55 protein-coding genes and 6 tRNA genes (2 of these 61 cut by a window edge) are annotated in these 57,671 nt (G+C 59.2%); 46 read left to right on the top strand and 15 right to left on the bottom strand.

Annotated features, from left to right (window positions below; all coding sequences use genetic code 11):
- The 14 genes from DW151_RS01255 to DW151_RS01190 all read left to right on the top strand — a co-directional run.
- Positions 1–97, top strand: partial view of an ROK family protein gene (locus DW151_RS01255; RefSeq protein WP_117584276.1) — the 3' end only. Its footprint begins 869 nt before the window's first position; only the last 97 of its 966 coding nucleotides appear in the window; its start codon lies off the left edge, out of view; its stop codon occupies positions 95–97.
- 140 nt (positions 98–237) lie between these two features.
- Entirely contained in the window at positions 238–924 is a 687-nt protein-coding gene (locus DW151_RS01250; protein WP_022094877.1) for an N-acetylmannosamine-6-phosphate 2-epimerase, read from the top strand.
- Between the two features lie 101 nt (positions 925–1,025).
- Entirely contained in the window at positions 1,026–1,946 is a 921-nt protein-coding gene (rapZ, locus tag DW151_RS01245; protein ID WP_022094878.1) for an RNase adapter RapZ, read from the top strand.
- A 6-nt stretch (positions 1,947–1,952) separates the two neighbouring features.
- Entirely contained in the window at positions 1,953–2,882 is a 930-nt protein-coding gene (whiA, locus tag DW151_RS01240) for a DNA-binding protein WhiA (protein WP_099431435.1), read from the top strand.
- A gap of 193 nt (positions 2,883–3,075) precedes the next feature.
- Complete coding sequence (gap, locus tag DW151_RS01235; protein ID WP_022094880.1) at positions 3,076–4,101, top strand: type I glyceraldehyde-3-phosphate dehydrogenase; 1,026 nt, start codon at positions 3,076–3,078, stop codon at positions 4,099–4,101.
- 140 nt (positions 4,102–4,241) lie between these two features.
- A complete protein-coding gene (pgk, locus tag DW151_RS01230; protein WP_099431437.1) occupies positions 4,242–5,432 on the top strand; it encodes a phosphoglycerate kinase in 1,191 nt (396 codons plus the stop codon).
- Positions 5,425–6,192, top strand: coding sequence for a triose-phosphate isomerase (gene tpiA, locus DW151_RS01225; RefSeq protein ID WP_089572945.1), 768 nt, complete (start codon positions 5,425–5,427; stop codon positions 6,190–6,192). The genes pgk and tpiA overlap by 8 nt, the downstream gene beginning before the upstream one ends.
- A 5-nt stretch (positions 6,193–6,197) precedes the next feature.
- The gene (gpmI, locus tag DW151_RS01220; RefSeq protein ID WP_117584277.1) at positions 6,198–7,751 is read left to right on the top strand and encodes a 2,3-bisphosphoglycerate-independent phosphoglycerate mutase; all 1,554 of its coding nucleotides are present in this window, start codon (positions 6,198–6,200) and stop codon (positions 7,749–7,751) included.
- Positions 7,752–7,915: 164 nt separating this feature from the next.
- A complete protein-coding gene (secG, locus tag DW151_RS01215; protein ID WP_006236144.1) occupies positions 7,916–8,170 on the top strand; it encodes a preprotein translocase subunit SecG in 255 nt (84 codons plus the stop codon).
- Between the two features lie 290 nt (positions 8,171–8,460).
- Positions 8,461–10,137, top strand: a complete 1,677-nt coding sequence (locus tag DW151_RS01210) for an ABC transporter substrate-binding protein (protein ID WP_117584278.1) — start codon at positions 8,461–8,463, stop codon at positions 10,135–10,137.
- A gap of 157 nt (positions 10,138–10,294) precedes the next feature.
- The gene (locus DW151_RS01205; protein WP_089572952.1) at positions 10,295–11,332 is read left to right on the top strand and encodes an ABC transporter permease; all 1,038 of its coding nucleotides are present in this window, start codon (positions 10,295–10,297) and stop codon (positions 11,330–11,332) included.
- A 14-nt stretch (positions 11,333–11,346) separates the two neighbouring features.
- Positions 11,347–12,282 (top strand): ABC transporter permease, encoded by a 936-nt coding sequence (locus DW151_RS01200; protein ID WP_117584279.1) that lies wholly within the window; start codon positions 11,347–11,349, stop codon positions 12,280–12,282.
- Between the two features lie 2 nt (positions 12,283–12,284).
- On the top strand, positions 12,285–13,376 hold the full coding sequence (locus DW151_RS01195) for an ABC transporter ATP-binding protein (RefSeq protein ID WP_117564867.1): 1,092 nt from the start codon (positions 12,285–12,287) through the stop codon (positions 13,374–13,376).
- Positions 13,376–14,404 (top strand): ABC transporter ATP-binding protein, encoded by a 1,029-nt coding sequence (locus DW151_RS01190; RefSeq protein ID WP_022094888.1) that lies wholly within the window; start codon positions 13,376–13,378, stop codon positions 14,402–14,404. The genes DW151_RS01195 and DW151_RS01190 overlap by 1 nt, the downstream gene beginning before the upstream one ends.
- 277 nt (positions 14,405–14,681) lie before the next feature.
- Here DW151_RS01190 and DW151_RS01185 read toward each other — a convergent pair whose 3' ends face one another.
- A complete protein-coding gene (locus tag DW151_RS01185; protein WP_233543278.1) occupies positions 14,682–15,839 on the bottom strand; it encodes an IS110 family transposase in 1,158 nt (385 codons plus the stop codon).
- 699 nt (positions 15,840–16,538) lie between these two features.
- On the opposite strand from DW151_RS01185, the gene DW151_RS01180 reads away from it, so the two are divergent.
- From DW151_RS01180 to folB, 14 genes are all read left to right on the top strand, one after another.
- Positions 16,539–16,628: transfer RNA gene (locus DW151_RS01180), tRNA-Leu, on the top strand.
- Between the two features lie 59 nt (positions 16,629–16,687).
- Positions 16,688–19,033 carry a GAF domain-containing SpoIIE family protein phosphatase gene (locus tag DW151_RS01175; protein ID WP_117806836.1) on the top strand — a complete coding sequence of 782 codons (2,346 nt, stop codon included), beginning with the start codon at positions 16,688–16,690 and terminating at the stop codon, positions 19,031–19,033.
- Positions 19,034–19,111: 78 nt separating this feature from the next.
- Positions 19,112–19,858: an anti-sigma factor antagonist gene (locus DW151_RS01170; RefSeq protein WP_055286928.1), complete on the top strand. Its 747-nt coding sequence runs from the start codon at positions 19,112–19,114 to the stop codon at positions 19,856–19,858.
- Between the two features lie 105 nt (positions 19,859–19,963).
- A tRNA-Gly gene (locus DW151_RS01165) sits at positions 19,964–20,039 on the top strand.
- A gap of 34 nt (positions 20,040–20,073) precedes the next feature.
- A tRNA-Cys gene (locus DW151_RS01160) sits at positions 20,074–20,147 on the top strand.
- A gap of 43 nt (positions 20,148–20,190) precedes the next feature.
- Positions 20,191–20,266: transfer RNA gene (locus tag DW151_RS01155), tRNA-Gly, on the top strand.
- 522 nt (positions 20,267–20,788) lie between these two features.
- Entirely contained in the window at positions 20,789–22,522 is a 1,734-nt protein-coding gene (locus DW151_RS01150) for a glycoside hydrolase family 13 protein (protein WP_233543277.1), read from the top strand.
- A 141-nt stretch (positions 22,523–22,663) separates the two neighbouring features.
- A tRNA-Gly gene (locus tag DW151_RS01145) sits at positions 22,664–22,739 on the top strand.
- Positions 22,740–22,742: 3 nt separating this feature from the next.
- Positions 22,743–22,817: transfer RNA gene (locus DW151_RS01140), tRNA-Val, on the top strand.
- Between the two features lie 679 nt (positions 22,818–23,496).
- Complete coding sequence (gene nrdD / locus DW151_RS01135) at positions 23,497–25,719, top strand: anaerobic ribonucleoside-triphosphate reductase (RefSeq protein ID WP_117806470.1); 2,223 nt, start codon at positions 23,497–23,499, stop codon at positions 25,717–25,719.
- A 426-nt stretch (positions 25,720–26,145) separates the two neighbouring features.
- On the top strand, positions 26,146–26,727 hold the full coding sequence (gene nrdG, locus DW151_RS01130; protein WP_117735798.1) for an anaerobic ribonucleoside-triphosphate reductase activating protein: 582 nt from the start codon (positions 26,146–26,148) through the stop codon (positions 26,725–26,727).
- 66 nt (positions 26,728–26,793) lie between these two features.
- Complete coding sequence (gene folE / locus DW151_RS01125) at positions 26,794–27,351, top strand: GTP cyclohydrolase I FolE (RefSeq protein WP_117800884.1); 558 nt, start codon at positions 26,794–26,796, stop codon at positions 27,349–27,351.
- A gap of 2 nt (positions 27,352–27,353) precedes the next feature.
- A complete protein-coding gene (locus DW151_RS01120) occupies positions 27,354–27,935 on the top strand; it encodes an HD domain-containing protein (RefSeq protein ID WP_172622418.1) in 582 nt (193 codons plus the stop codon).
- Between the two features lie 43 nt (positions 27,936–27,978).
- Positions 27,979–28,464, top strand: coding sequence for a dihydroneopterin aldolase (gene folB / locus DW151_RS01115; RefSeq protein WP_117800881.1), 486 nt, complete (start codon positions 27,979–27,981; stop codon positions 28,462–28,464).
- Positions 28,465–28,470: 6 nt separating this feature from the next.
- Here the strand turns inward: folB and DW151_RS01110 are convergent, their stop codons facing one another.
- The gene (locus DW151_RS01110; RefSeq protein WP_158566610.1) at positions 28,471–29,247 is read right to left on the bottom strand and encodes a M48 family metallopeptidase; all 777 of its coding nucleotides are present in this window, start codon (positions 29,245–29,247) and stop codon (positions 28,471–28,473) included.
- A gap of 74 nt (positions 29,248–29,321) precedes the next feature.
- A complete protein-coding gene (locus DW151_RS01105) occupies positions 29,322–30,335 on the bottom strand; it encodes a dipeptidase (protein WP_117800876.1) in 1,014 nt (337 codons plus the stop codon).
- Positions 30,336–30,454: 119 nt separating this feature from the next.
- On the opposite strand from DW151_RS01105, the gene DW151_RS01100 reads away from it, so the two are divergent.
- The 3 genes from DW151_RS01100 (at position 30,455) to DW151_RS01090 (ending at position 32,345) form a co-directional block, all read left to right on the top strand.
- On the top strand, positions 30,455–30,883 hold the full coding sequence (locus DW151_RS01100; RefSeq protein WP_035138874.1) for a peptidylprolyl isomerase: 429 nt from the start codon (positions 30,455–30,457) through the stop codon (positions 30,881–30,883).
- Between the two features lie 3 nt (positions 30,884–30,886).
- On the top strand, positions 30,887–31,465 hold the full coding sequence (locus DW151_RS01095) for an urease accessory protein UreE (RefSeq protein ID WP_118334071.1): 579 nt from the start codon (positions 30,887–30,889) through the stop codon (positions 31,463–31,465).
- Between the two features lie 82 nt (positions 31,466–31,547).
- Entirely contained in the window at positions 31,548–32,345 is a 798-nt protein-coding gene (locus DW151_RS01090; RefSeq protein WP_089572976.1) for an HAD-IIB family hydrolase, read from the top strand.
- Between the two features lie 15 nt (positions 32,346–32,360).
- Here DW151_RS01090 and DW151_RS01085 read toward each other — a convergent pair whose 3' ends face one another.
- From DW151_RS01085 to DW151_RS01065, 5 genes are all read right to left on the bottom strand, one after another.
- Positions 32,361–32,741 carry a Fur family transcriptional regulator gene (locus tag DW151_RS01085; protein WP_172677978.1) on the bottom strand — a complete coding sequence of 127 codons (381 nt, stop codon included), beginning with the start codon at positions 32,739–32,741 and terminating at the stop codon, positions 32,361–32,363.
- A 61-nt stretch (positions 32,742–32,802) separates the two neighbouring features.
- On the bottom strand, positions 32,803–33,213 hold the full coding sequence (locus DW151_RS01080) for an acylphosphatase (RefSeq protein WP_118334069.1): 411 nt from the start codon (positions 33,211–33,213) through the stop codon (positions 32,803–32,805).
- A gap of 2 nt (positions 33,214–33,215) precedes the next feature.
- Entirely contained in the window at positions 33,216–34,322 is a 1,107-nt protein-coding gene (locus DW151_RS01075; RefSeq protein WP_118334068.1) for a Gfo/Idh/MocA family protein, read from the bottom strand.
- Positions 34,323–34,395: 73 nt separating this feature from the next.
- Positions 34,396–34,881: a ribonuclease HI gene (gene rnhA / locus DW151_RS01070; protein WP_089572983.1), complete on the bottom strand. Its 486-nt coding sequence runs from the start codon at positions 34,879–34,881 to the stop codon at positions 34,396–34,398.
- 99 nt (positions 34,882–34,980) lie between these two features.
- A complete protein-coding gene (locus tag DW151_RS01065) occupies positions 34,981–35,883 on the bottom strand; it encodes a LysR family transcriptional regulator (protein WP_118334066.1) in 903 nt (300 codons plus the stop codon).
- A 273-nt stretch (positions 35,884–36,156) separates the two neighbouring features.
- Between DW151_RS01065 and DW151_RS01060 the strand changes: the two genes are divergently transcribed.
- From DW151_RS01060 to DW151_RS01050, 3 genes are all read left to right on the top strand, one after another.
- Positions 36,157–37,467 (top strand): O-acetylhomoserine aminocarboxypropyltransferase/cysteine synthase family protein, encoded by a 1,311-nt coding sequence (locus DW151_RS01060; protein ID WP_089572985.1) that lies wholly within the window; start codon positions 36,157–36,159, stop codon positions 37,465–37,467.
- A 312-nt stretch (positions 37,468–37,779) separates the two neighbouring features.
- Positions 37,780–38,556, top strand: a complete 777-nt coding sequence (locus tag DW151_RS01055) for a hypothetical protein (RefSeq protein WP_118334065.1) — start codon at positions 37,780–37,782, stop codon at positions 38,554–38,556.
- A gap of 191 nt (positions 38,557–38,747) precedes the next feature.
- The gene (locus DW151_RS01050; protein WP_089572989.1) at positions 38,748–38,954 is read left to right on the top strand and encodes a hypothetical protein; all 207 of its coding nucleotides are present in this window, start codon (positions 38,748–38,750) and stop codon (positions 38,952–38,954) included.
- A 108-nt stretch (positions 38,955–39,062) separates the two neighbouring features.
- Here DW151_RS01050 and DW151_RS01045 read toward each other — a convergent pair whose 3' ends face one another.
- Positions 39,063–39,977, bottom strand: a complete 915-nt coding sequence (locus tag DW151_RS01045) for a ketopantoate reductase family protein (RefSeq protein WP_233503015.1) — start codon at positions 39,975–39,977, stop codon at positions 39,063–39,065.
- A gap of 117 nt (positions 39,978–40,094) precedes the next feature.
- Positions 40,095–40,865: a cyclase family protein gene (locus DW151_RS01040; protein WP_118334063.1), complete on the bottom strand. Its 771-nt coding sequence runs from the start codon at positions 40,863–40,865 to the stop codon at positions 40,095–40,097.
- 163 nt (positions 40,866–41,028) lie between these two features.
- Here DW151_RS01040 and DW151_RS01035 point away from each other — a divergent pair, with 163 nt between their 5' ends.
- The 6 genes from DW151_RS01035 to DW151_RS01010 all read left to right on the top strand — a co-directional run bounded on the left by DW151_RS01035 (position 41,029) and on the right by DW151_RS01010 (position 47,591).
- Positions 41,029–42,219: an aldo/keto reductase gene (locus DW151_RS01035; protein ID WP_118334062.1), complete on the top strand. Its 1,191-nt coding sequence runs from the start codon at positions 41,029–41,031 to the stop codon at positions 42,217–42,219.
- 90 nt (positions 42,220–42,309) lie between these two features.
- Positions 42,310–43,329, top strand: coding sequence for a Gfo/Idh/MocA family protein (locus DW151_RS01030; RefSeq protein WP_233502618.1), 1,020 nt, complete (start codon positions 42,310–42,312; stop codon positions 43,327–43,329).
- Between the two features lie 144 nt (positions 43,330–43,473).
- Positions 43,474–44,340, top strand: a complete 867-nt coding sequence (locus DW151_RS01025) for a deoxyribonuclease IV (protein ID WP_117637465.1) — start codon at positions 43,474–43,476, stop codon at positions 44,338–44,340.
- 147 nt (positions 44,341–44,487) lie between these two features.
- Complete coding sequence (locus DW151_RS01020) at positions 44,488–45,348, top strand: ABC transporter substrate-binding protein (RefSeq protein ID WP_118334060.1); 861 nt, start codon at positions 44,488–44,490, stop codon at positions 45,346–45,348.
- 116 nt (positions 45,349–45,464) lie between these two features.
- On the top strand, positions 45,465–46,826 hold the full coding sequence (locus DW151_RS01015) for an amino acid ABC transporter permease (RefSeq protein WP_233543275.1): 1,362 nt from the start codon (positions 45,465–45,467) through the stop codon (positions 46,824–46,826).
- A 12-nt stretch (positions 46,827–46,838) separates the two neighbouring features.
- The gene (locus DW151_RS01010; RefSeq protein ID WP_055251428.1) at positions 46,839–47,591 is read left to right on the top strand and encodes an amino acid ABC transporter ATP-binding protein; all 753 of its coding nucleotides are present in this window, start codon (positions 46,839–46,841) and stop codon (positions 47,589–47,591) included.
- A 116-nt stretch (positions 47,592–47,707) separates the two neighbouring features.
- Here DW151_RS01010 and DW151_RS01005 read toward each other — a convergent pair whose 3' ends face one another.
- Positions 47,708–48,127: a flavodoxin gene (locus DW151_RS01005; protein ID WP_118334059.1), complete on the bottom strand. Its 420-nt coding sequence runs from the start codon at positions 48,125–48,127 to the stop codon at positions 47,708–47,710.
- Between the two features lie 45 nt (positions 48,128–48,172).
- Positions 48,173–48,877 carry a DUF3793 family protein gene (locus tag DW151_RS01000; RefSeq protein WP_118334057.1) on the bottom strand — a complete coding sequence of 235 codons (705 nt, stop codon included), beginning with the start codon at positions 48,875–48,877 and terminating at the stop codon, positions 48,173–48,175.
- Between the two features lie 174 nt (positions 48,878–49,051).
- On the opposite strand from DW151_RS01000, the gene DW151_RS00995 reads away from it, so the two are divergent.
- A complete protein-coding gene (locus tag DW151_RS00995) occupies positions 49,052–49,435 on the top strand; it encodes a heavy-metal-associated domain-containing protein (protein ID WP_117583897.1) in 384 nt (127 codons plus the stop codon).
- 26 nt (positions 49,436–49,461) lie between these two features.
- Here the strand turns inward: DW151_RS00995 and DW151_RS00990 are convergent, their stop codons facing one another.
- On the bottom strand, positions 49,462–49,887 hold the full coding sequence (locus DW151_RS00990) for a hypothetical protein (RefSeq protein WP_233503836.1): 426 nt from the start codon (positions 49,885–49,887) through the stop codon (positions 49,462–49,464).
- The gene (locus DW151_RS00985) at positions 49,880–51,406 is read right to left on the bottom strand and encodes a DNA repair protein (RefSeq protein ID WP_370448014.1); all 1,527 of its coding nucleotides are present in this window, start codon (positions 51,404–51,406) and stop codon (positions 49,880–49,882) included. Before DW151_RS00985 ends, DW151_RS00990 begins: the two co-directional genes overlap by 8 nt.
- A 201-nt stretch (positions 51,407–51,607) precedes the next feature.
- On the opposite strand from DW151_RS00985, the gene DW151_RS00980 reads away from it, so the two are divergent.
- From DW151_RS00980 to DW151_RS00960, 5 genes are all read left to right on the top strand, one after another.
- Positions 51,608–52,132, top strand: a complete 525-nt coding sequence (locus DW151_RS00980; protein ID WP_158551583.1) for an iron-containing alcohol dehydrogenase — start codon at positions 51,608–51,610, stop codon at positions 52,130–52,132.
- A 199-nt stretch (positions 52,133–52,331) separates the two neighbouring features.
- Complete coding sequence (gene pgi / locus DW151_RS00975) at positions 52,332–54,026, top strand: glucose-6-phosphate isomerase (RefSeq protein WP_117564424.1); 1,695 nt, start codon at positions 52,332–52,334, stop codon at positions 54,024–54,026.
- 236 nt (positions 54,027–54,262) lie between these two features.
- On the top strand, positions 54,263–55,105 hold the full coding sequence (locus DW151_RS00970; RefSeq protein WP_199579868.1) for a Cof-type HAD-IIB family hydrolase: 843 nt from the start codon (positions 54,263–54,265) through the stop codon (positions 55,103–55,105).
- Between the two features lie 63 nt (positions 55,106–55,168).
- Positions 55,169–55,828: an HAD family hydrolase gene (locus DW151_RS00965; RefSeq protein WP_370448013.1), complete on the top strand. Its 660-nt coding sequence runs from the start codon at positions 55,169–55,171 to the stop codon at positions 55,826–55,828.
- A gap of 59 nt (positions 55,829–55,887) precedes the next feature.
- A complete protein-coding gene (locus DW151_RS00960) occupies positions 55,888–56,751 on the top strand; it encodes a PfkB family carbohydrate kinase (RefSeq protein WP_118334051.1) in 864 nt (287 codons plus the stop codon).
- A 279-nt stretch (positions 56,752–57,030) separates the two neighbouring features.
- Here the strand turns inward: DW151_RS00960 and DW151_RS00955 are convergent, their stop codons facing one another.
- Positions 57,031–57,671: the 3' portion of a TatD family hydrolase gene (locus tag DW151_RS00955; protein WP_118334050.1), read on the bottom strand. It continues 142 nt past the right edge of the window; only the last 641 of its 783 coding nucleotides appear in the window; the start codon falls outside the window, past its right edge — the gene reads right to left on this strand; it ends in the stop codon at positions 57,031–57,033.

Genomic DNA, 57,671 nt, shown 5'->3' with positions numbered 1-57,671 from the left:
CGACCCGCTTCAGGACACGCCGATCCTCATCGGTTCTCTGGAGGGCGACGCGCCGCTTATCGGTGCCGCCGAACACCTTCTTGCGTCGTTGAAGTAAACATAACTACCAAGTGCGCCTTCTGAGGTGCCGCAGATTGACGTGAAAGAGGAGCGAAGCGTACTTCGGTACGCGAGCGACGGTTTGAACGTCAAGGTGCGGTGTCTCAGAAGGCTGTTTTGAGAAAGGTTGAGTCGCACATGACCGTTGATCCTTTGATTCAATCCCTGAAGGGAAAGCTCGTCGTGAGCGTTCAGGCGTATATGGGCGAGCCGCTTCGTACGCCCGAGACCATGGCTCAAATGTCTCGCGCTTGCGAACTCGGCGGCGCCGCCGCCATTCGCTGCCAGGGCCTTGCCGACATTGCCGCCATTAAGGGTCGCTGTGAGGTTCCTGTTATTGGCCTATGGAAGGATGGACACGAGGGCGTTTACATCACGCCGACGCTGCGTCACGCCCGCGCCTGCGTTGCTGCTGGTGCCGATATCGTGGCGATCGATGCCACCGATCGTCCGCGCCCCGATGGCAAGACGGTCGAGGATACCTTCCGTCCGCTGCACGAGGAGGGTGTGCTCCTGATGGCGGATTGTGCCACCATCGAGGACATTCGCCGTGCGGTTGATATGGGCTTCGACCTGGTATCTACCACGCTCTCTCACGGTGTCGCCGCCATCGACTGCACCATGGCCGATGGCCCCGACCTGCCGCTCCTGCGTCAGGCGACCGAGGAATTCCCCGGCCTTCCCATCATTTGCGAGGGTCGCGTGCATACGCCCGAGGAGGCTCGCGCCGCGATCGATGCTGGCGCCTGGGCCGTTGTCGTCGGCACCGCCATCACGCACCCCACGAGTATTACAAGTTGGTTCAAGGCTGCGCTTGAGGCGTAAGACAGGCCTCGTATCCGCTCGGGGCGGTATACTCAATAAAGGCAATTGACCGCGCGGGATCCGGGTTGCTGGGTCCCGTGCTTGTTTTCGGGAGGCAGCACATGCAAAAGGGAGATGCCATGGATGCGGCGGAGCGCTCGGAGCGCATCCCCGATATCGTCATCATCACCGGAATGTCCGGATCGGGCCGCACGCAGGCCATGCACGTGTTCGAGGACATGGGCTATTTTTGCATCGATAACCTGCCTCCGCGTCTGATCGCCCAGCTTGCCGAGCTCGTCGGCATTAATACGGGCGTGGGCAGGCATCTCGCCGTCACCTGCGATTTGCGTAGCCAGGGCTTGTTCGATGAGCTGCTCGATGCGGTCGCCGCGCTCGAAGAGCGCGAGATGAGCTGCGACATCGTGTTCCTGGAGGCTTCTGACGAGGTACTGATTCGTCGCTACAGCGAAAATCGCCGCCGTCATCCCATTGCCAAGCCGGGGGAGACTACGGCCGATGCGATTCAGCGCGAGCGCCTGCAGCTGCAGGGTGTGCGCGATCGAGCCGATATGATTATCGACACGAGCCGCCTACGCACCTCTGCGCTGCGCAACAAATTGCGCATGGCGTTCTCCGAGTTGTCCGACCAGCAGCTCATGGACGTTCACGTGTTCTCGTTTGGCTTTAAGCACGGTATGCCCGTCGAGGCGGACATTATGATCGACGTTCGCTTCCTGCCCAATCCGTTCTACGATCCCGAGATGCGCACCATGACCGGTCTCGATAAAAAGGTCTCCGACTTTGTTCTGGACCATCCCAAGACCCAGGAGTTCTGGAAGGCCTGGACGCAGCTGCTCGATACGGTGATGCCGGGCTATATCGCGGAGGGTAAGCCGCAGCTTTCTATCGCCATCGGCTGCACGGGCGGACAGCACCGTAGCGTCGCCATCGCCGAGGCCACGGCCCGTTACCTGGAAGGCGCCCAGTATCACGTGAGCATCTCCCACCGCGACCTGTCGCGCGCCAACACGAAGGCATAGGCCTGCATGTCGTTTACCGCCGAGGTGCGTGACGAGCTTGCGCGCTGCGAACCCGAATGTGAATACTGCGATTTGTCGACGCTTGCCGCCCTGACGCGTGTGAGCGGTACGCTTTCGTTGGCCGGCTCCGGGCGGTATCGTTTGACGGTCGCGACCGAGACGGGAGCCGTCGCGCGCACGATGATCACGCTGACGCATCGCATTCTTAAGCTCAAAACGGAATTCACCGTTCGTAAATCGGTCTTGCATAAGGTCCGTAACTATCTCATTACCCTGCCCGATCAACCCGACCTGGACAAGGCTCTGGTGCTGCTGGGCATTCTAGACCGCAGGGGAGGGCTCGTCGCTGGTGTTCCCCGACACATCGTTGCCCGTCCCTGCTGCAGGCTTGCCTACATCCGCGGCGCGCTCATCGCGGGCGGCTTCGTGGCCGATCCACGCGGCGATTTTCATTTGGAGATCGCGGTGCAGGGCGAGCAATATGCTAAGGGGCTTTGCGACCTGTTGGGGCAGATTGGGGTCCATGCTCGTGTTAATGCACGGCGGGGGTCATATGCCGTGTACATTAAGAGCGCCGAGGAAATCGAGCATCTATTAAAGCTGATTGGTGCCAAGCGCAGCGTTGCCGAGATTGAGGAGGCGCGCGCGGTCAAGTTGGTTAAGAACGATGTGAACCGTCGCGTGAACGCCGAGCTCGCCAACCAGACCAGAAGCGCCGGTGCTGCCCAACATCAGCTTGCGCTTATCGATGAGCTCGAGCAGCGCGGCCTTCGCGATGCGCTTCCGGATGCCTTGGCGGTCTTTTGCGACCTGCGCGAGCGCTATCCCGATCTGTCGCTGCGTGATTTAGGTGAGATGGCTGACCCTCCCTTGTCGAAGTCGGCCCTCTACCATCGAGTTTTGAGGCTTGAAAAGCTCATTGAAGCAAACCGGTAGTTTAAAGTATCGACTTATATACGGATTTAGCTGCTATTTTATTCTTTAAAACGTTTTAACGTAAATTTGATTTTCAATTTCGACTATTCTCGTGAAATTCAAGTCAAAAAAAAGGTATATTAGGCGAGTGGTTAGTTTGTGGGCCTCAACGGCGGGCGCTGTAGCTTGCGGGGGCCTTACGAAAGGAGACACAATGGCAGTAAAGGTTGCTATTAACGGCTTCGGTCGCATCGGTCGTCTGGCTTTCCGTCAGATGTTCGGTCATGAGGGCTCCGAGATCGTCGCTATCAACGACCTCACCTCTCCCGATATGCTCGCTTACCTGCTGAAGTACGACTCCACGCAGGGCAACTACGCTCGCGATCACGAGGTCGTTGCTGGCGAGGATTCCATCACCGTTGACGGCAAGGAGATCAAGATCTACAAGGAGGCCGACGCCAACAACCTGCCTTGGGGCGACCTCGACGTCGACGTCGTTCTCGAGTGCACCGGCTTCTACACCAGCAAGGCTAAGGCTCAGGCCCACATCAACGCTGGCGCCAAGAAGGTCGTCATCTCCGCTCCGGCCGGCAGCGATCTGCCCACCATCGTGTACAACGTCAACCACGAGACGCTGACCGCTGAGGACAACATCATCTCTGCTGCTTCCTGCACCACCAACTGCCTCGCCCCGATGGCCAAGGGTCTGAACGACTTCGCTCCCATCGTGTCCGGCATCATGACCACCATTCACGCCTGGACTGGCGACCAGATGCCGCTCGACGGCCCGCAGCGCAAGGGCAACAAGCGTCGTAGCCGCGCCTGCGCCGTCAACATCGTCCCCAACACCACCGGTGCTGCCAAGGCTATCGGCCTGGTTCTCCCCGAGCTCAACGGTAAGCTCATCGGTGCCGCCCAGCGCGTCCCGACGCCGACCGGCTCCATCACCAACCTCTACGCTGTCGTTGACAAGAAGGTCACCGTCGACGAGGTCAACGCCGCTATGAAGGCCTACGCTGCCACCATCTCCGAGACCTTCGGTTACAACGAGGACGACATCGTCTCCACCGACATCATCGGCGAGACCCACGGCTCCATCTTCGACGCCACTCAGACCATGTGCTCTGATCTCGGCAACGGCCAGACCCTCGTTCAGGTCACCTCTTGGTACGACAACGAGAACTCTTACACCTCTCAGATGGTCCGCACCATCAAGTACTTCGAGAAGTTCGTTGCTTAATTTAGCTTTTAGCGAATAGCTCGTTGAGCGTCTAAAGAAGGGCGCGGCCTTATAGGGCTTACACCCTAGGGTCGCGCCCTTTTTATAGGAAATCGTCTGCCGTAATGGGAGGCAGACACGTACGAAAGGTAGAAGCAAACATGGCCTTTACCAAGAAGACCGTCCGCGACATCGATGTCGACGGCAAGCGCGTTCTCGTCCGCGTTGACTTCAACGTGCCTATCAAGGATGGCGTCGTTGGCGACACCACCCGCATCAAGGCTGCCCTGCCCACCATCAACTACCTCGTTGAGCACAACGCTCGCGTCATTCTCATGAGCCACCTCGGCCGTCCCGAGGGCACCGGCTTCCAGCCTGAGCTCTCCCTTGAGCCTGTCGCCAAGAAGCTCGCTGAGCTCTCTGGTCTCGATGTTGCCTTTGTCGCCGACACCTACGGCGAGAAGGCTGCTGAGGCTGTCGCCGCCGTCGAGCCGGGCAAGGTCCTCGTTCTCGAGAACGTCCGTTTCGACAAGCGTGAGAAGAAGAACGATCCCGAGATCGCCAAGAAGCTCGCTTCCTATGGTGACGTCTTCGTTCTCGATGCCTTCGGCACCGCTCACCGCGCCCAGGGTTCCGTCGTGGGCCCCGCCGCTTACCTGCCTGCCGTCGCCGGCTTCCTGCTCGAGAAGGAGGTCGACACGCTGACCGGCATCTTCGCCGAGCCCGAGCGCCCCTTCGTCGCTATCGTCGGCGGTTCCAAGGTTTCCTCCAAGATCGGCGTTCTCGATCACCTCATCGACTCCGCTGACACCCTGATCATCGGTGGCGGCATGGCCTACACCTTCTTCCTGGCTCAGGGCCTGACCGTCGGTCAGTCCCTCAAGGAAGAGGACTGGGTCGAGCGCGCCGGCGAGATGCTCAAGAAGGCCGAGGAGAAGGGCGTCAAGATCCTGCTCCCCATCGACAACCGCGTTGCCGATCACTTTGGCGAGGACGCTGTCCCCGAGGTTGTCGCTTCCGACGCTATCCCCGACGATCGTGAGGGCATGGACATCGGCCCCAAGACCGAGGAGCTCTACGCCGAGGCCGTCAAGGGCGCCAAGACCGTGTTCTGGAACGGCCCCATGGGCGTCTTCGAGTTCGACAACTTCGCTCACGGCACCCAGGCTATCGCCGAGGCCGTCGCCGAGGCCGACTGCACCTCGATCATCGGCGGTGGTGACTCTGTCGCGGCTGTCAACAAGTTCAACCTGGCCGACAAGATGAGCTGGATCTCCACCGGTGGTGGCGCTTCCATGGAGCTCGTCGAGGGTAAGGCCCTGCCCGGAGTGGAGGCGCTTCTCGATGCCTAATCGCACCCTTCTTATCGCTGGTAACTGGAAGATGAACAACGACGTCGCCGAGGCCGCCAAGCTCGCCGACGAGCTGGCTCAGGCTCTGCCCGAGGTTCCGGCTGGCGTCGAGGTGCTCGTCTGCCCTCCGACCATTGACATCACCACGGTTCATGACCGCATTCAGGCTGCCCCCATCGCCCTCGGTGCACAGAACGTGTACTGGGAGGCCAAGGGTGCCTTCACCGGTGAGTCCTCTTGCGACATGCTCAAGTCCGCTGGCTGCACCTACTGCATCATCGGTCACTCCGAGCGTCGCGACTACTTCCACGAGACCGACGAGGACCAGAACAAGAAGGCCAAGGCCCTCGTTGCCGCCGGTCTTGTTCCCGTCTTCTGCTGCGGCGAGTCCCTCGAGGTCCGCGAGGCTGGCACCTATGTCGAGCACGTCGTGAACCAGGTCAAAGCTGGCCTTGCTGGTCTTGAGATCACCTGCCCCAAGCAGGTCGTCGTCGCCTACGAGCCCATCTGGGCCATCGGCACCGGCAAGACCGCTACCGCCGAGGACGCTCAGGAGGTCTGCGGCGCTATCCGTGAGACCCTCAAGGAGATGTTTGGCGAGGAGCTCGCCGACGGTATCCGCGTCCTGTACGGTGGTTCCGCTAAGCCCGGCAACATTGCCGAGCTCGTCGCCAAGCCCGACGTTGACGGCGCCCTCGTGGGCGGCGCTTCGCTCAAGGCTGCCGACTTCGCCTCTATGGTCGTCAAGGCAGGCGAGTAGGACATATGGCACAGCGTCATCTTCCTGCACTCCTGATCATCATGGATGGCTGCGGCCTTGCTCCGGCTGATGGCGAGAACGCCGTCGCCGCTGCCAAGACGCCCTTCCTTGATAGCCTGTACGAGAAGTATCCTCACACCACGCTCGGTGCTTCGGGCGAGGACGTGGGCCTTCCCGACGGCCAGATGGGCAACTCCGAGGTGGGTCACCTCAACATCGGTGCCGGCCGCATCGTGTTCCAGGAGCTTTCGCGCATCAACAACGCCATCAAGGACGGCTCCATCGCCAAGAACGAGGTCTTCGTCAAGGCTATGGACGACGTCAAGGCTGACGGCAAGACTCTCCACCTTATGGGCCTTATGAGCCCTGGCGGTGTTCATTCTCACATGAACCACGTCGAGGCTCTGGTCAAGATGGCTGCCCAGCATGGCGTCAAGACCGTTCGCGTCCACGCCTTCATGGATGGCCGCGACGTCGACCCGCAGTCCGGTGCCGGCTACATGAGCGAGTTCTGCGCTTTTCTGGCTAAGATCTCCGAGGAGACCGGTTGCGACGCTCGCGTTGCCACCGTTTCGGGCCGCTATTGGGCCATGGACCGCGACAACCGCTGGGAGCGCATCCAGCGTGCCTACGACGTCATGGTCAACGCGTCCGATGCCGATACCGACCCCGTTGCCGGTATCAAGGCCTACTACGAGAAGGATCCGCGCGGCGACGAGTTCGTCGAGCCCTTTGCTGCCCACAACGAGGGCATTCACGAGGGCGACGCGGCCATCTTCTTCAACTTCCGTCCCGACCGCGCTCGTCAGATGACTCGCGTGTTCACGGACAAGGAGTTCGACGGCTTTGAGCGCGAGCAGATTAAGCTTTCGCACTTTGTGACGATGACCGAGTACGATCCGACGTTTGACGTCGAGGTCGCCTTCCCCAAGACGTTCCCCGAGAACGTTCTGGCCGACGTTATCGCCGCCAATGGCCTGAAGCAGCTGCACACCGCCGAGACCGAGAAGTACGCCCATGTGACGTTCTTCCTCAACGGCGGCATCGAGGAGCCCAAGGAGGGCGAGGAGCGCGTGCTCGTCGCTTCCCCCAAGGTTGCTACCTACGATCTGCAGCCCGAGATGAGCGCTCCCGAGGTTACCGAGAAGCTCGTCGCCGCTATTAACGAGGATCGCGCTGATTTCTACATCGTGAACTTCGCGAACTGCGACATGGTTGGCCACACCGGTGTCTTCGACGCCGCCGTTAAGGCCGTCGAGGCTGTTGACGATGCTCTGTCCAAGGTTGTCCCGGCGATTCTCGCCAAGGGCGGCTTTGCGCTGATTACCGCCGACCATGGCAACGCCGATCACATGTTTGACGTTGCTTCCGACGGTTCCAAGCATCCGTTTACGGCTCACACCACCAACCGCGTGCCGTTCATCATCGTTGATGATAAGGCCAAGCTCACCGGTATCGAGGACGGCCGTCTTTCCGATATCGCTCCGACCATGCTCACCATGGCTGGTATTGAGCCTTCCGCCGAGATGACGGGTCGCGTGCTCGCCACCGAGGCCTAATAGAAAACAAATACCGTTTTCTAGTAAGGGGGTTGTCCACAACCGGACGACCCCCTTTTTGGTATTTCTGCCATTTCTACCCCGTCCCTAAATGGCAGGTGGGGGAGTGTTGAAGGTTGTGGTACAGTACTGGAGTTTGAATTGTTCTATTAAGGAGCTTATCTATGGGTCCGTTCCAGATTCTTCTGTTTGTCGTTTGGGCTGTTTCTGCCGTGGCGCTGACGATTCTCGTTCTGATGCATTCCGGTAAGGGCACCGGCGTTTCGGATATGATCGCTAGCTCGCTGTATAACTCCAGCTCTGCCACGGGCGTCATGGAGCAGAACCTCGATCGCCTGACGGTAATTATGGCCGTCGTTTTTGCTGTGTGTGTCGTTCTGTGCATGTTCTTCTTCCCGCAGGGCATCGTCGGCTACTAAGCATCGGCGTATATACGTTTGTAAAGGGTCCCGCATGTGCGGGGCCCTTTTTGTTTACAGACTTGTAATAGAGTCAAAATATCCCCACATACTTCGCCTAACTAAAGAAATTCTCGACCGTTAACCGGAATTAGCGCCATATTGTGCATAAAATGCGCTACTGTATTGCGAAACGTTGGTCCGCACTGCATAACCAGCCATAACGGCGGACCGCGTTTGAATGGTTCGATCGGGCTGTCTTGACGTTGCCCGGCCGAATTCACTTTGTCCTATCTCATAAGGAGGATGGCATGGCTGATTCTATGTTCCACCAGCCCGTTATGGGTCGTCGCGCCTTTGTTGGCGGCACCCTCGCTGCGAGCTCCATGGCTTTTCTTGCCGCATGCGGCAAGAAGGGCGGCGACGCTTCCGGTTCTGAGTCCGGTTCGACGCTGAACTTCTACATCAACAACCCGGTCTGCATCGACCCCTACAACGTCCAGGAGGATCAGGGCACTCAGGTCGAGTACCAGCTCTTCGACGCTCTGACGGAGTACGATAACGAGAAGGGCGAGATCGTTCCGCTGGCTTGCGAGTCCTTTGAGGCTAACGACGACGCCACCGAGTTCACCTTCAAGATCAAGAAGGCCAAGTTCCACAACGGTGACGACGTTACCTCCAAGTCCTTCAAGCTCGGCTGGGAGCGCCTGGTCAACACTAAGTCGGCCATCGCTACCGAGTATGGTCCTTCCGAGGTCTCCTACCACCTTTCCATGGTCGAGGGCTATGACGATCTGCTTGCCGGTAATGCTACCGAGCTGTCCGGCGTTACCTGCCCGGATGACGAGACCCTCGTCGTCAAGCTGACTTCCGCCTACGCCGACTTCCCCTTCGTCGCCTCTCACCCGGCTCTGTCCCCGGTTCCCGAGTGCGCCGAGACCGATGTCAAGAGCTTCTATCTTGCCCCGGTCGGCAACGGCCCGTTCATGATGGACGGTAAGTGGGAGGATGGTCAGGAGATCAACCTCAAGAAGTTCGACGATTATTATGGCGACAAGGCCAAGATCGACGCCATCCACTTCCAGGTCATCAAGGACGTGGAGACCGCTTACAAGGAGTTCCAGGCCGGTAACCTTGATGTCTGCGACGTTCCCGTTGCTCAGATCGACGCCGCCAAGAAGGACCGCGGCGAGTCCAAGGATGGCTACACCATGAGTGATGGTGCGCGCATGCTGCTCGGTTCCGAGCCTTCCACGTACTATCTGACGTGCAACACCACGGCCGAGCCGTTCAACAACGCTGACCTGCGTAGGGGCATCTCCCTGGCTATCAACCGTGAGGCCATCTGCAAGACCATCTTCAAGGGCACCCGTACCCCCGCTGACGGCATCGTTCCTCCGGGAATCGCCGGCTACAAGGAGGGCGCATGGGAGTTCTGCGCCTACGACGTCGACAAGGCTAACGAGTACCTCGACAAGGTCGCTCCCGCTGGCGCTAACGGCGATCGTGGCATCAATGTGACCCTGTCCTACAACCAGGACGGCGGCCACAAGGAGATCATGGAGTCCATCATCGGCGACCTCGCCAAGGTGGGCGTCACCGCCGTCTCCGATACCCCTGAGTGGTCTGCCCTGCTCGAGCAGTATCAGAACTTCAACTATCAGTTCGGCCGTCTGGGCTGGATCGCCGATTACCCGATCATGGACAACTTCCTGTATCCGCTGTTCCACTCCGACTCCCTGGGTGGCGACAACCGCTCCGGTTACAGCAACCCCGACTTTGACGCCAAGGTTGACGAGGCCCGTGCCACGGTTGACGACGACGAGCGTATCGCCAAGATGCAGGAGGCCGACGCCATGGTCGCCGCCGACTGCCCGGTCATCCCGGTGATGTTCTACACGCACACCATCGCTGGCTCCGACCGCGTCAAGTACCTCTACGTTGATCCGCAGAAGCACGCCGATCTGGGTACCGCTGAGCTCGCCTAAGAGTTTTGCAGCTTCCGTGAGGGTCAAGTATTTACGTAGACCTCATGGGAAACATACAGTTCCCCCTAACCTGGGGTAAACTGGCTGATGGTAATTTTGGGATGCCGGTCTGGCGATCGGCATCCCATTTAGGTTAATCCCTAGATAGGGGAGTGGTATGGGTAAGTACATCGTTAAACGTGTGCTTCAGTTCATCCCGGTGTTTTTGGGCGTCACGCTGATTCTGTTCGCCCTCCAGAATATCGTGCCGGGAGATCCGATCAAGTTGATCGGTGGAGACAAGGCTCTGTCCCCCGAGGTAGAGCTTCAGCTTCGCGTACGCTATCACCTGGTCCAGACGGACGAGGACGGTAACGCGATCCTTGACGAGAACGGCGATCCCGTTCAGACGTCGCTTGTAGACCGTTATCTGTATTACATGAACGGTCTGCTTCATGGCGATCTGGGTAATTCGTACCAGCGCAAGCTGCCGGTTACGGAAATCTTTGCCCAGAAGTATCCGTATACGGTCAAACTCGCCGCGTGCGCCATCGTGCTCGAGGCGATCATGGGTATCGGTGCGGGTATCATTTCGGCGGTAAAGCGTTATTCCTTCTGGGATATTTTGGTAACGCTCACCACGTCGATCCTCGTTGCCGTTCCCGCCTTCTGGCTCGGCATGCTGCTGCAGCTGTTCTTCGGCGTCATCCTTAAGGATCTCACCGGCGGCGCATTCTCCATGCCGATTTCGGGTGCCGGCGGTTCCAGCTCTCAGTATCAGGATTGGATGCACTATGTGCTTCCGACCATTACGCTGGCTTCGGTTTCGACCGCTTATGCTGCCCGCATTATGCGTTCACAGCTGCTTGACGTCATGAACCAAGATTACATCCGTACGGCAAAGGCCAAGGGTCTCTCCAATCGCGCGATCATCATCAAGCATGCGCTTAAGAATGCACTCATCCCCGTCGTTACCTATATTGGTGTCGACTTTGGCGGCATGCTTTCGGGTGCCATCCTGACCGAAACGGTCTTTAACTGGCCCGGTATCGGCTATGAGGTCTATCGCGCCATTAGCATGCGTGACTGGCCCATCGTTATGGGCGGCGTTACGCTCATCGTCGTCGTCGTCATGGTGATCAACCTGCTCGTCGACATTAGCTATGCATTCCTCGACCCGCGCATCCGCCTTGGCGGTCCGTCGGATAAGGCCTAAGGGAGGTACGTCTCATGCAGGAAACTGATTCTCAGTCTCAGGAGCAGGCTACCGCCACCAAGGCCGCATCTGCTCCCGCCAAGTCCCGCACGCTGTGGGGCGACGCTTTTAAGCGTCTTCGCAAGAACAAGCTCGCCGTTATCGGTGTCTGCTGGATCATCGTCGTCGTTTTGGTTGCCCTGACCGCAGATCTGTGGGCTAAGCCCTGGCTCGGTTCGCCGACGGCTTCCGACTCGACCACCATGGCCGAGACGTCGCTGCTGGCTCCGTGTGCCGAGCACCCGTTTGGCACCGACGCCCTTGGCCGCGACATTCTCGTTCGTGTTATCTACGGTGCACGTGTTTCGCTTTCCGTCGGTATTATGGCCACCGCCATCTCCACGGTGATCGGTCTGGTCATGGGCGCCCTTGCCGGTTTCTATGGCGGCATCTGGGATACGATTATCATGCGCTGCGCGGACATCTTCCTGGCGTTCCCGTACGTGCTGTTCGTCGTCGCCATGATCGCCGTTATCGGCCGTGGCCTTCAGAACGTCTTTATCGCCATCGGTATTCTCGGCTGGCCTTCGATTGCGCGCGTCTTTAGATCCGCGATCCTCACGGTCAAAGAGAACGACTATGTTGACGCCGCCCGCGCCATGGGTGCATCCGATGCCCGTATCGTTATGCGCCATATCTTCCCGAACTCCGTTGCTTCCATCGTGGTCTACGCGACCATGAACATCGGCGGCGCTATTCTGACCGAGTCCGCTCTGTCCTTCCTCGGCATGGGCGTTATTCCGCCTACGCCTTCGTGGGGCTCCATGATTCAGGACGGTCAGCAGTATCTTCTGACTGCTCCCTGGATGATGATCATGCCCGGTCTGGCAATTCTCTCGACGGTGCTCGCCTTCACCCTGCTGGGTGACGGTTTGCGCGACGCCCTCGACGTCAAGATGAAGGACGCATAAGGATGAAGAAGAACAAGAACTATGTGGACCTGAAGGACCAGCCGGTTCCCGAGGGCCAGCATCTGCTCGAGGTCGATGACCTTAAGATGTATTTCCACACCGAAGATGGCGTTGTTCGCGCTGTCGACGGTGTCTCCTACACGCTCGATCGCGGCGAGACCCTCGGTGTCGTCGGTGAGTCCGGCTCCGGTAAGTCTGTGACCGCCATGACCATCATGGGTCTTATCTCGATGCCTCCGGGAAAGATTGAGGGCGGCGACGTTCGCTATCGCGGCCGTTCTATCCTCGAGATGACCGAGGAAGAGATGCAGCACATTCGCGGTAACGACATCGCGATGATCTTCCAGGATCCTATGACCTCCTTGAACCCGGTCTATAAGATCGGCAAGCAGGTGGGCGAGGGCCTTCGTCTGCACCGCGGCTACTCCAAGCAGGAGGCGCTCAAGCGCGCTACCGAGCTTTTGGACCTCGTGGGTATCCCCGAGCCCGAGAAGCGCGTCAATGAGTATCCGCACCAGTTCTCCGGCGGTATGCGTCAGCGTGTCATGATCGCTATGGCTCTTGCCTGCGATCCCGATATCCTGATTGCCGACGAGCCCACGACGGCTCTGGATGTTACCATTCAGGCTCAGATTATCGAGCTCATGCAGGAGATGCAGGAGAAGAACGGCAACGCCATTATTATGATTACCCATGACCTGGGCGTCGTCGCCGATATGGCCGATAAGATTATGGTTATGTACGCCGGCCGTCCCGTCGAGTTCGGTACTGCTGAGGAAATCTTCTACGAGAGCCGCCATCCCTACACCTGGGGTCTTATTCGCTCCATCCCGGAGCAGGCCATCGATGAGAAGAAGCCGCTGACGCCGATTCACGGCAACCCGCCTTCGCTCATGAACTTGCCTGAGGGCTGCGTCTTCTCTCCTCGTTGCCCCTATGCGACGGACAAGTGCCGCAAGCAGCGCCCCGAGCGCGTTGTCACCGAGTCTGGTCATTACTCTGCGTGCCACTACTCCGGTGACCCCGAGTTCCTCAAGAACGCTCCTGAGACGTCCCGTACGCGCAAGGATTCCAAGAAGGGAGGCGAGGCGTAATGGCAGATACCAACGAGCGTACTCCGCTGCTGAAGGTCGAGCACCTCTCTAAGGAGTTTCCCGCTGAGTCCGGCATGTTCGCCAAGCGCTTCTCCAAGCGTGTCGTCTCTGCTGTGAACGACATTTCGTTCGAAATCTATCCTGGCGAGACCTTTGGTCTGGTCGGCGAGTCTGGTTGCGGTAAGTCCACCACGGGCCGTACCATCATGCGCCTCACCAAGCCGACGGCCGGTAAGGTGTTCTTCCAGGGCAAAGATGTTGCCGAGATGAGCAAGCATGAGATCAAGGACATGCGTCGTGAGATGCAGTTTATCTTCCAGGATCCTTATGCTTCGCTCAATCCTCGTATGACAATCGGTGAGATCGTCTCCGAGCCCATGACCATTCACGGCGTGGGCACCAAGGAGGAGCGCATTGAGCGTGTCCGCGAGCTTCTCGACGTTGTCGGACTGAACCCCGAGCACATTAACCGCTATCCTCATGAGTTTTCCGGCGGCCAGCGTCAGCGTGTCGGCATTGCCCGTGCATTTGCGCTTAAGCCCAAGCTGATTATCTGCGACGAGCCGGTTTCCGCTCTGGATGTGTCCATTCAGGCCCAGGTTCTGAACCTGCTGAAGGAGCTCCAGGACAAGTTCGGTACGGCTTATCTCTTCATTGCTCATGACCTCTCTGTCGTACAGCATATTTCCGACCGTGTTGCCGTTATGTACCTGGGCAAGATGGTTGAGGTTTCGGACTGGAAGACGCTCTACAGTGAGCCGCACCACCCGTACACGCAGTCGCTGCTGTCTGCTGTGCCGGTGCCCGATCCGGATATCCAGAAGACTCGTAAGCGCATCATCCTTGCCGGCGACCCGCCGTCACCGCTGGATCCGCCGACCGGTTGCCGTTTCCACACGCGCTGCCCGATTGCGCAGGGTATCTGCTCTGAGAAGCTTCCCGAGTTTAAGGAAGTCGCACCGGGTCACTGCTGCGCCTGCCACTTCGCCGAGCCGTTCCCGATCAAGGAATCTCACATCGACCTGTAGTCGGCTGTTTGTCCGGGCCCGTGCTGGACTTAGTTTTCAGAACGTCCTCGACCATGGAGACCCCCTTATCCTGCTCCTTCGGAGCTGTGGATAAGGGGGTCTCCTGGTCTGCGGAATGTTCTGAAAACTAAGTCCAGCACGGGCTCTGTGTTACCGATGCAGGGGGGGTGTTCCTATAGTTTTGTCAACTGGGAAATGCTCTCCGTGCGACCGAATCGCGGCATGCTGACGCCAAGCCATTAGGCCGGTGGGCTTCAGTCTGCTCGGTGCGTTTCGGCTAGGCTGCGTAAGGCACCCTGTCTCGCATGACCGCGTAGATGACCTTCAGTCTCTTTCGCGCCAGCGCCTTGAGCGCCTTGCCGTGCGACATGCCCCGCTCCCGGCACCTGGTGTAGTAGTCGCCCCATCTCCCCTCTGTCCGGGTAAGGCAGTTACATGAGAATATGAGCAGGTTCTTCAGCCTCTTGTTGCCTTGGCGCGATGCCGTCACCGAGGAGATCGAGGTTCCCGACTGGCGGTTGCGCGGCGCCAGGCCGCAGTACGACGCGAGCCTGTCGTGACTGGGGAAGTCTTCGATGTCGATGGAGACCGCAAGCTCGGAAGCGGTTTTGGGCCCGATGCCCGGCACCGTCAGGAGGCATCGGTAGGTATCGTCGCCCTCGAGCAGGGCGGAGATCTCCGCCGTGATCGCCTCGATCTCCGCCGAGTTCTCGGATATCCTGCGCGCGAGCAGTTTCACCGCCCGGTCCTCGGCGGCGACGACCGACGCATCCGGCCTTGTCGAGGAGGTTGTCGAGCGGACGAGGGCCTCGATCTTACCGCGCGCCGCCCCACGCGTGAGCGCCGCCGCCCTGCGGGGCCCGGCGTCGGCTACCGACCAGGCCCCGCCGAGGGATGCCATGAGCCTCAGCTGGGGCCCGTCGGACAGGTCGACCAGTGCCTCGAAGGCGGGGCACGATTCCAGCAGGATGCTGCGCAGCCGGTTCTTATTCCTAGTGTTCTCGCAGGTCAGGAAGTTCCTCTGGGCGGCCAGCGCCCTCGCCGCCGCAATCGTCGGACCCGGGTCTCCGACCGGCAGGAGCGCGTCGGGGATGCCAAGCGCCGTCTTCGCGATGACCATCGCGTCTCGCTCGTCGGTCTTGGCGTCGCCGGCGAAGAGCCTGGCGGCCCCGTGCGCCGCGAGTCCCGGCAGGTACGCCGCCGACATCCCGGCCGCCCTGGCGCGGGCGAGCGCGAGGGCGCCTATGTTGCGCGACTGGTCGACGACCACGAGCGCATCGGGGAAGCGGCCGAACAGCGAGTCCAGGTCGTCCTCCCTGTTCGCGACGGGGGTGCTCAACAGCACCTCGCCATCTCGAGTCGCGACGCATGCCCAGTGGGACGATTTCCCGACATCGAGCCCGATGACGGCTTCCGGCATTCTAATTGGTGCCACGGTGGTATCCTCCAATCGGTAGGCCGATCGGAACCCCTCCCCGCGACACCCACATTACCTGGCCGTGGCGCTTGCGCCCGGCAGTTTCCTATCAGTCGTCCGGAGCGGCGAGCGCCCCCGGTGGCAACACCCCCCGGGCCCTCTACGGGGCAGGGGCAGACGGCCATCCGGAGGCGCCCGATCGGCGGCCCCTCGGGGCTTGCCCGTATCGTAGGCAATGCGCCGAATGCTCGCCATCGAAATTTATCGATGGCCTATTTCAGACTGTAATGGGCGATTCCTTGATCGCTCACTTAATCTAATGGGATAGTTAGTGAGGCCGGAGCAAAAGCTCCGGGCTCCATATATAAGGGCTCGGCAAAGCCGAGCCACTAAATTTATATCAGCCCCAGAACATATTTGAGAACTGTGCCCGGAGTACATACTCCTAGGGCCGGAATGAGGTTGCTTTCCAACGCATTCCGCAGGGGGCGGCATTATTTTGTAGCGCGAAGCGCGAATCAAAATAATGCCGCATGCCCGAGGACGCGTTGGAAAGCAACCTCATTCCGACCCGAACAGGTCCGTCTACCAGCGCATTTACAAATTCGTAAACTTTTTTGAAAAAAGTGCTTGCACAGTTCTCGAATCATAGGTTATTATCTTCCTCGTTGAACGCGCGGGTCCAACAAAACGAACCGCGAATCAACAACATAGCATGTCGGAGTGGCGGAATTGGCAGACGCGCTAGCTTGAGGTGCTAGTGACCGCTTTTTGGTCATGCGGGTTCAAGTCCCGCCTCCGACACCATCGCATTTGAGAAGCCTCTTCGGAGGCTTTTTTGTTACCGATAGACGGTGAGGTCCACGATGGAAACGCTTGAACGCAACGAGTGGGCAGACGTTGCCCAACTAGTCGAGATCACGAGCGATGCTGTCATCATCTGCGAGCTCGACGGAACCATTCTGCATGTGAATAATCGCTTACTTGGTTTGATGTGCGAGGAACGCGCCGACGTCATCGGTGGAGATGTTAAAGACGTCCTGTACTCGTCCGCTTTTGAACGTGCAACGGAACATCGTTTGCCATTTGAAACTGATGGCTCCGAGAGCGAACTGATGCTCAAGCTGAGCGATGGCTCCTTTATTCCCGTATTGGTTCGCGCAGGCTCCGTAACGCCTCCACGTATCTTTGGGCGCCGCGCGCCACGTGTCCTGGTGGCGCTTCACAGTATTGAGGAACAGTATTCTCACGACCGGCAACTCAAGCGTGCGTTATCGGAGCTTAGAGTGGCGAACAAGCGTCTCTCTGGCACGCTCTCGGTCATTATGAGCACTGTGGGCTCCGATGAGTTACCCAGCCTGCTTGATACCGTTTTGAACCAGCTTGTAGGAACGCTCGATGCTTCGGGTGCTGCTATCTATTTTTCTGAGAGCGGCGGCTTTAAGCTCCGCGGTGTTTCCAAGGAGCTGCTCGACAGCTACCTGCCCGAGTTTTTGCCGTATGGCGCTGGCATTCCGACGTATGTTCTTCGCGAGTCGCGTGCCTGTCGCTTGTCGATTCAACAGGACCTTGAGGGCGATAAGGCCGCCTCCGGTATGTTCATGGACCTGGATAATCGTTCTAAGCACCTGTTGCGCATGCAGGATATGCCTCCGTACCGCAGCGAAATCTGTCTTCCCGTTTTTTACGGTACGCAGATCCTCGGCGTGCTGGAAGTTGGTTGGAAACGCCCCCAGGCACCGCTCGCTTATGATGTTAATGTACTTGAGGTCATTTGCGATTACCTGTCTATCCAGCTGGTCGGCATGGCATCGAGCCTTCGCTCCCGTCGCACGGCCGAGCTTGGCCGCTCGCTCAATGTCTTGCGGGATGAGTTGTTTACCTTTCTAGACGATTCCGCCGCGGCTACCCAGGCGGTATCGTCCGAGATCTGCAATATGCTCAACTGCCATTTTTGCCCTATTGAGTATGACGCCAGTCTGGATTCCTACGTCATAGATTTTGAAGGCGGCAGTCGCGTTGCTTTGCCGGACGATCCCGAGAAGCTTTTCTTTTCCACGACGGCGCCAGCGGCACGTTTGGGGGCTGCCCCTGATGGCTTTGAGGCATCTGTTTTGGGCGGCACGAGTGCCGAGGACCTTAAACACGTCCGTATAACTCGCGTTGACGAATCGATGCCTATGGGAGGCTGGCTTAGAGCGCATGGCCTGCCTTGCCAGGGTCTCTACGTCGACGCCGGCATCGAGGCGGGGCGCCCACGCCCTGAGGGCGATGGCAAGCACAGTAACGACGCAATCGTTCCTGCTTCTGTTGCGAAGGGGCCGACGACGCGTGCGCTGCTGCTTCGTGATGGTAGCCAAGAGCCGATTGATGATCTTGAATATGACTACTTGGTGCACTTGGCGCATGACTTTGAACTGATCTACGAAGGCGAATCTCAAAAGCGCGAGGAGCGCCATATCGCTCAGACCCTCCAGATTGGCATGAGAAATTCCCTGGGGGATGTTCCGGGAATCGCCGCCGATTCGGTGTACCTGTCGGCCACGAACTCGGCGTTGGTCGGCGGCGATTTCTATACGCTCATCCGTCTTCCCGACGACTGCGCCGTCATGATTCTGGGCGATGTGTCTGGCAAAGGCATTGAGGCTGCATCGATGTCCGCGCTCGTCAAGACGGCCCTGACGGCATATGCCTGGGAGGGCGCTGGACCGGCCCGCATGGCACGCTCCCTTAACAGCATGCTCATGGGCTTCTCGAGGGTCGAGACGTTCGTGACGGCCTTTATCGCCAAGATTGACCTTAAAACCGGACGCGCAACGTATTGTTCGGCGGGCCATCCTCCGACCATGGTCATCAGGCCAGAGTCGATGCCGCTGGGTGGCGGCGAGGCCCGTGGGGGAGAGGTCGAGCTGCTTGGATGCCAATCGGGCGTAATCGGTGCATTTGAGAGCATGGTTTACGAGACGGGCGTGTTTACGTTCGCTCCTGGCGACATGCTCTTCATGTATACGGATGGAACGATTGAGGCCCGCGACCGCACCGGAGCGTTCTTTGGCGAGCAGCGCCTTCGTGATCTTCTGCTCTCTGTCTCGGGTGAGGGCGTATCGGGAATCTGCGGCAAGGTCTTGGGCGAGCTCGACCGATTTACCGAATCGGCGCTGGACGATGACATTGCATTGGTGTCCCTTGAGTTTTTACGGGGTCGTTCATAGACGACGCTGGGCGGGCTGAATCCGTACGGTTGGGGAAACGAATGCATCGAGTGGGCTTTTTTGGGGAACCATGGTCGTATGAATGAGTGGAATGACATAGCGGTTTTGACGCCACCAGGCGATATCGACATCGCCACGGTGCCTGCGCTGCGTCGGCGGTTGGATGCTTTGATTGGCCGCGGCGTGCGTCGTGTCGTCATCAACTGTCAGGCTGTTAGCTTTATCGATTCGACGGGCTTGGCATTCCTGCTTACGCGCGCTCGTGAGCTCATGAGGCGAGAAGGCCTGCTTTCGCTCGTCAATGCATCGGGTGAAGTTGTTCGCTTTTTGGAGATTGCTCGGCTTGTCGATATCCTTCATGTCGCGGGGCCGGCACGGGAGTCTATTCCCGCCATTCCGGTGGGGGAGCTGCCTCGCTGGAGTAAGAGCGTCGAGGTCCGTCAGGGTATCGAGAATCTTCCATACTACCGACATCGCATCGCCGAACTCCTTGAATCGCTTCCGTTGCGCCGTGACGAGCGCTACGATGTCGCATTGGCGTCGGGGGAGGCGCTGGGTAATGCCTATGACCATGCGGGCGGTATCGGGTGCGTCCTGACGGTTCAGGCCTATGGCGATCGCGTTGTGGTTGAGGTGCTTGATCGAGGTGCCGGCTATTCTATCGATGAAACGAGCGAACCGGTCGCATCAGAGGAGCGCGGCCGTGGTATCAAGCTTATGCGTATGCTCGTCGATAACGTGGAGGTTGCTCGTCGTACGGACGGCGCCGGCACGCGCGTGCAGATGGTGAAGCTGTTTAGCGGAGCGCTGGAATCGTGTGCCTAGCCAATCGCTTTAGCGCGTTTAGCTACTAAGAACATGCGGCAGACAAGTTTTTTGAAAAAAGTACTTGCGTCTTTTGGACAACTCGCGTAAATTAATAACCCGCAAGCGGACATGGCTCAGTTGGTAGAGCACAACCTTGCCAAGGTTGGGGTCGCGGGTTCGAGCCCCGTTGTCCGCTCCATTGCATTTCCGGACCGTTTAGGCGGTCCTTTTTCGGCGAAGTGGCCAAGTGGTAAGGCAGAGGCCTGCAAAGCCTTTACCCCCGGTTCGAATCCGGGCTTCGCCTCCAGGCAACATCCGGGCGCTCCGGCGCCCGTTTTGTTTTTACATATGCGGACATGGCTCAGTTGGTAGAGCACAACCTTGCCAAGGTTGGGGTCGCGGGTTCGAGCCCCGTTGTCCGCTCCAAACGCAACAGCCCGACTACTACGGTAGCCGGGCTTTTTCGTACCCATCGTATGGGCTCGAACCCGAGAGGGAGCGAGCGTTAAGCAAACGCGGAGCGTTTGTAGCGAGCTGGCGAGGACGCCGACAGGCGACCGAAGCCGGTGCGGATCCGCGAAGCGGATACGCAGACGCCCCGTTGTCCGCTCCAACTATCTTACGCGGTTCTAGCGAACCGCGTTTTTTGTTGACGCTGCGCGAGCCTCGGGCACCCCATCTTGCCCCTCAATCGTCGGTCGCGTACATAAAGTACGCTTCCCTCCTCTTTCGCGGCAACTTGGGGCACCCGGAGCCCGCTCGCTGTCGTGGCCGGAGGAGTGGGCCTTCCGTTCTTTTCACTGATCGATCGATTCGTCCCAGGAGACTCGAACCCGAGAGGGAGCGAGCGTTTGGGGCGTGGCTGTGGCGTTGTTTGCCGCGAATGTCCGCTTTGGGCGTATCATCGTGGGCATCTCGCATAACCTCGTTGCAAGGGAGATACGCCCCATGGCTACAGAAAAGTCTTCTTCGCGCTCATGGATGTCCGACGCCGCGATCTATCAGATCTACTCGCGCTCGTTTAAGGATTCGACTGGTTCGGGTCTGGGCGATATCGCGGGCATTACCCAGCAGATGGACTATCTTGAGCAGCTGGGCATCGAGGCCATCTGGCTGAGCCCGTTTTACCCTTCGCCTCTTGTCGATGGCGGCTATGATGTGGCGGACTACTGCGATGTCGACCCACGTCTCGGCTCGCTTGATGACTTCGATGACATGATCGCTGCGGCTCATGCGCGCGACATCAAGGTCATCGTCGACATCGTGCCCAACCATTCGTCCAACCAGCACCCCTGGTTCAAAGCCGCTCTTGCCGCCGGCCCCGGATCGCCCGAGCGCGCCCGTTATATCTTCCGCGATGGTCGCGGCGAGCACGGCGAGCTGCCTCCCACCAATTGGAATGCCAACTTTGGCGGCCCCGCCTGGACGCGCGTCGCGGACGGTCAGTGGTATCTGCACATGTTTACGCCCGAGCAGCCGGACTTTGACTGGTCGTGCCCCGAGGTTCACGCGTTCTTTTGTGACGTCCTGGCGTTTTGGAGCGATCGAGGCGTCGATGGCTTTCGCATTGATGTGGCGCACGGTCTCGCCAAGGATCTCGACCGCGATGACCTCGACCGGTGGCATCTCGCCGAGGGCGATGACATGGTTGAGGACGGCACCCATCCGCTGTGGGACCGCAACGAGGTCCACGAGATCTATCGCGAGTGGCGCCGCGTGTTCGACCGCTATGATCCGCCACGCAGCGCCGTTGCCGAGGCGTGGGTGCTGCCCGAGCGCCAGTATCTCTACGCGCGTCCCAGCGAGCTTGGCCAGACATTCAACTTTGAGTTTGCCAAGGCCACTTGGACCTATGATGACATGCACGCTGCAATCGAGGAGGGCTTGAAGGCAGCTATAGAATCCGATTCCGCCTCGACCTGGGTGCTCTCCAACCACGACGTGCCGCGCGTGGCGACGCGCTATGCCCTGCCGCAGATCAAGGCGACGCGCTACCACCAGATTGCGCTCGACTGGCTCTTACGCGACGGGTCGTCTTATGACGAGGAACGTGAACTCGGCGAGCGCCGCGCGCGGGCGGCCCTTTTGCTCGAGCTGGCGCTTCCGGGCTCGGCATACGTGTATCAGGGTGAGGAGCTCGGCCTTTTTGAGGTGGCTGACATTCCGTGGGCCGCACTCGAAGATCCTACTGCGACCAATACGCACGGACCGAAGCGCGAGAAGGGGCGCGACGGCTGCCGTGTGCCCCTGCCGTGGGTGGCGGCGGACGATCCCGCGCAGGGCGGATCGTTTGGGTTTTCACCGGCGGACGCCGATGCGGCGCCCCATCTGCCGCAGCCTGCATGGTTTTCCGATTACGCTGCCGATAGGGAAGAAGCGGACCCGACATCGATGCTTGCGCTCTATCGTGACGCCCTCTGGCTGCGGCGCAAGCTGCGCGGGTGCGCCAACGATCTTGCGTGGCTCGATCTTGACGGGCGCACCGGCCTTGCGGATGGTGCCGAGGGCGCTGAGGGCGGCGTCATCGCCTATCGCCGCGACAACGGCTGGGCGTGTGTGACGAACTTCGGTGCAGCGCCCGTGGAGCTGCCTGCGGGCAGGGTCCTGCTCGCCTCATCACCGCTTGCAGACGGTAAGCTCGCGCAGGACAGCTCTGCCTGGATCATGCTCGGTGAGATGTAGGGGTCTCTTGCGGCGAGCTTGCGTTTGCCTGCGCCTTCCGCGGCGGCTGATGTCTTCGCGAGGTTCGCGAGGGCGTCGCAAAACTTTTCAAAAAAAGTTCTTGCATTTGGGTGGATCATCCCGTATATTAAATCCTCGCAGGCGGACATGGCTCAGTTGGTAGAGCACAACCTTGCCAAGGTTGGGGTCGCGGGTTCGAGCCCCGTTGTCCGCTCCATTTGGGCGTTTAGCTCAGGGGGAGAGCGCTTCCCTGACACGGAAGAGGTCAGAAGTTCAAATCTTCTAACGCCCACCAAATGTTCGCAGCTCAGAGGCATCGCCTCTGGGCTGTTTTGTTTTGGTCGCCAAATGGGTCGCCAAATACGTCACCAAATTTCGAGTTTCTGATCTTCCGGGATGCTTCTCAGTAGTCATCCGAGGAAACTCTCGTCTTCTCCGTTTGCATACACATATCTTTCAAGGATTCGTGCCGCGGTTGCATGAGGCTCGGCAAGGCACGACCGCAACATGTTGGTCAAGCATAATCTTTTGGATTCTTTTGGCGTGAGCGGCTTGGTTTTGGTAGGATTTGTCAGCGGCTTGACTAAGGGGGTTTTATAACTGCCATGCAGGTAGCCGTGTTGGTAACGTTTTACCGACTTGTCAAATACCCCTCATTTTTAATGCGTCTGCAAAATGACTAATTGCTTTGACCTGCTGAAACACTATATGTTGTGTTTGACCTAAAAAAAGAATACAGGATATAGATGCCTCTTTGTCGTATGATAGATGGCGGACAGAGAACGAAGACCTTAACTGCCTCTTTTGAACGTGTCCTTGAGCCACTTGATCGGCTCTTGGGAATGTCCGCATGGAGGCTTATGGTTTATCGAGAACACAGATTGCGCGACGGCGCCGCAAGACGGGGGCAAGCCCTGCCGGGCATCGTTTGGCTCTGAAACGCAATGAGACTACGACGCGAAAGAGGCAAGAGGATGAAGATCATCAAGCGCAGCGGCACCGAGGTTGTCTTTGACATCGATAAGATCGTCAATGCGATTCGCGCCGCCAACTTGGAGGTCGAGGAGGGCTCTCGTCTTACCGACCGCCAGGTGGTTTATGCGGCGCAAAACGTCGCCGAGGCATGCGAGAACGCGGGCCACACCGTGTCGGTCGAGGAGATTCAGGATCTGGTCGAGGACGAGATCATGCGTCTCGACTGCTACGAGGTCGCTCGCCATTACATCATCTATCGCTATGTTCAGAGCCTGAAGCGCCAGAAGAACACGACCGACGACAAGATTCTGTCGCTCATCGAGTGCAACAACGAAGAGGTCAAGCAGGAGAACTCCAACAAGAACCCGACCGTCAATTCCGTTCAGCGTGACTACATGGCCGGCGAGATTTCCAAGGACCTGACTCAGCGTGTGCTGCTGCCCCAGGAGATCGTGGATGCTCACAATGAGGGTCTGATCCACTTCCATGATTCGGACTACTTTGCCCAGCACATGCATAACTGCGACCTGGTGAACCTGGAGGATATGCTCCAGAACGGTACTGTTATCTCGGGTACGCTGATTGAGAAGCCGCACAGCTTCTCGACGGCTTGCAACATCGCGACGCAGATCATCGCCCAGGTTGCTTCCTCCCAGTACGGTGGCCAGTCGATTTCGCTGACCCATCTTGCCCCGTTCGTCGAGGTGAGCCGTCAAAAGATTCGCGGCGAGGTCGCCCGCGAGCTCGAGGAGCTCGGCGTTTCCGCATCTCCCGAAAAGGTCCGCGAGGTTGTTGAGGACCGCCTGCGTGACGAGATCCGTCGCGGCGTCCAGACGATTCAGTATCAGGTCGTGACCCTTATGACCACCAACGGCCAAGCGCCGTTCGTGACGGTCTTCATGTATCTCAACGAGGCTCGCTCAGCGCAGGAGAAGCACGACCTTGCCATGATCGTGGAGGAGACGCTTCGTCAGCGCTACGAGGGCGTTAAGAACGAAGCCGGCGTGTGGATTACCCCGGCATTCCCCAAGCTTATCTATGTACTCGAGGACGATAACGTTCACGAGAATTCCCCGTACTTCTACCTGACCCAGCTGGCTGCCAAGTGCACCGCCAAGCGCATGGTGCCCGACTACATCTCCGAGAAGAAGATGCGCGAGCTCAAGCTGTCTAAGGGCGAGACCGCCGGCAACGGCGATTGCTACACCTGCATGGGTTGCCGCAGCTTCTTGACGCCCGACCGCTCGGGCAACGGCTTTAACAATGTCGCCAACGCGCTGAACTATGACCCGACCAAACCTAAGTACTATGGCCGCTTTAACCAGGGTGTTGTGACCATCAACCTGCCCGATGTCGCGCTGAGCTCGCATCAGGACATGGACAAGTTCTGGAAGATCTTCGACGAGCGCCTTGAGCTGTGCCACCGTGCCCTGCTGTGCCGTCATGAGCGCCTGATGGGTACGCTTTCGGATGCCGCACCGATTTTGTGGCAGTACGGCGCCCTCGCTCGTCTGAAGAAGGGCGAGACGATCGACAAACTGCTCGTGGGCGGATACTCTACCATCAGCCTGGGCTATGCTGGCCTGTATGAGTGCGTCAAGTACATGACGGGCCACAGCCACACCGAGAAGGAAGGCACGCCGTTTGCCATGGCCGTCATGCAGCGCATGAACGACAAGTGCGCCGAGTGGAAGGCCGAAAGCGATATCGATTTCTCGCTGTACGGTACGCCGTTGGAGTCGACGACCTACAAGTTCGCCAAGTGCCTGCAGCGTCGTTTTGGCATTATTCCGGGCGTGACGGACAAGGGCTACATTACCAACAGCTATCACGTCCACGTGTCCGAGGAGATTGATGCTTTCGACAAGCTTAAGTTTGAGGGCATGTTCCAGCAGCTTTCGCCGGGCGGTGCTATCTCCTACGTTGAGGTTCCCAACATGCAGGACAACCTCAAGGCTGTCATTCGCGTGATGCAGTACATCTACGACAACATCATGTACGCCGAGCTCAACACCAAGAGCGACTACTGCCAGGTGTGCGGCTACGATGGCGAGATCAAGATTGTTGAGGACGATGGCAAGCTGGTGTGGGAGTGCCCCAACTGCGGCAACCGAGACCAGGAGAAGATGAACGTCGCTCGTCGTACGTGCGGCTACATCGGTACCCAGTTCTGGAACCAGGGCCGAACCGAGGAGATCCGCGACCGCGTGCTGCATCTCTAATAACCATCCCAGGCTGCCCCGTAGCGAGGCCCCGGACCTTTACTCGCTATTTCGGACAGTCCTGGCTCACGACGGAGGCGCCACTGGCGCCTCCTGTTCGTGTGGAACTCATATCGAGCAAAGGTCCGGGGCCTCGCTACGGGGCAGCCAAGTTGACGTAGCTGAGATGCAGTACGCGGTCTGCTCACTCCTCGAAGTTCTTAGCGGAAATAATTCGGGCTGCAGCTGCGATTTACTTGCGATGGCGGTTGAGCCGCAACTCAGTTTTTATTAGACCACGAACCCTATACTCGATGTTCGCTTCGTTCATTGAGTTACCCTTTGCATGAGGTCGGGACATATCGTCCCGCCCGCAGTTTCGCAGGCCGCAGGCCGAGAATGTTTGAGGACGGGATGATATGTCCCGGCCTCCCGGGAGAGTTACCTATGAACTACGCGAACATTAAGTATTTCGACATTGCTGATGGAGAAGGCGTCCGCACTTCTCTGTTTGTGAGCGGGTGCCGTCGTGGCTGCAAGAATTGCTTTAACTCCGTCGCGTGGGACTTTGCCGCGGGCGAGCCGTTTGATCGTGCCGTCGAGGACAAGATTATCGAGAGCCTCGATCATCCCTTTATTGACGGCCTGACGATTCTGGGCGGCGAGCCTATGGAGCCCGAGAATCAGGCGGGACTCGTTGATTTTGTCGAGCGTGTTCGCGCGGCCTATCCAGCGGGGTCGGGGAAGACTATTTGGTGCTTCACCGGCGATGTGCTCGAGGAGCTTATGCCGGGAGGCCGCCACCATACCGAGGTCACGGACCGTATCCTTGCCTGTCTCGACATGTTGGTGGATGGCCCGTTTGTTCAGGATCTGTATGATATCTCATTGCGTTTTAGGGGCTCGAGTAACCAGCGCGTGATCGATATGAACGCTACGCGCGCCCGTGCTGAGCGTGAGGGCGTTGCGCTTTGTGATGCGGTTGAACTTTGGCGTGATGATCCGGTCTATTCGACCCATACTATGTAGCTTGTGGTCGATGCCGAAGGGCGTGGTACCATAGCGCGAACGTGAAATCGGAAAAGTGAGGCCCAGATGGTCGATCAGGAAAAAGTCGAGGCCGCCATTGAGCTGTTGCTTGAGGGCATAGGCGAGGATCCAGCTCGTGAGGGCCTGCTGGAGACCCCGGCGCGCGTTGCCCGTATGTATGGTGAGATTGCCGGCGGTATGGACCAGAGTGCCGAGGAACACCTGTCCAAAACCTTTGCCGTCGCTTCGAACGATTTGGTTATCGAGCGCGACATCACGTTCTACTCGCTGTGCGAACATCATCTGCTGCCGTTTTATGGCAAGGCCGCCATTGGTTATATCCCTAACGGTCGGGTGGCTGGGCTTTCCAAGCTCGCCCGCACGGTTGAGGTTTATGCCCGCCGTCTTCAGCTGCAGGAGCAACTGTGCGCACAGGTTGCCGATGCCCTCATGGATTATCTCGCTCCCCAGGGAGCGATTGTGTTGATGGAGGCCGAGCATATGTGCATGACGATGCGTGGCGTGCAAAAGCCCGGCACCAAGACCGTGACGCTTGCTCGCCGCGGCGTCTTTGAGACCGATCCCGCGCTCGAGGAGCGTTTCTTTAGGATGCTGGGCCGCTAACCATGAGAGTCGTCAACGACTTTACATCGAAGACCGATGAGGGGACGTCGCGTCGCGGCTTTATGGCTTCGGGCCTGGCCCCCTTTGGTGCCATGCCTCGCATTGATTACATTTGTGCCAACGGGCTGTTCCGGCGGCACCTGGGCAACATCGTACAGTTGGAATCGGGGCGCATCTTCTGCCGCCACGGTATTGACCATCTGCTGGATGTCGCGCGCATTATGTGGATTAAGAATCTTGAGGAACAGCTCGAATTTGACCGCGAGGTCATCTATGCCACGGCACTTCTCCACGATATCGGCAAAGATGAACAGTATGAATCGGGTATATCCCATGATGTTGCAAGCGAACGCGTCGCTGATGCGATTCTCGGCGGCATGCCCGATGACGTGGCGTTTGAGCCGGCCGATGCCGCAGCCATTAAGACGGCCATTCTGGGCCATCGAAAGCTGCGCGTGAACAGCCAACCGCTTGAGCGCCTGCTCTATGCAGCCGACAAAGCGTCGCGCGCCTGCTTTGCATGCCCCGCGCGCAATGCTTGCAACTGGAGCGATGATAAAAAGAACCTGTCGATTCGCGTGTAGTTAGTTTGCGCGGTCGGGGTTCTAAACGAAGGAGACGATCGCGATGAGTAACAAGAAACTGCCCGAGAATGCAACCAGGACTGAAGGCGCCGAGCTCGCTCGCCGTGGAAGGGGCGAAATATCCACCGCAACGGCGGTACCCCACGTGAGCTATGACGATCTTCGCCATGCCGATCGCATTACTATCGACGGTCTCGAGGTCTTTGCCAACCACGGCGTGTATCCCGAAGAGAACGCGCTGGGCCAGAAGTTCATCGTGTCCCTGGTGCTCTATGCCGACCTGCGCGCAGCGGGGGAGCACGATAACCTGGACGCCTCGATTGACTATGGCACGGTGTGCCACGATGTCGATGGCTATCTGCGCGAGCACACGTTTAAGCTCATCGAGGCTGCAGCCGAGGGTGTGGCCCAGATGCTGCTGCGTCGTTACCCCCTGCTGCTTGGTGTGCGCGTTAAGCTCGATAAGCCTTGGGCGCCCGTCGGTCTTCCCCTGGCAAGCTGCGGCGTCGAGATCGAGCGCGTGCGCTAACCGGCCCTACAGCTCGTTGGCAGGCGGTTTTTTGAGCCGCTGCGACAGAGCTCTATTGTCGGGGCAGTACGTGTCGAGCAGGGCGTGGAACCGCTGGTTGTGGCTTGGCTCGAGCAAGTGAACGAGCTCGTGGGCGACAACCATGTCGAGGCATTCGACGGGGTAGGCGGCGAGCTCGCGCGCGATGCGAATGGCGCCGGTTTTGGGCGTGCAGGAACCCCAACGCGTTTTCATACTGCGCACGGAGACGCGGGCCACGGTGACGCCCATTGCGATTTCGTACGCGTGCACGATGTCGCGTAGCGCTGCGGTGACCTCGGATGCATAGAGTTGGTCGATGCGGGTCTGGAGTTCTTTGGGCGTTAGGCCGTCAAGGGCTGTGCACTGCTTTGCCTGCGCGCGCCCACTTGGCTCGTCGGCACCCATAAAACTTGCGAAGGTGGCCTGCTTGGGCCGCGGTGCGGGTGATGCAAAGTTGTGATCGAGTGCATCCTGTACCGTGATGGGCTTGCCCCAAAGTGCAATGATGGACGAGGGGCTGAGCGGCTCTCGCGCCGTTGCCTGACGTTGCTCGCGCTGGGCAAGTCGGCTGATAATCCAGGCACTGTTGCGCTTCACAAACGCTTCGATACGCTCGCGGCTGGCGCCGAGCGGTGCGCTGGCGTGGACCTCACCGCTCGATGTGACACGTAGGTTGAAGTTCTTGACGCGCTTTTTGGTAACGACGACGGGGATGGGTGTCCCATCCGGTCGGGATACGGAAAACGTAAACTGCTGCGTCAAAAGCGGTCCTTCAGATTGGGGACGGGCCGGCATGTCGACCGTTCGGCATGCCGGCCTGCTCAAGGGATGTGAAATTAATAACGCTCAAAGAAGGCAAGCGCGTTGTCGCTGCAGAGCTTCTGCATCACGGTCTTGCCGAAGTGCTTGGAGAGCATGTTCTGGAACTCGGGCATCTTGCTGGCATCGGAGAGGAAGGCGGGCACAGTTGCGCCGTCCCAGTCGCCGCCGAGCGCGATGACGTCCTCGCCACCCAGGTCGAGCCAGTGCTCGATATGTGCCGCTAGCTGGTCGAAGGTGACGTCTGCGGCGGTTTTGTCGGTTGCGTCGTTGGAAAGGAACTCGCTGCAGTAGTTGAGGCCGACGATGCCACCCATGTCGCGAATGGTACAGAACTGGTCGTCGGTGAGGTTGCGTTTGACGCCGCAAACCGCACGGGAGTTGGAGTGACTGGCGACGAAGGGGCGCGTGGCGTGGGCGACAACCTCGTCAAAGCACTCGTCGTTGAGGTGGGAGACGTCGAGTACCATGCCGGCGTGCTCCATCTGCGTAAGTGCCTCGATGCCGGCGGCGGTGAGGCCGGCGTGGGTATCGTGTCCGCTTGCGAGCGGCCCCTGCGCGTTCCAGCTGAGTGACGACATGAGTACGCCCAAGCTCTTGAGCACCTCGATCAGCGCGGGGTCCTCGGCAAAGAACGTGGCGTTTTCGATGGTATGGATGCAGGCGACCTTGCCGTCTTTGAGCGCAGGGCGAATGTCAGCGGCGCTGCGTACGTTGACCATGCTGTCGTGGTTGAGCATTGCCTGGCCGCTCATGTGCGCCATGATCTGCGCCTGGAAGCGCGCGGCGTGAGCGGTGGGAATCTCGTCGGGGACAAACGTGGCGAAGCATTGTGCCCACGGCGTGTTGCCGATCTTTGCGAGCGAGATGGCACAGGCGTTGCCCTCGATGAGGTCGAAATCTTGCGGATGGGTTTCGTCGCCGGGGAAATAACCGTCGGTGCCGGCGGTAAAGCGCAGGTCGAGATCGAGCGTGGCCCAGCCGATGCGGTCGGCGGTGTCGCAATGTAGGTCAAATACGGGATATGCCATAGTTCCTCCGGTTGCAGCGTTTCTTTGCAAACTGTCTTTGAATTGTATGACTAGGGTATAGTTAGCGCCATATGTTCACGGCGGCTTGCGTTTGCGCCGCCCCTATCACGGAGGTTTCCATGTCCAACCAGGGCAAGAAGGTCAAGACCCATTATCGCGGCACGCTCGATGACGGCACGCAGTTCGATAGCTCCTACGATCGCGGCGAGCCGCTGGAGTTCACCTGTGGCGCCGGTCAGATGATCAAGGGCTTCGACGCCGCTGTTGTCGACATGCAGGTGGGCGAGAAGAAGACCGTGCACATTCCTGCTGCCGATGCCTACGGCGAGCACAATCCCGAGATGGTTCTGACCTTCCCGGCCGAGCAGGTTCCCAATATCGAGCAGATCGAGAAGGGCATGAAGCTCTTCCTGTCCACGCCGAGCGGCATGCCCGTCCCCGCCGTGGTCATCGACGTGACGCCCGAGGCCGTGACGCTCGACGCCAATCACGAGCTCGCCGGCAAGGACCTCAACTTTGATATCGAGCTCGTTGAGGTCGAGGGTTAGAGTATGCCTGAACGCTTGGTTTCGACGACATGCTTGGGAAATCTCAACGATCCGTCCTATGAACTCCTGCTTCGCCGGAAGTTAGGCGGCGTCTTTGAAATTGACGAGTTGCTGCTCGATTGGGACCAGGCTGATGTATGCGCGTTTGCGGGCGTGACGGAGCGGGGGCGCACGGTCGATGTTCGGTTGGATGCTGCCGACGGCGGTCGTCTTGCCGACGGCGACGTGCTCGCCATTGACCGTTCGGGCATGGTGCCCGTGGCGGTTGTCGTGCGCCTGCGCAGCGCCGAGGTTTATTTGGTCGAAGTTGACCGCATGGACCCGATTGCGCTCGCGCATGCGTGCTGGGAGATCGGCAATATGCACGCACCGCTTTTCCGAGGCGACTCGGACGAGCATACCGTGCGCATGTATACGCCGGTGCAGCCTGTTTTGGGCCGCATGCTCCGGGGCGTCGAGGGCGTTCGGCTCTCGACGGTTACCCGTGAACTCGATGCGGACCGGCGCTTTGCGTCGAGTGCGGCGGATGCCGTTGTGAGCATGGCTCCCGACTTTACCATCGTAAAAAAGACGCGCGGCTAAGCGCGTATATACGCAAGGCGGGCTTTGAGGGGCGACCAATCAAGGTCCGTCTTGCTGTTGATAGGAGGCTTTGGGGAAGCATATGGGTCTTGAGGGAATCAAGCTGATTGCATGCGATTTGGACGGCACGTTGCTGCATCCGGGGGAGCGCGAGCCGCGTTCCGAGGCCTTTGAACTCATCGATGAACTGCATCGTCGCGGTATCGTGTTTATGCCGGCGAGCGGCCGTCAATATGCGAGCTTGCGCTACCTGTTTGCCCCGGTGGCCGATGAGCTCGCCTATGTATGCGAAAACGGAGCCCTGGTGATGAGCGAGGGGCGTGCCGTTGTCAAGCGCTCTATGGAGCGTGACCTGGCGATGGATATCGCGAATGCCGTGGTCGCCTACCCCCATGCCGACGTTACCCTTTCCTGCGAGGGGCACCTCTACACCATAAGCGGCAACGATGCGTTCGTCGACCATTTGCGCTATGAGGTCCACTGCGATGTGGCGGTGGTCGACCGCCCCGAGGACATCGACGAGGACGTCATTAAGATTGCCTTCCAGACGCCCGAGGTGGATCAGCCGGCGGCCCTGGAGTATTTCGAGTGCCTCTTTAGCGACCGTGTCGACGTGATGACGTCGGGAACCGAGTGGACGGACTTTATCGGCTTTGATTCGGGTAAGGGTTCCGCGCTTGCCGATTACGGTCGTGCCCTGGGAATTTCGCCCGATGAGATGATGGCGTTTGGCGATAACGAAAACGACCGCGACATGCTCAACGTAGTGGGCCATCCCTATCTAATGGAGAGCTGCAATCCCTCTATGCGTGGCATCAACGACCGCGTCCGTTACGTACGCACGGTCGAAGAGGAGCTGCGTCGTCTACTTGCTGAGTAGGCATGTCCCAAACATCTACCGGCAGTCGGGGCAGAGACCCTCGAAGATGGTGTAGTGCGACGTGACGTGCCAGCCGATTTGCTCGGACGCCTTGGCGTCGAGCTGGGCGTCGAAGGGGAGTGGCACGTCGATGACGCGGCTGCACGAGGTGCAGATGATATGTGCGTGCGGCTCGATGGTGCGATCGAAGCGGCTGCCGCCCGGCGTCTTGATGGAGAGGATCTCGCCGGCGTCGGCCAAGAGATTGAGATTGCGGTAGACCGTACCGCGGCTGATTTTGTCATCCTGCGCGCGCACGACGTTGTAGATTTCGTCGGCGGTGGGATGGTTATAGCTTTGGCGCACAGCGTCAAGAACCAGCTTTCGCTGCCTGGTATTCCTTCTTTGCACCGCCATGCGCCTCGCCTCTTTTCTATCAACGGTCGTAGGTAAATGATACCGTATTTAGCACACAATACTAATAACGAGAAATGAAACCGTCTTCATTGGCAAGTGGGGCTCGGGCCTGGGCGTCTACGAGGCGAAAACGCGTTCCCATGCGCTCGTAGGAGGCGTGAAGCGCCTCGAGATGAGATAGGATGTTTGCCGGAGCTCCCTGTATCTCCATCTCGACCGAGCCGTCTTCCATGTTACGCACCCAGCCGGTGAGTGCGCGTGCCTGCGCGAGGTTGGTGTTGGTAAAGCGAAAACCGACGCCCTGGACTTGCCCCGCCCAGCGCAGGAAATAACGCAGGGGAGTGTCTTGAGTGGCCTCGTCGCTTGCGAGCACAGTAAGCCTGCGGCGCAACTCGAGCTCAATGTTTGATGGTTTTTGAGGCTCTCGACTGCCGCCGGTGACGCTGGAGAAGAACGCATCGAAGAAGCCCATCGCTAGGCCTGCTTGCCTGCGTCGGACGGGAAGGTAATGCCGGCCTGCTGGCGCACGGCATCCATGATGCGCAATGAGACGAGCGTGACATCGCGGTAGTGGCCAAGTTCGTGACGTCCCGCCGGGGTCTCCCAAATCTCCTCCTTAACGTTATCGATGCCGCCGATGGCGGTGATAAAGTCTGTGAGTTCGTATTCCATAGTGTTGCTCGATTTGGGCAGGTCGAGCACGCGGCCGTTGTCGCCCTGTTCGCGCGGTGCCTCGGTCGCCGAGCCGCGTACGACATCGCCGCGATAGTCGATGCGGACATTGCGGGGCGTGGACAGATGGTCGATCTGGATAGTGCCACGCTCGCCTTCGATCTGCGAGGGCAGCAGGTCATTTGTTATTTTGGAGTGCGCGAGCTCGACGGAGATACGCCCTCCGCCGTAGCTGGCGAGAATGGAACCGCAACCGTCGATGGGACCATGGGTGAGCTCTTGCGTTGAGGGGTCGAGCAGCGTGGTCATGCTGGTGAGACCAGAGGGCATGCCGAAGATCTCGACCATGGGCTCGACGGCGTAGACGCCAATGTCCATGAGGGAACCCGATGCCATATTGCAGTCGAAGATATTGGTGGCGCGCCCCGCGAGAACCTCGTTGTAGCGCGAAGAATACTTGCCAAAGCGCAATGAGGCGCGGCGGATGGGGGCGATCTCGCCCAGGACGTCCTCGATGGCGTGGAAGGCGGGATCGTGGAGGGGACGCATGGCCTCGAGGGCCACGACACCTGCTGCCTCGGCAGCGCGGAAGACTTCCAGAGCCTGCGCTTCGGTGGCGCAGAAGGGCTTCTCGACGATGACGTGCTTGCCACCGGCGATGCAGGCAAGGGCCTGCTCGTAGTGGAGCGCATTGGGGCTGCCGATGTAGACGGCGTCGACGTCGGCGGCTGTCGCGAGCTCATCGAGTGAAGTAAAGTTTCGCTCGCCACCGCGCTCGGCGGTAAAGGCAGCACCGCGATTGGCATCGCGTGAAAGCGTGCCCACAAACGCGGCTTGGTCGTTGGCGTTGACGACTTGGATAAAGTCGTCAGTGATCATGGATGTGCCGATGGTCGCGATGCGCAGCATACGTCCCCCTTGCGTTGTTTGGTCTACAGGATGAGTGTAGCGCGTGGGGATATAAAGCTGCGCGAAAACGCTATTACAGGTCGCTCTCGTTAAAGCCGGCGTCGATATCGAGGTTGCTGCCGTCGGCCGCCGTGGTGGCGAGCTCATCGCAGCGCTCGTTGAGCTCGTGACCGGCGTGACCCTTAACCCAGATGAACTCAACCTTGTGCTTGCTTTTGGCGGTGAGTAGGCGCTCCCACAGGTCGCGGTTCTTGACGGGTTGCTTGTTGGCGGTTTTCCATCCGCGCTTTTTCCAGCCGTCGATCCAGTGCTTGTTAAAGGCGTTGACGACGTACTGCGAATCGGAATGGACTTCGACCTCGCAAGGGCGGTTGAGCGCCTCGAGCGCCACGATAACGGCCATGAGTTCCATGCGGTTGTTGGTGGTCTTGGCGTAGCCGCGCGAAAGCTCGGAGGTGAAGGTCTTGCCGGCGGGGTTGGTGTATTTGAGCACGGCGCCGTAGCCGCCGCGTCCCGGATTTGATCGGGCCGAGCCGTCGGTGTAGATGATGACCTTCACGGGCTTCCTTTCGTTGAGTGCATTTCATGTGAGTGACCATTGTAGCGCCATGCCCGCCGGGGGCCAGCAATCTACGATTTCTACCCCGTCTTCCGACTGTTAGTTGGCATGGATGATGCGGTTGAGCTCGTCGAGGTATTGCTGCAAGAGGAGAGAGGGCTTGCGCTCGTCGTGCATGATGTAGCCAACGTGCATCGTTGGGGCGTCTGCTAGCGGGATCGATGCCATGCCCCATTGCATTTCATTGGAGAGGACACCGGTCGACAGGGTGTAACCGTTCGACGTGATAAGTAAGTTAGTAAGTGTTCCGCGGTCCGAGATTCGTATGTTGCGGTCGCAAGGGATATAGCTAAAAGGTTCCTCGGCGTAATAGAAGGAGTTTGAGGTTCCCTGCTCAAAGCTGTAGCGCGTATAGGGCGTGAGGTCGGCAAGGGACAGCTGCGGGCGGCGTGCGAGCGGGTGGCGCTCGCTAACGAAGACGTGGACCGTCGAGTCGAATAGGGGATGGAAGCTTGCGCGGGCATCGGCGAAGGCCTTCTGCAGAACGCGGGCGTTAAAGTCATCCAGATACAGAATGCCGATATCGCTGCGAAACGCACGGACGTCATCGATGATCTGCGATGTGGTGGTCTCGCGCATGATGAACTCGAACTTGCTGTCGCGGCAGCGCTCGACCACGTTGACAAAGGCCTCGACCGAAAAGGCGTAGTGCTGGGCGGAAATGGCGAGGCGGGCTTGCGGGGTGCCGCCGTCCTCGTAGCGCGCCTCGAGCATGTCGGCCTGCTCTACGACCTGGCGCGCATAGCCCAAAAGCTCGGTGCCGTCGTTGGTGAGCGTGACGCCGCGGCTGGAGCGCGTAAAGATCTCCAGATGGAGCTCTTGTTCTAGGCTTTTGACGGCGTTTGAGATGTTGGACTGAGCGGTATAGAGGCGCTGAGCTGCGGCGTTGATTGAGCCGGACTCTGCCACGGCGATCAGAAAGCGAAGCTGCTGAAGGGTCATCGGTGCCCGTCCTTTCGATAGTTATCTATAAAACAGATAACAAGTTAGCGCTTATAAGTGATTGACCGAGGGAGACAATGCTCGTACTATTCAAAACACACAAAGGCGGTAGGTTATTAAGCCGACCACGGAATCGGGGCGCGAAAGGAGGCCCGCATATGAATTGCTTACCAAGACGAATGCCGGGCTCCTGTTTGCGCCCGTCGGCGTGATCAGGCGACAGCGACTTACTTCTCTCTTTTTACTTACTTTCGTTCGATCAAGGAGATCATCATGAGCCGGTTCATCAACAACCCCGAGCACACCTTTGGTTTCGATACCCTGCAGCTGCACGTTGGCCAGGAGAGCGCCGATCCCGCATCCGACTCCCGTGCCGTGCCTATCTACCAGACCACGAGCTATGTGTTCCGCAACTCCCAGCACGCCGCCGACCGCTTTGGTCTTGCCGACGCCGGTAACATCTACGGCCGTCTGACCAACTCCACCCAGGGCGTCTTTGAGGACCGTATCGCCGCGCTCGAGGGTGGCGTGGCCGGTCTTGCCGTCGCCTCCGGTGCCGCTGCCATCACCTATACCCTGCAGGCTCTTGCCCAGGCTGGTGACCACGTGGTGGCTCAGAAGACCATCTACGGTGGCTCCTACAACCTGCTCGAGCATACGCTCTCCCAGTTTGGCGTCGAGACCACCTTTGTCGATGCTCATAACCTGGAAGAGGTTGAGGGTGCCATCAAGGACAACACCACGGTCATCTATCTCGAGACGCTCGGCAACCCCAACTCTGACATCCCCAACATCGACGCCATCTCCGAGATCGCCAAGAAGCACGGTCTGCCGGTTGTCGTCGACAACACCTTCGGCACCCCGTATCTGTTCCGTCCGCTGGAGCATGGCGCCAACATCGTTGTCCACTCCGCAACCAAGTTCATCGGCGGCCACGGCACCTCGCTGGGCGGTGTGATCGTCGATGGCGGCAACTTCGACTGGAAGGCGAGCGGCAAGTATGCGCAGATCGCCGAGCCCAACCCCTCCTACCATGGCGTCTCGTTTGCCGAGGCTGCCGGTCCCGCCGCCTTCGCGACCTATGTCCGCGCTATCCTGCTGCGTGACGAGGGCGCCTGCATCAGCCCGTTCAACGCCTGGGTCCTGCTCCAGGGCACCGAGACTCTGTCGCTGCGCGTCGACCGTCATGTCGAGAACACCAAGAAGGTCGTTGAGTTCCTGGCTGGTGACAGCCACGTCGCCAAGGTGAACCACCCGAGCCTGCCTGAGCACCCCGATCACGAGCTCTATCAGAAGTACTTCCCCAACGGCGGCGCTTCGATCTTCACCTTTGAGATTAAGGGTGGCCAGGAGGCAGCTTGGAAGTTCATCGATCATCTGCAGGTGTTCTCGCTGCTCGCCAACGTGGCCGACGTCAAGTCGCTCGTCGTGCACCCGGCTACCACCACGCACTCCCAGCTCTCTGCCGAGGAGCTCGCCGAGCAGAACATCACGCCCTCCACGATCCGTCTTTCCATCGGTACCGAGAACGCCGAGGACATCATTTGGGATCTGAAGCAGGCCTTCGCCGCGCTGGACGAGTAAGGCGACTTGTGCAAGGACCCCTTGCGACTCGATAGGTATAACTGCATAAAATGCCTGCTCAAGGCGCCTGCGCAAGCAATGGTTGCGCAGGCGCCTTTTTTGCATAGGAAGGGCGCTATTACAGGGTTTTTGGCATGCTGTATGCATTCGAGTTGTGGAAAACTCCTGTTGAGAGGATGTGAGTTTTACGCAATTGACGTGCGCCTTTTGAGTAAAACCGCAGGTCGCGATTTGCTCGAGGTACTATGCAGCGCGATCGAATCACACGCAGCTCAAACGCAGCAAAAACGCACTACGGAGGTTTCCAGCTACATGAGGATCGATTCACGAAAACCGAAAGCCGCTGCCCTTTCCGCCGCTCTGACCGTGGCACTTTTGGCGGGCGCCGGTGCAACTGATGCCCACGCCGCAACACTGTCCGATACGGTTGGATCTACGCCGTCCGAGACGACGCTGGTACAGCCCGTTGATTATCGCGGCGATGGTTATGGTTCCATGCAGGAGTGGAACGCCTCGATGGAGGCCAAGCGCGATTCCCTTGAGATACGCGCTCAGATTATCCTAAACATGTATGGTGACTATGCCACCGATGACGAGCACGCTGTGCTGCAGGGTTGTATCGATGGTGCGGGCAGCCTTTTGACGATGGGGGAGGTCGACGCGAAGTCGACCGAGCTCGATGAGCTGCGCACTGCGCTTGAGAATGCCAAGCGCGAAGCGCTCGAGGCCGCTGCCGCCGAGGCGGAGGCTGCCGAGGCCGCCCAGGCTTCGTATTACAACGCCGGCTCCGGCTCGTCTTACACGTCTGCTGCGTATTACGCGAACGGCTCGGGTCTGACGCGCTCGAGCGGCGTCAATAACTATAACGGCCGCCGCGAGACTTATTACAGCAGCAACGTGTTGTATCACCACCGCACGGGCGAATGGACGCAGGATTCTGAGGGCTTCTGGCGCGATTCCGACGGCTATTACGTTGTTGCCGCGGGCGATATGGCCCAGGGCTCGACCTTTACGGGCTCCAAGGGTGATTGCAAGGTCTATGACTCCGGCTGCGCCGCCGGAACCACCGACTACTACACCGGTTGGTAATCTGCCATCAGAGCAAAATAGGCACATGATGGGCGGGCGTCTTTACTGAGCTTTTAGGCAACGTAAAGCCGCCCTTTCTTTATGTGCGTTTGAGTTAACAGAGCCCTTACCGTGGCGGTACGCTGGGCGTATGCATGCGGGGCACACTGGTTCATGAGAAATAAGGTCTTTCTCGTGGAGGAAGTGGTCTCATGAACGCTCGAGATATCGCTATCGCCGCCGTCGCATTGGTACTTGGCTGTCTTGGCCCTACAGCTGCGTTTGTCGCAGGCATGCAGGGCTCGTGCGGGGCTGCTCCTATTGTGGTCGGCGCGCTCATCGCATCAGCGCTGCTGGGAAGTGCGGGCGTGACCCTTTGCCGCGATGACGAGGACGAGACGCCGCAGGTGCGGCGCTAGCCGTTGTGAAGCTGGTTTTGCCCATAGATGAAGAAGGAAGCCGCCGCAAGGGGAGTGCCCTTTGCGGCGGTTTTTGATATTGAGACTGTTGGATGCGGTGCGGCGGCGTTACCAGCTTGCCTCGATATCACGGATGCGCCGATAGAGCCATTCGTTCTGCGGCGCCTGGATATCGTGCTTGGCCGCGAGGCGGCGGACGGTGCCCGCGAACTCCTCGACCTCTGTTTTGCGCTGCGCGACGCGGTCCTGCGCCATCGAGGGCATGCCGGCGGGGTCGAGCCCCTCGATGAGATGCACCATCTGCGTTAGGTCTGCCTCGGTGAGCTCGATACCCTCGGCGTTGGCGACCGCAAGCGTCTCGCGCATGGCGGAGACAAAGCAACGACGCTGCTCGGAGCCCTGTTCCGTGGCGCTTCCGTACGTGCCTCCGTAGGCCATGCAGGTCTGGTTGATGCCGTCGTTGAGCATAAGTTTTGCCCACATGCGGTGGGCGATGTCGTCCTCGACGGTGTGGGCGATGCCGCAGCGCGTGTAGAGCCCGTCGATAGCGGTGACGGTCGCGGGGTCGGTGCCGGCGGCCGCACCAAAGCGGATCTCGCCCGCATTGGTAAAGGTGAGCGCGCCGTTGAGAAACACAGCGTCCATGCCTTGGCAGATTCCGAGGACGGTGTGCTCCCAGCCAAAGCGCTCGGCAATCTTCTGCTCGCTGGTGATGCCGTTGCACAGCGAGGCGATGAGCGTTTTGGGGCCCACGATGTGTTCCATAGTCTTGAGCGCCTGGTCGAGTCCGGTTGTCTTGACCGTGAGGATGACCAGATCGGCGGGTGTCGCCTCGCTCGCGCGGACGGACTTGAGCGCGCAGGGCTTGCCGTTGACGGTGAGCGCATCACCCGCGTGGCGCTCAAAGCGCGCGTCGTCCATAACGTATTCGACGGCGTCGTTGCCGAGCGCTTGGGCGATCATGCTGCCGTAGAGCAGGCCCACGCCGCCCTTGCCGATGAAGGCGACCTTGTTGATCTGCATGTGAATCATCTCCCCATAAAAAGGCGCCCGCGTATGGGGCGCCTGATGGATTGTATGCCGCCGGGCCATGTCGCGTGCACCGGATGGCCGTATTTAGAAGAACAAACGCATGGGAACTTATGACGCGGGGCAGACCGCAAAGACACGTGCGGGATATCCGACGCCATCACGCACCTTGGGGAAGGTGCAGAAGATGACGGCGCCCGTGGCGGGAAGCTCGTCTAGATGGTCCATGACCTCGATCTGATAGCGGTCGACCGAGAGGATGTACTGCTCGCCGGGGTAGGGGTAGGCGTCCTCACGCGTGGTCACGCTCGCCGGGTCGGTGTCAGCCGGCTCGTGGCCGATGGCGCCGATGTCGCGCTCTTCTACAAGCCATTTGATGGCGTCGAGGTCCCAGCCGGGGTAGTGGGGCTGGCCGTCCTCGTCCTTGTTTTCGAGGTCGGTGAGCTTGGACCAGTCGGAGCGGAAGGCGACGAAAGCGTCTTTGGGAATGCGACCGTGCTCATCCTCCCATGCTTTGAGGTCCTCGACGGTCAGGACGTAGTCGGGATTTGTGGCGCACTCCTCGTGTTTGTCGATCACACAGAGCGGATGCATAAACTCGATGGGTTCAATCTCTCCAAGGGAACGGCCGTCAACATGGAAGTGGCGCGGTGCGTCGACATGCGTGCCGTACTGCGAAGCAACCGAATACTGGAAGCAGCGCATGGGCGCGAGCATGTCTTCGGGCGTGTCGGGCAGGTAGTCGAAGAGTTTGGTGGACTCAAAGGGCTTAAAGCCGAACCAGTGCGGAGTGTCGCACGAGAGCGTGTGGGTGAGGTCTACCCAGCGATAATCGGTGCTTTTGAGCTGGGATGCGAGATTCCAAAGGTCGAGCGTGGGCATGGGTGGCTCCTTTCATCGGGCTTTTTGCTGATGTTAAAGCGGTGCCGTGACAGCTCGATTTCTGCTGCGTTACGATACGTTCTCGATTGCGATTCCACGATGTTTCGGCCGCGTGACCATTGTGTTTCGCCTTGCCGGGGCGCTGATGGCGAAAGGAGGGGCCGTGCAATACCGCGTTGACCCCAAAAGTGGTAACCGAATATCCGCTCTGGGTCTGGGCTGCATGAGATTTCCCGGTGCGCCGGGCCATCCGGATGCGAAGACAGCCGATGCCATCATTTCCCGTGCGGTGGAACAGGGGATTAATTATCTGGATACCGCGTATCTCTATCCCGGTAACGAGGTGTGCGTGGGCGCCTCACTTGAGCGCTTGGGGCTACGCGACCGGGTGTTGCTGGCGACCAAACTGCCGCATGCTTCGTGCAAGTGTGCGGAGGATTTCGACCGGTTTTTCGACGAACAACTGCGCCGCCTGCGAACCGATCATATCGACTATTACCTCATGCACAACATCACCTCGCCCGCCCAGTGGGAGCGCGTGGTGGCGTTGGGTATCGAGGACTGGATTGCGCGTCAAAAGGTGGCGGGGCGCATTCGCCAGATTGGTTTTTCGTACCACGGCAGCGCCGCGGACTTCCTCACGATGCTTGACGCGTATGACTGGGATTTTTGCCAGATCCAGTACAACTACGCTGGAGAGCGCTACCAAGCGGGAACGGCGGGACTTATAGCAGCCGCCGAGCGCGGGCTCGCGGTGTTTGTGATGGAACCGCTTTTGGGCGGACGCCTGGCGGGCAAGCTGCCTCCGCGGGCCCGCGCCGTGCTCGATGACGTACGCGATCCGTACCTGAAGACGCCGGCTGCTTGGGGCCTTTCGTGGGTGTGGAACCATCCTCAAGTCACGATGCTGCTTTCGGGCATGACCGATACCGCGCAGGTGGACGAGAACGTGGCATTGGCGGATCGCGCACTGCCGAATTCGATGACGAGAGAGCAGCTCGATACCATCGCACGTGTGCTGGGAGAGTTTGAGAAATCGAATCGCGTGCCCTGTACGGGGTGCGGCTACTGCATGCCATGCCCCAAGGGCATCAATATTCCCGGCTGCTTTGGCGCCTACAACGCGAGCTATGCGCACAGCTGGTTTACGGGCCTGTCTCAATACTTTACGGCGAGCGCGGTGCGGACGAACGAGCCCAAGCTGGTGAGCAATTGCGTCAAGTGCGGCAAATGCGCACGTCACTGCCCGCAGCACATCGATATTCCCGAGCGTCTCGACGATGTGCGCCGACGTTTCCAGCCTGGCCCCGTAACGGCTGCGCTTAAAGCCTTTTGCAAAACGCGCTCCTCATGACCCTTTTATAACTTGCGGTGGAATAGTTCCTGTTTGCGGCAGAATGGGGCTTAAACAGGAACTATTCCACCGCAACTGAAGGGGGCTGTCGTGGGCCATCGGGATTCATGTGATGATTTGCGCGAGGTTCGTTGGGGCGTTTTGGGCGCTGGGCACATTTCGCATCGATTTGCATCGTCGCTCAAGGAGGTGGACGGGGCGCGGCTTGTGGCTGCCGCCGGTCGCGCCCCTTCGCATGTTGAGGAGTTTTGCAGGGCGTTTTCGATTGATGCCGCGCACAGCTATGCCACGACTGACGATAGCGGCGATGCGGCTTATGATGCGCTGATTGCCGACCCCGATGTCGACGCAATCTACTTGGCTCTTCCACATGGCATGCATGCGCATTGGGTCTGTCGGGCACTGCGCGCGGGAAAGGCCGTGCTGTGCGAAAAACCGGCCGTTTTGAGTGAGGAAGAGGCTCTATCGATTGCCTCCACCTCTCGCGAGCGCGGCGTACTGTTTATGGAGGCGATGAAGAATCGGTTTTGTCCGATGCATACTCGCGTGAAGGGTTTGCTTACGTCGGGCGAGCTTGGCCGTATCGTCTCGATCGAAAGCGTGCAAAAACTCGATTATGGTCAGCCGCCTTCGAGTTATCTGCTCGATCCGTTGCAGGGTGGCTGTCTATATGACATGGGCTGCTACGCGGTCGGGTGGTTTGAGGATCTTCTTGCGGGTGCGTGCGATGTTTCGTCTCGTGAAGTTCGCTGGCGTGACGTATCGGGTGGCCGCGTGGATTGGGCCGATGAGATCCATATGAGTGTCGGCGGTATACCCATTCATATGGTGTGCGACGGCAAAGCAGCATATGAAAGCCGCTTAATGATTGCCTGCGAACGGGGTTCGGTGGAAATCGAGCGCCTCCATCGCCCCGAGCTCGCCCATGTGAAGTACTCCGACGGACGAATGCTCGAAATTAATGCCCCGTTTGAGGTCGATGATTTCTACGGCGAAATTCAGCATGCGACGCAGCTCGTCCAGACGGGAGAGCTTGAAAGCCCCGTTATGCCTCTTGCCGCCACGCAGCGCTGCGCGCAGATTATCGATGCGATTCGCTTGACGCTCTAGGCTGCGGTGCTGGTGCTCAAGGGGGCTCGGCGGACCTTGCCCCTGATGCCCCTTTTATATCTTGCGGTGGAATACGGTCTGTTTGCGCCAAAATAAGGCACCAATAGACCGTATTTCACCGCAACTGATGAGGGGGAGTTGGAGATGCTAACGATCGGGTGTCATCTTTCGACGACGAAGGGCTATCGGGCAATGGGGGAGACGGCGTTGTCCATTGGTGCCAATACCTTTGCGTTCTTTACGCGCAACCCGCGCGGTGGCAAGGCAAAAGACCTTGACATGGATGACGTGGCGGCTCTGCGCGAGCTTATGGCGCAAAACGACTTTGGACCGCTAGTGGCGCATGCCCCGTATACCTATAACCCCTGCTCCGCTAAGGAGCGGGCGCGGGAGTTTGCCTTGGAGGCTATGGCGGAAGATTTGCAGCGTCTGGAAGCACTGCCCGGCAACTACTACAACTTCCATCCCGGTGCGCATGTGGGACAGGGGGCAGACGCCGGCATTCAGATGATTGTCGACACGCTGTGCCAGGTGATGTTTGAGGGACAGCAGACGACGGTATTGCTTGAGACCATGGCGGGCAAGGGCACCGAGGTGGGCCGTAGCTTTGAAGAGCTGGCGCGCATTATCGAGGGCGTTGCCGCCAAGTGCCCGGAGCTGTCCGATAAGCTGGGCGTTTGTTTGGACACCTGCCATGTGAGCGATGCTGGCTACGACATCATCCATGACCTGGACGGCGTACTCGACGAGTTCGACCGCGTGGTGGGTATCGAGCGCTTGCGCGCCGTGCATATCAATGACTCCAAGAACCCCTGCGGCGCCCATAAGGATCGCCACGAGTGCATCGGCAAGGGCTACCTGGGTAGTGAAGAGTTTGGCGGCGGTATGCAGGTTATGCAGAATATTGTATCGAATAGCCGCTTGCGTGCACTTCCATTTATTTTGGAGACGCCGAACGAACTTGCAGGTTATGCAGCTGAAATCAAACTGTTAAGGTCATTGCAGCAGTAATGACTGTTGCTAAGTGGAGTATTCCATTCACGTTATGGGTTTGTTTCAATCAGTTTTCTCATTGCAGATTCGTAATTCCGGGTGCATAATAGCCAACAGTTTTTGCAGACCTCTGAATCAAACGGGGTCACTGGAAGGAGACTGATTATGAAGCTCAAGAAGCTTGGCGCGTTTGCAGCCACGGGCGCCATGGCGCTCGCTCTTGCACTGACGGGCTGTGGTTCGTCCAACGCCACCTCTGGTTCCGATGCCGGTTCCAGCAGCTCTGACAACGCGAAGGTCGAGAAGGTCGACGGCTCCAAGGAGTATGCACTCGTCAAGGACGGTACGCTCACCGTCGGCACCTCTGCCGAGTACGCTCCGTTTGAGTACAAGGATGACAACGGCGATTATCAGGGCTTTGACCTTGAGCTCATCAAGGCTATCGGCGACAAGCTGGGCCTGGATGTCGAGTATGTCAACAATGACTTTGACACGCTGGTTCCGGGCGTCGCTTCGGGCGCCAAGTATGATGTTTCCATCGCGGCTATCACCGACACGCCCGAGCGTGAGAAGGAAGTCACTTTCTCTGATTCCTACTACATGGACGATCAGGCCATCGTGACCAAGGTCGATAACGCCGACATCACGGCTGACAACTACAGCGAGAAGCTCAACAACGCCGACGCTACCATCATCGTCCAGTCTGGCTCGACCGCCGAGGCCTTTGCCCAGGAGAACTTCCCCAAGGCCAAGATCGTCCCCTACAAGGATGCTACCGAGTGCTTCAGCGCCTTGCAGTCCGATAAGGGTGACGCCGTAGTCACCAACCGCTCCGTTGCCAGCCAGCTGACCGCCGAGCAGTTCAACACCTGCCAGACCATCAAGCAGATCAGCACCGGCGAGGAGTACGCCATCGCCATCAACCAGGGCAACACCAAGCTCAAGGACGACATCAACCAGGCCATCAAGGACCTGACCGACGACGGTACCGTTGACGCCCTCATGGCTAAGTACAGCATCAAGTAAATTAATGCTTGATTGCGTGCGGGCCCTTTCCGTTTTGCGGAGAGGGCCTTTGCGCTTCTCTCGACGGACCGCGTTTCCGTCTTGTTTTGCCGGCAACTTCTACGATAGGAGCCACCTTGTCTCGATTGAACAAAGGGGCCACGGAGCAGCGTTTTTCACTGTCCGCCTTGCTCCAAAAGCTAGCCTGCGTCATGGCCGTGGCGCTCGCGCTGGTGTGCGCGGGGGCATATGCGCCCACGACCGCCCAGGCGCTTGAGACCGCAAAGATTACCGCCCGACCCAACACCGGTTCGGGCAGCGCTGTGGTCGGCGGCACCGAGACGCGCATTACCTGGGAAGTTCAGGCCGATACCGACGAGGAGCTGAGCGGTCTTTCGCTGACGTTTGTCGACGGCGCGACGTTTGGTACCGATGACACGCGATTGACGATGCTCTCGGGCGAGGACCTCATGGACCGTACGCCCATGAAGCCCACGTGCAAGGCCGATGGCCAGACGCTCAAGATCGACTTTGGCGAGACGGCGCCTGCCGGCGGCTTTTTCCGTGTCGAGGTTTACGGCGTGACGTTCCCCGTCGAGGGCGGCGACGAGGCCTTTAGCGGAACCTACATCTTGGCTGACGGCTCGACCAAGAAGATCTCCAAGATTCCGTCGGTGGAGATCAAGGGCGTGACGGCATTCGATAACTTCCTGGCCGACCTTAAGGAGCAGCCGTGGATCGAGGCATGGAATTCCAACATGTTCCTTCGCCTGTTCCTGAACCCGGTCATTTTGGTCCAGAGCCTGCCGATCGTCTTCAAAGGCTTCCTCATGTCGCTCTCGATCGTGCTCGTGGCGTTTCCGCTGGCAATTCCCTTCGGTTTCGCCCTGTCGCTCATGCGCATCTCCAAGTCGCGCATCCTGCGTTGCCTTGCCGGTATCTATGTGAATATCATTCGCGGTACGCCGGCGTTCCTGCAGATCTACATCGCGTTCTTTGGCCTGCCGCTGGCCGGCGTCAAGGTTGACGACTATGTGCTGGGCGTCATCGTCATGGCCATGAACTCGTCCGCCTACCTGTGCGAGATCTTCCGTGCCGGTATTCAGTCGATCCCCAAGGGCCAGAACGAGGCTGCGCGCTCGCTGGGCATGAACGCCTTCCAGACACTGCTCTACGTTATGATTCCGCAGACGTTCCGCAATGTCCTGCCAACGTTGACCAGTGAGTTCATCCTGCTTTACAAGGATACGTCGCTGCTCGCGGCCGTGGGCGTGGTCGAGATCGTCATGAACGCCCGCACCATCGTGGCCACGACGGGCTCTATTACACCGTACGTGGTTGCCGCCCTGTTCTATCTGGTCATCACCCTGCCGCTCGCTCGCTTGGTGAGCGGCCTTGAGGCGAGGCTTTTGGGCACGGCCGAAACTAAGAAGAAGCGTCCCGCCAAGAGCGCCGGACAGGTCGTCGCGACGCCCGCCGATCACATCGCCGGTCTGTAAGGAGGTCCTATCATGAGCGAAACCAATAACTCGAACGAGGTCGTCGTCAGCATCAAGAACCTCCAGAAGGCCTTTGGCGATAACGTGGTCCTGCGCGATATCGATCTGGATGTGCACAAGGGCGAGGTTGTCGTAGTTCTGGGTCCCTCGGGCTCGGGTAAGTCGACGATGCTTCGCTGCATCAACCGTCTTGAGCATCCCACGAGTGGCTCGATTGTCGTTGAGGGTGTGGACGTGTGCGCCAAGGGCGTCGATCTTAACAAGGTGCGCACGCATCTGGGTATGGTGTTCCAGCAGTTCAATTTGTTCCCGCACCTCTCAGTCAAAAAGAACGTCATGCTCGCGCAGCAGAAGGTGCTCAAGCGCAGCAAGGAAGAGGCCGAGAAAATTGCCGTCGAGGAGCTGACCAAGGTCGGTCTTGCCGAGCGTATCGACTTTATGCCGAGCCAGCTCTCGGGCGGTCAGCAGCAGCGCGTTGCCATCGCCCGCGCCCTGTCGATGAACCCGCACGTCATGCTCTTTGACGAGGCCACCTCGGCGCTCGACCCCGAGCTCGTGCGCGACGTCCTGGGTGTCATGCGCGACCTGGCACGCGACGGCATGACCATGATCGTCGTGACGCACGAGATGGGCTTTGCCCGCGATGTCGCCGACCGCGTCGTCTTTATGGACGGCGGCGTCATTGTGGAAGAGGGTACGCCGAGCGAGGTCTTCGACCACCCCAAGAGCGAGCGCACCAAGGCGTTCTTGGGAAATATCTCGTAGCCGGTTGATGTAACTGCCGTTACAAAAGAGCGGGGGCTGGACTTGAATCCAGCCCCCGCTCTTTTGTAGGGATGGGGATGCGCTGTGATACAGGCTCTTTTGGAGGCCTGGTTTCGTTACGCGAGCTCGGCTCCGAGGGCCTTGCAGGCCACCTCGCCCTCATCGTCGGGCGCATCGTAGCAAATGACGGAGTCCACGACGTTGACGCCGGCCTCGTCGGCGTCGGCCTTCCAGTTGTCCATCCACTCGCCCTCGGCCCACGAATAGGAGCCAAAGAGGACGACCTTCTTGTCGCCGAGGGTCTCCTTGACCTCGTCCCACATGGGCTGAAACTCGTCATACTCAAGCTCCTCGGAGCCCATGGCGGGGCAGCCGAAGGCGAAGGCATCATATTCGGCGGCCTTGTCGGCAGAGAAGTCGGCGCAGGGGATGACCTCAGTCTCGGCCCCCGCGGACGTGGCGCTTTCGGCGACGAGGTTTGCCATGGCCTCGGTATTGCCCGTGCCGCTCCAGTAGACGACGGCGATCTTGCTCATGTTTTGTCCTTTCGGTCGTGCGGCGCTTGCCGCGGCTTGTACGTTCTATCGGGTTGCCTGGGCAAGTTGCGCCAGGCTGCAGCCCTGCTGATAGATAAAAGTGAAGTATTGGGTGCAGGCACGGTAGGCATCAAACGTCGCAAGCGCCTGCTCGACATTTGCGTAGACCTTCCAGGCCCCAAAGACCTTGTAGTTCTCGCCGCGCTGGACGATAAATTCGTGCACGTCGTCGTAGGGATATCCAAGGAAGTAGCCTATTTCGTGCGGAAACTCGCAGGTGCAGTCTTTGCTGCAGCTAGCTTGCTGGGGTAGTGCGCATCGAGTCTGGCTGCAGGCGCATTCCGCGACGTTATTGCTCGCGAGCGTGATGCGTGATGCCAAATGCACAAGGCATGCCGAAAGGTCTCTCGTGTCGTAGCCTTCCGAGGTGAGCGCCGTTTGGACGCGAGGGTCTGCGAAATAGGTGGCGAGGCTTTTGGCTCGGTACGCGTACACGAGCGCTCCGCAGGGCCGCCAGACCAAAACACTCAGGTGGATGCCGAGCGGGTCAAGCTCGCGATTGCACTGGGCGATAACGTTGAGCAGGCGTGCTCGGCGTTCTGCAATGGTTTCGGTTGTGGTCGAGCCGTCCCCGTGGGCGTAGGTGCCTGGATAGGTAAAGAGCGATGCCGGCTTGATGCCCGCGAGCGTGGGAGAGCAGTTGCGCACGACTGCCGCCTGAAACGTTGGGATGTCTATGGTTCGAGTCACGGCGCTCCTTACGGATCTAAACTGTTAGCCTAGGAAAACTTATACACGAAAGTAAGCCATGGTCAACAAAAAAGTTTGAAGAGGGAAACTAATTGACCGAACAGACATGATTTTGGGTTAAGATGGGGGCACCCCATGGGGGTATCTAGATAGTGCTACTTGAAAGGGGAGCGCATGAGTGACTTGCTCAACCCTGCGAATCTCATCGTGCTGGCCGTCATTGCCGTCGGCATGTTTTTTGGACTGCGTCGCATTGCCGCTTCGACACACGGGAAGAGTTGCTGCAGCGATGGTACGAGCGGCAAGAAGGCCAAAAAGGTTGTTGTGGTGGATACCGATGCGTCACACTATCCCTATAGCGATGAGCTGCTCATCGGCGGCATGAACTGTGACGGCTGCGCTCAGAACGTAGCCAATGCCCTCAATGCGCTGGATGGCGTGTGGGCAACGGTGACGTATGCGGACCACACGGCACGCGTGCGCTCTAAGCAGCCGGTTGATCGTGGTGTCCTCGAGACGGCCGTGAAAGACGCGGGCTACTACGTCATGACGCTGTAAGCGCCGCCCTGGATGCGCTTCCTTGGCTAGGCTCGTCCGCGCAGTTCGATGTCTTGGATGTCGTCGAAGTCGATGGCGATGTCTCGGAGCTTGAGGAGCTTGAAGGCGGGGAGCGCCTCGTCGAGGATGCCGGTGCGGCTGCGATAGCCGTATGTATCGTAATAGGTGACACGAACCAAGTCGCCACGTTTGAGACCCTCGAGCTTTTTAGAAAGTACGAGGGCTTTTTCTTCCGTGAGCTCACGTTTTGACTCGACGGTGATTTCCTGCTTGCGCACGAGTTCGTAGTATCCCGTGAGGGCGGCAAAGGGCATAAACTGTGCGGCGCGGTTGGCGCGCACGGCACCGTTGGCAGTGAGGTTGGGGTCGGCGGCGCGGCGTCTGCCCTCGGGGTCCGCCAGGCGCTCGAAGGCGGTCGGCGGGCGCACGGGCTGCTGCTTGGGTTTAGGCACGATGTCCTCCAACTTGGCCGTTGCGTTCGCGCGCGGTGGCGCCGGCGGTAAAGCTTAATCCCTTGACGAGCGCGTTCTTGCCGTACTTGCCTTTCACGGCCAGGACGGCGCGCGCCAGGTCGCGCTCGCGCTCATCGGCCTCGATATCGCTGAACAGATCGATGGTGGCAAATTCCTCGGGCACAAGATTGCCAAATCCCAGGTTGATGCGCTTGACCGGTCGTTTGGGATCGACCGTTTGTGCCCAAAGGTCATCGAAATACCCCATGATTTTCTTAAACGAATTAGTGCGCTCGGGCAGCTTTCGCGAGGCGTTGGAGTGCGCAAAGAGTGCGGCATAGCCACCACGCGGTTTGCCGCCATGCTCTCCCACAAAGATGCCATCGATTGCCTGCGCTTCGCGCACCAGGCGACGCCTTTCGTCATCGCGCTGGACGGGCTTGGGAGCACGGGGCGCGAGCTCGGGGCCGTCGGTCGCTGCGGGCTCGATGCCCGAGGTGCTCGAGCGCAAGTGTCCGCAGCCGTCTATATACTGCGCCGTGCCGCTGGCGTTGAGCCGGCGTATGTCGGCGCGCTCGCTCGCGTAGCCCACAAAGAGCGAGATGCTGTCGCAGACCACGTGCTTATCGACTAGATCCAACACGGCGTTGTCGACCATTTCGCGCAAGACGGTGTAGGCCTGCTCGTAGGCATAGCCCTTCGAGAGCACCTGTCCTGTGGTGGTCGAGGTCGCTTGCGGGCGATAGGCTTGGATATCGGCGATGGTTGTCGGCTCGCGCCCGAAGGCGTGGTCGATGAGATATTCGGCGTTGACGCCGAGTTCGTCGTAGAGCAGGTTCTCGTCGAGTGCGGCGACGCCCATCAGGTCGTAGACGCCGTATTTCTCGAGACGGGCCGCCACGCCGGGGCCGATGCCCCAGATGTCGGTGATGGGGCGATGGGGCCAGATCTCCTTGCGAAAGATCTCGTCGTCGAGTACGCCAATGCGGCTGGCTACGTGCTTGGCGGTGATGTCGAGCGCCACCTTGGCCTGGAATAGGTTGGGGCCGATACCGACCGTCGCCGTGATGCCGGTGCGCCCCAAGACCTCGTCGCGCAACATGCAGGCGAACCCTTCGGCATCGGTGTGATAAAGGTCCAGATAGGGCGTCACGTCGATAAAGCATTCGTCGATGGAGTAGACGTGAATGTCTTGCGGACTCACGTATTCCAGATAGATGCCGTAGATTTTCGCCGACACCTCCATGTAGTGCTGCATGCGCGGTACGGCCTTGATGCAGTCGATGCCGTCGGGAATCTCGAACAGACGGCAGCGGTTGTGTATCCCGAGGTCCTTCATAGCCTGTGTGATGGCGAGGCAGATGGTCGTGCGCCCGCGCGATTCGTCGGCAACGACCAGGCACGTAGTGAGTGGGTCGAGTCCGCGGTCGACGCACTCGACACTGGCGTAAAACGTCTTAAGGTCGATGCAGATATAGGTGTGACGCTCGTGCCCCACGCGCCCTCCCATCAAACACATGTTCTTATCGAATACCTGTTCGATAATACCTGCTCGACCGGACACCGTCAAAACCTGCCCCTTTTTGGCAGGTATGGTCGTGCGGTTGCATCGGGTTTTTAACGCAGCTCTAAAGAGCGCGAAACAGCTCGGAAAACCTCGCTTCGTAGCATGAGCCTAACGATTGATACCGCCTATACGCACGGAAGGGTTGTGGGGATAATGGTCAACTATGGGTTTGGTATGCCGACGCGCTTGGTTGCGGATGGGGATGTGGCTCGCTGGTGCGGGCGATTGGTTGCCCACTATGGCGGCACCAAGGCACTGGTCGTGCTGGGAGGCGACAAGCACACGCGTGATGAGCTCGTTTCGGCGGCGCTGGGCTCGCTCGATCGCGCCCTGCTCGAGCGCGTGCTTTTCCGCTGCGGTTTGGTCGGGGGCGACGGGGGAGACGAGCTGATCGACGAAGCCGTGGCCTTGGCGACCGACGAAGGCGTGGACTTTGTCCTGGCGATCGGCGATGCCGATACGGCCGGCTTTGCGCGCGAGCTCGCCCGTCGTATGGAGGCGCTCGATGCCGGTGAGGACGGCTTTGTGCCTTATGGATGCATCGTCTCCGAGGGAAAAGTGCCCGCCGTTGTGGGTGCCGGCGAGGTTCCCGTTTTCGCCATCATCGCGCCCGAACTGCTGGAGGGCATCGGGTCTCCTCTGCGTGAGTTACTCGGTAGCGTCTGCGCCGCGGCCTAATATTTGCCATAAAGGGATAGGTCATTTTTGATTGGTAAAGCGTTTGACCTGCCAAAATAAACCTGTCCCTTTTTGGTCGGTTGCCGTTTGGGGGCCGATTGGCAACGCTCGCTGATTATAGTCTTGACCTGCGCTAGAATAGTGGCATCTGAATGTCCGGGCGCATGGAGGCGTGTGCCCGTATGCTGAGGAGGACTCTATGGCAACTGTTGCCGCACCTATCGATGCTACGTCGACTGCCGCTTGGAAGGCGCTCGAGGCCCATCAGGAGAAGCTCGAGGCCGAGGGTATCGACCTCAAGGCCTGGTTCGCCGCCGATGCCGAGCGCGTGAACAAGCTGAGCTTTGACGCCGGTGACCTGCACTTCGACCTGTCCAAGAACCTGGTGACCGATGAGACCGTCAAGCTGCTGTGCGATCTTGCCCGCGAGGTGAAGCTCGAGGAGCGCCGCGACGCCATGTTCTCCGGCGAGCACATCAACACCACCGAGGACCGCGCCGTCCTGCATACCGCGCTGCGCCGTCCGGCAAGCGAGAAGGGCCAGCTTATCGTCGACGGCCAGGACGTCGTCGCCGACGTGCACGAGGTCCTCGATCGCATGTATGCCTTCGCCGAGCGCGTGCGCTCCGGTGAGTGGAAGGGCGTTACCGGCAAAAAGATCGAGCACCTGGTGTCCATCGGCATCGGCGGCTCCGATCTGGGCCCGGTCATGGCTTACGAGGCCCTGCGTCCCTATGCCGACGCCGGTATCGATTGCCGCTATATCTCCAACATCGATCCCAACGACCAGGCCGAGAAGCTCAAGGGTCTGGATCCCGAGACCACGCTCGTGATTATCGTCTCCAAGACCTTCACCACGCTCGAGACCCTCACCAACGCCCGCGAGGTCAAGACCTGGATGCTCGAGCAGCTCAAGGCTCAGGGCGCCATCGATGGCTCCGATGAGCAGAACGCCGAGGCCGTGGCAAAGCACTTCGTTGCCGTTTCCACCGCGCTCGAAAAGGTCGAGGCCTTCGGTATCGACCCCGCCAACGCCTTCGGTTTTTGGAACTGGGTCGGCGGCCGCTATTCCGTCGACTCCGCCGTGGGTCTGTCGCTGATCGTCGTGCTCGGCCCCGAGCGCTTCCAGCAGTTCCTCGAGGGCTTCCACGCCATCGACGAGTACTTCTGCAACACGCCGCTCGAGAACAACGCCGTCGCGCTGATGGGTCTGCTCAACGTCTGGTACGTCAACTTCTTCGGTTCCAAGAGCCACGCCGTGCTGCCGTACTGCCAGTACCTGCATCGTTTCCCGGCCTACCTGCAGCAGCTCACCATGGAGTCCAACGGCAAGCATGTCCGCTGGGACGGCAGCGCCGTGACCTCCGACACCGGTGAGATCTTCTGGGGCGAGCCCGGCACCAACGGCCAGCACGCCTTCTACCAGCTGCTGCACCAGGGCACCGTGGTGGTTCCGGCCGATTTCATCGCCTTCGCCAATACCGCCAACCCTGCGACCGACAGCGGCCAGGACGTGCACGAGCTGTTCCTGGGCAACTTCCTGGCCCAGACCAAGGCACTCGCCTTTGGCAAGACAGCCGACGAGGTTCGTGCCGAGGGCACGCCCGAACAGATCGTCCCGGCTCGTTGCTTTGAGGGCAACCGCCCGACGACCTCGATCTTCGGTGACACGCTGACCCCGTTCGCGCTTGGCGAGCTCATCGCCCTGTACGAGCACATTACGTTTGTCGAGGGCACGGTCTGGGGCATCGACTCCTACGACCAGTGGGGCGTCGAGCTGGGCAAGCAGCTTGCCAAGCAGATCACCCCGGCCTTCCACGACGACGCCGCCAAGGCCGAGCAGGACGCTTCGACCCAGGCGCTCATCGAGTTCTATCGCGCTCATCGCAAGTAGTCTTTACGGCTGAGTTGGCTTATGGCTGAAAGGGGCCCGTATCCGTTGGGATACGGGCCCCTTGCTATTTGGATAGGATGGAATGTATCGGGAGGCGCCTCGACGGGCATCGCAATCGTCGAAGGCGCGCCGTTCATGTTTGGGACAATATGACATTTTTCCCGTTGCAAACAGCGCCGCCGTGGGTGTTCTGTATGATGGCTCAGACAAGGTTGTTCAATGACGGGGAGGCATATATGGCAATCAAAGCCATCGCAATGGATATCGACGGTACGCTCACCAACGACCAAAAGGTCATCAGCCCGCGTACGCGCGAGACGCTGCTCGCGGCGCAGGAGTTGGGCATTAAGCTCATCTTGGCTTCGGGCCGTCCCGCATGGGGGCTGCACGCCTTGGCGCAGGAGCTCGACCTTCAGAACCATGATGGTTTACTGGTGGCCTTTAACGGCGCGCATGTGGTCGACGCTCAGACCGATGAGGTGCTGTTCGATCAGGCTATGCCTGCCGACGAATTGCATCGCCTGATTGATCACCTGCAAAACTATGATGTGATCCCCATGATCTCGCTTGGTCGCAATCTGCATGTTGAGGATTCGTACCGCTGTATGATTACGCTGCCGGATGGCTCGCAGAAAAACATCGTCAAATACGAGCGCGATGCGTGCGACCTTAAGATCCGTGAGGTCGAGAGCTTGCATGAGGTCGTGGACACTTATCCCGTGGATAAGCTGCTGACGGCGGGCGATCCAGCCTACCTGCAGGCGCATTACGAGGAGATGTATGCGCCCTTTAAGCAGACGCTTTCGGGCATGTTTACGGCCGACTGGTACTTTGAGTACACGGCGCCCGGTATCGACAAGGCCCACGCGCTCGAGGGTGCCCTGCCCAAGCTCGGCATCGATGCCAGCGAGGTCGTTTCGTTTGGCGACGGCCAGAATGACAAGTCCATGATTGAGTGGGCGGGTACCGGTGTTGCCATGGGTAACGCCGTCGACGAGGTCAAGGCTGTGGCGCAGATGGTGACCGCCAACAACAACGAAGATGGCATTGCGGTGGCACTTGACCAGCTGCTGGGTTAGAATCGCCGATAGTGCATGGTTCGGGCGTCCGCTTGCGGGCGCCTTTTTGTTAGGGAGGGTGCCGTGTCCGCATTTCCGTTCGACGCCGTTATCTTTGACATGGATGGCGTCATCGTCGATACCGAGTATTACTACCTGGGGGAGACCGCCGCGTTTGCCAAGGAGCTTGGGCTGAATCTAACCCAAGAGGAGCTAAACGGGCAGGTTGGCACCTCACATCAGTTCTTCCTGCATATGCTGGTCGATTGGTTTGAGCGCGCCGGTAGGGGGCATTTCACTGGCGAGGAAGCGTTGGCCCGTTGGGACGAGTGGGCGCATAAGCGCCCGCGCGACTATCAGGCTTTGATTAACCCAGGCGCCGTGGATACGATTCGAGAGCTGCCGCGCCGCGGCGTTCGCGTGGCGCTTGCCAGCTCGTCTCCCATGGATAGCATCGAGGAAGTGCTCAACGCATGCGGGCTGTCGGATGCCTTTGAGTATGTGGTGAGCGGCGAGCAGTTTAAGGAGAGCAAGCCCGAGCCCGACATCTACCTGCATGCGCTGGACCTGCTGGGGCTGCCCGCGAATCGCTGCTGCTGCGTTGAGGATTCGGTGCCTGGCATCACTGCCGGCAAGCGAGCCGGCCTGACAGTCATTGCCAAGCGCGAGGAGCGCTTTGGCTTTAGCCAGGATGCCGCGGACAAGATTATCGACCAGCTGCCGGAGCTACTGGAACTCGCGTAGATCCTGGGCGGTACTGCTGTCACAACAGTGGTTCCGTTGGCATAAGAGAGGGGCGCGCTATGGCATTTAACGTGAGCGCACTGGGGTTTGGCGACAACGTCGTCGACCGCTACGAGCATATTCGCACGATGTATCCGGGTGGCAATGCGGTGAACTTTGCCGTGTATGCCAAGAAATGCGGTGCCGCGCGCTCCGCGTATATGGGCATCTTTGGTAATGACGCTGCTGCCGAGCACGTGATTGCGAGTCTTGAAGATGAGGACGTTGAACTTGCCAAATGCAAGCAGCTCATCGGTGAGAATGGTGCTGCGCGCGTGACCGTCGTTAACGGCGACCGTGTTTTCCTTGGCTCCAATGAGGGTGGCATCCGTGGTGATGCTCGCTATGTGCTCGATCGCTTTGACCTTGCGTACATGAAGCAGTTCGACGTAGTCCACTCGGGCAACTATTGCTTTACCGAGCGCGAACTTCCCAAGTTGAAGGCCGCGGGCGTCACGGTTTCGTTTGACTTCTCGGACGATTCGACCGACGAGTACTACGAGCAGATTGCTCCCTACGTTGACTTCGCGTTCTTTAGCGCAGCAGACGCCGCGAGTGAGGATGAGATTCGCGAGCGTCTGGCATGGGTGAGGAGCCTAGGTCCGCGTTTCGTATCGGCAACGGCTGGCGCTGAGGGCTGCATTGCCTATGATGGCGATCGTTATTACCGCCAACTGGCTAAGCCGGTAACGGATATGAAGGACACCATGGGTGCGGGCGACTCATTCCTGACTTCGTTCCTGATGTGCTATCTCGATGCTGTCAAGCGTGGCAACGATGACGCTAATGCCATTGAGCGCGCGCTCGACTTTGCGGCGGGGTTTGCCTCGACTGTATGCGGCATGGAAGGCTCCTGGGGCCATGGAGCGCCGATTTCCGAATAGGTGAGCAGTCCCGGGAAGTCGAATCGTTGTCTTCTCGGGACCCTGTGGGCAAAAAATGCCAAATATGAGTACTGTCACTATTTTAGTAACAGCAAAATTAAGCCTTTGAGGCCCTAGTTGAGCGCCCGGGGGCGATTTAAGCTTGTTTTTTACGGCTTAAGACATACTAAAACACCCCGTTAATGAACGACTGTACATTAACGGGGTGTTGTTTTGTCGCTAAATAATGATACTAGCTTTGCAACAGTACTCATATTTGATGTTTTTTGCCCACCGGGGTCAGTGGAAGTCAAATATGGAGTGCGAATTTCCTAAAACGATCGATTCGACGCTCTCCACGGAGCGGTTTTTAAGTTCGGCGATGTGCCGGGAGACGCTTTTCAACGATGTGATGAGCTGCTGTGCGCTTGTATCTGCTTGCGGCTGGGCTGGCGCATCAGTCTCGAGCAGCAGGCGGTCGAGTGGGATCTGTCGGGCGTATTCACGACCGCGCTTGGTAGCGAGCATCCGCTCGTTCACGGAAAAATAGCAGCCTGCGTTTCGCGCACGGACGAACTCGTTCGAGGTGCCGCTAAACCAGTGGAAGATGATGGCGGGGGAGTTGGGACTTGGGGTGAGTAATCCATATGACTCAAGGACGTCCAGTACGGTTCCTGCCGAACGAACGGTGTGAATTGATATCACTCGCCCGGTAAGAGGATGCTGCGCGAGTGTATCGCAGAGCCGGTCAAATGCCTGTATTTGTAGCGGCTCGCTTCCGGCAAAGCGCGCGGAAAAGTCGAGTCCCACCTCGCCGATAAAGCGCTCTTGTGCGGCGACCTTGCAAAGCAGATTGATTTCGGCGGCACCGCATCGTCCGTCGGCGAGCCACCAGGGATGGAGGCCGGCGCCCGCGATAATGTTTGGGTATCGGCTGGCCC

Source organism: Collinsella sp. AM13-34, assembly GCF_003473055.1.
Classification (GTDB): domain Bacteria; phylum Actinomycetota; class Coriobacteriia; order Coriobacteriales; family Coriobacteriaceae; genus Collinsella.
This window is presented reverse-complemented; position numbering and strand designations above follow the sequence as displayed.

Coding starts and splice junctions, on each gene's coding strand:
- DW151_RS01250 (WP_022094877.1), top strand. CDS start 238: ATGACCGTTGATCCTTTGATTCAATCCCTGAAGGGAAAGCTCGTCGTG.
- rapZ (WP_022094878.1), top strand. CDS start 1,026: ATGCAAAAGGGAGATGCCATGGATGCGGCGGAGCGCTCGGAGCGCATC.
- whiA (WP_099431435.1), top strand. CDS start 1,953: ATGTCGTTTACCGCCGAGGTGCGTGACGAGCTTGCGCGCTGCGAACCC.
- gap (WP_022094880.1), top strand. CDS start 3,076: ATGGCAGTAAAGGTTGCTATTAACGGCTTCGGTCGCATCGGTCGTCTG.
- pgk (WP_099431437.1), top strand. CDS start 4,242: ATGGCCTTTACCAAGAAGACCGTCCGCGACATCGATGTCGACGGCAAG.
- tpiA (WP_089572945.1), top strand. CDS start 5,425: ATGCCTAATCGCACCCTTCTTATCGCTGGTAACTGGAAGATGAACAAC.
- gpmI (WP_117584277.1), top strand. CDS start 6,198: ATGGCACAGCGTCATCTTCCTGCACTCCTGATCATCATGGATGGCTGC.
- secG (WP_006236144.1), top strand. CDS start 7,916: ATGGGTCCGTTCCAGATTCTTCTGTTTGTCGTTTGGGCTGTTTCTGCC.
- DW151_RS01210 (WP_117584278.1), top strand. CDS start 8,461: ATGGCTGATTCTATGTTCCACCAGCCCGTTATGGGTCGTCGCGCCTTT.
- DW151_RS01205 (WP_089572952.1), top strand. CDS start 10,295: ATGGGTAAGTACATCGTTAAACGTGTGCTTCAGTTCATCCCGGTGTTT.
- DW151_RS01200 (WP_117584279.1), top strand. CDS start 11,347: ATGCAGGAAACTGATTCTCAGTCTCAGGAGCAGGCTACCGCCACCAAG.
- DW151_RS01195 (WP_117564867.1), top strand. CDS start 12,285: ATGAAGAAGAACAAGAACTATGTGGACCTGAAGGACCAGCCGGTTCCC.
- DW151_RS01190 (WP_022094888.1), top strand. CDS start 13,376: ATGGCAGATACCAACGAGCGTACTCCGCTGCTGAAGGTCGAGCACCTC.
- DW151_RS01175 (WP_117806836.1), top strand. CDS start 16,688: ATGGAAACGCTTGAACGCAACGAGTGGGCAGACGTTGCCCAACTAGTC.
- DW151_RS01170 (WP_055286928.1), top strand. CDS start 19,112: ATGAATGAGTGGAATGACATAGCGGTTTTGACGCCACCAGGCGATATC.
- DW151_RS01150 (WP_233543277.1), top strand. CDS start 20,789: ATGGCTACAGAAAAGTCTTCTTCGCGCTCATGGATGTCCGACGCCGCG.
- nrdD (WP_117806470.1), top strand. CDS start 23,497: ATGAAGATCATCAAGCGCAGCGGCACCGAGGTTGTCTTTGACATCGAT.
- nrdG (WP_117735798.1), top strand. CDS start 26,146: ATGAACTACGCGAACATTAAGTATTTCGACATTGCTGATGGAGAAGGC.
- folE (WP_117800884.1), top strand. CDS start 26,794: ATGGTCGATCAGGAAAAAGTCGAGGCCGCCATTGAGCTGTTGCTTGAG.
- DW151_RS01120 (WP_172622418.1), top strand. CDS start 27,354: ATGAGAGTCGTCAACGACTTTACATCGAAGACCGATGAGGGGACGTCG.
- folB (WP_117800881.1), top strand. CDS start 27,979: ATGAGTAACAAGAAACTGCCCGAGAATGCAACCAGGACTGAAGGCGCC.
- DW151_RS01105 (WP_117800876.1), bottom strand. CDS start 30,335: ATGGCATATCCCGTATTTGACCTACATTGCGACACCGCCGACCGCATC.
- DW151_RS01100 (WP_035138874.1), top strand. CDS start 30,455: ATGTCCAACCAGGGCAAGAAGGTCAAGACCCATTATCGCGGCACGCTC.
- DW151_RS01095 (WP_118334071.1), top strand. CDS start 30,887: ATGCCTGAACGCTTGGTTTCGACGACATGCTTGGGAAATCTCAACGAT.
- DW151_RS01090 (WP_089572976.1), top strand. CDS start 31,548: ATGGGTCTTGAGGGAATCAAGCTGATTGCATGCGATTTGGACGGCACG.
- DW151_RS01085 (WP_172677978.1), bottom strand. CDS start 32,741: ATGGCGGTGCAAAGAAGGAATACCAGGCAGCGAAAGCTGGTTCTTGAC.
- DW151_RS01080 (WP_118334069.1), bottom strand. CDS start 33,213: ATGGGCTTCTTCGATGCGTTCTTCTCCAGCGTCACCGGCGGCAGTCGA.
- DW151_RS01075 (WP_118334068.1), bottom strand. CDS start 34,322: ATGCTGCGCATCGCGACCATCGGCACATCCATGATCACTGACGACTTT.
- DW151_RS01065 (WP_118334066.1), bottom strand. CDS start 35,883: ATGACCCTTCAGCAGCTTCGCTTTCTGATCGCCGTGGCAGAGTCCGGC.
- DW151_RS01060 (WP_089572985.1), top strand. CDS start 36,157: ATGAGCCGGTTCATCAACAACCCCGAGCACACCTTTGGTTTCGATACC.
- DW151_RS01055 (WP_118334065.1), top strand. CDS start 37,780: ATGAGGATCGATTCACGAAAACCGAAAGCCGCTGCCCTTTCCGCCGCT.
- DW151_RS01050 (WP_089572989.1), top strand. CDS start 38,748: ATGAACGCTCGAGATATCGCTATCGCCGCCGTCGCATTGGTACTTGGC.
- DW151_RS01045 (WP_233503015.1), bottom strand. CDS start 39,977: ATGCAGATCAACAAGGTCGCCTTCATCGGCAAGGGCGGCGTGGGCCTG.
- DW151_RS01040 (WP_118334063.1), bottom strand. CDS start 40,865: ATGCCCACGCTCGACCTTTGGAATCTCGCATCCCAGCTCAAAAGCACC.
- DW151_RS01025 (WP_117637465.1), top strand. CDS start 43,474: ATGCTAACGATCGGGTGTCATCTTTCGACGACGAAGGGCTATCGGGCA.
- DW151_RS01020 (WP_118334060.1), top strand. CDS start 44,488: ATGAAGCTCAAGAAGCTTGGCGCGTTTGCAGCCACGGGCGCCATGGCG.
- DW151_RS01010 (WP_055251428.1), top strand. CDS start 46,839: ATGAGCGAAACCAATAACTCGAACGAGGTCGTCGTCAGCATCAAGAAC.
- DW151_RS01005 (WP_118334059.1), bottom strand. CDS start 48,127: ATGAGCAAGATCGCCGTCGTCTACTGGAGCGGCACGGGCAATACCGAG.
- DW151_RS00995 (WP_117583897.1), top strand. CDS start 49,052: ATGAGTGACTTGCTCAACCCTGCGAATCTCATCGTGCTGGCCGTCATT.
- DW151_RS00985 (WP_370448014.1), bottom strand. CDS start 51,406: ATGTGTTTGATGGGAGGGCGCGTGGGGCACGAGCGTCACACCTATATC.
- DW151_RS00980 (WP_158551583.1), top strand. CDS start 51,608: ATGGTCAACTATGGGTTTGGTATGCCGACGCGCTTGGTTGCGGATGGG.
- pgi (WP_117564424.1), top strand. CDS start 52,332: ATGGCAACTGTTGCCGCACCTATCGATGCTACGTCGACTGCCGCTTGG.
- DW151_RS00970 (WP_199579868.1), top strand. CDS start 54,263: ATGGCAATCAAAGCCATCGCAATGGATATCGACGGTACGCTCACCAAC.
- DW151_RS00960 (WP_118334051.1), top strand. CDS start 55,888: ATGGCATTTAACGTGAGCGCACTGGGGTTTGGCGACAACGTCGTCGAC.